This window comes from Leifsonia sp. C5G2 (genome assembly GCF_013359685.1).
In the GTDB taxonomy this organism is placed as follows: domain Bacteria; phylum Actinomycetota; class Actinomycetes; order Actinomycetales; family Microbacteriaceae; genus Leifsonia.
In genome coordinates this window covers 1-54,796 of sequence record NZ_JABFMV010000005.1, presented here as the reverse complement: position 1 = coordinate 54,796, position 54,796 = coordinate 1, and the positions used below count along the sequence as shown (strand labels likewise).

General features: G+C 70.4%; 57 protein-coding genes and 1 pseudogene (1 of these 58 cut by a window edge). 37 read left to right on the top strand and 21 right to left on the bottom strand.

Annotation, left to right across the window (positions count from 1 at the left end; all coding sequences use genetic code 11):
- The 5 genes from HNO83_RS08380 to HNO83_RS08360 all read left to right on the top strand — a co-directional run.
- Nucleotides 1–476 carry the final stretch of a hypothetical protein gene (locus tag HNO83_RS08380; protein ID WP_175337082.1) on the top strand. The gene continues 1,204 nt to the left of window position 1, outside the view, so 476 of the gene's 1,680 nt are visible here — the last part of the coding sequence; its start codon lies beyond the left edge, outside the window; it ends in the stop codon at nt 474–476.
- Nucleotides 469–2,700 carry a hypothetical protein gene (locus HNO83_RS08375; RefSeq protein WP_175337081.1) on the top strand — a complete coding sequence of 744 codons (2,232 nt, stop codon included), beginning with the start codon at nt 469–471 and terminating at the stop codon, nt 2,698–2,700. The genes HNO83_RS08380 and HNO83_RS08375 overlap by 8 nt, the downstream gene beginning before the upstream one ends.
- Entirely contained in the window at nt 2,697–3,155 is a 459-nt protein-coding gene (locus tag HNO83_RS08370; protein WP_175337080.1) for a hypothetical protein, read from the top strand. The genes HNO83_RS08375 and HNO83_RS08370 overlap by 4 nt, the downstream gene beginning before the upstream one ends.
- Entirely contained in the window at nt 3,156–4,079 is a 924-nt protein-coding gene (locus HNO83_RS08365; protein ID WP_175337079.1) for a hypothetical protein, read from the top strand.
- A 281-nt stretch (nt 4,080–4,360) separates the two neighbouring features.
- Nucleotides 4,361–5,644 (top strand): hypothetical protein, encoded by a 1,284-nt coding sequence (locus tag HNO83_RS08360; RefSeq protein WP_175337078.1) that lies wholly within the window; start codon nt 4,361–4,363, stop codon nt 5,642–5,644.
- A gap of 754 nt (nt 5,645–6,398) precedes the next feature.
- On the opposite strand, the gene HNO83_RS08355 is transcribed toward HNO83_RS08360, so the two are convergent.
- The 4 genes and pseudogenes from HNO83_RS08355 to HNO83_RS08340 form a co-directional block, all read right to left on the bottom strand.
- A complete protein-coding gene (locus HNO83_RS08355) occupies nt 6,399–7,112 on the bottom strand; it encodes a GNAT family N-acetyltransferase (protein WP_249776604.1) in 714 nt (237 codons plus the stop codon).
- Between the two features lie 530 nt (nt 7,113–7,642).
- Nucleotides 7,643–7,769, bottom strand: a pseudogene (locus tag HNO83_RS20300) (phosphotyrosine protein phosphatase); the annotation flags it as partial.
- Between the two features lie 32 nt (nt 7,770–7,801).
- Nucleotides 7,802–8,221, bottom strand: a complete 420-nt coding sequence (locus HNO83_RS08345) for a hypothetical protein (protein WP_175337076.1) — start codon at nt 8,219–8,221, stop codon at nt 7,802–7,804.
- Nucleotides 8,218–8,835: a nucleotidyltransferase domain-containing protein gene (locus tag HNO83_RS08340; RefSeq protein WP_175337075.1), complete on the bottom strand. Its 618-nt coding sequence runs from the start codon at nt 8,833–8,835 to the stop codon at nt 8,218–8,220. The genes HNO83_RS08345 and HNO83_RS08340 overlap by 4 nt, the downstream gene beginning before the upstream one ends.
- Before the next feature lie 273 nt (nt 8,836–9,108).
- Here HNO83_RS08340 and HNO83_RS20745 point away from each other — a divergent pair, with 273 nt between their 5' ends.
- Nucleotides 9,109–10,539 (top strand): LAVTG motif-containing sortase-dependent surface protein, encoded by a 1,431-nt coding sequence (locus HNO83_RS20745; RefSeq protein WP_349627110.1) that lies wholly within the window; start codon nt 9,109–9,111, stop codon nt 10,537–10,539.
- Between the two features lie 114 nt (nt 10,540–10,653).
- Here the strand turns inward: HNO83_RS20745 and HNO83_RS08330 are convergent, their stop codons facing one another.
- Complete coding sequence (locus HNO83_RS08330) at nt 10,654–11,082, bottom strand: arsenate reductase ArsC (protein WP_175337073.1); 429 nt, start codon at nt 11,080–11,082, stop codon at nt 10,654–10,656.
- Between the two features lie 221 nt (nt 11,083–11,303).
- Here HNO83_RS08330 and HNO83_RS08325 point away from each other — a divergent pair, with 221 nt between their 5' ends.
- On the top strand, nt 11,304–11,654 hold the full coding sequence (locus tag HNO83_RS08325; protein ID WP_175337072.1) for a metalloregulator ArsR/SmtB family transcription factor: 351 nt from the start codon (nt 11,304–11,306) through the stop codon (nt 11,652–11,654).
- 7 nt (nt 11,655–11,661) lie between these two features.
- On the opposite strand, the gene HNO83_RS08320 is transcribed toward HNO83_RS08325, so the two are convergent.
- Nucleotides 11,662–12,411, bottom strand: coding sequence for an ABC transporter permease (locus HNO83_RS08320; protein ID WP_175337071.1), 750 nt, complete (start codon nt 12,409–12,411; stop codon nt 11,662–11,664).
- 136 nt (nt 12,412–12,547) lie between these two features.
- Here HNO83_RS08320 and arfA point away from each other — a divergent pair, with 136 nt between their 5' ends.
- Entirely contained in the window at nt 12,548–14,053 is a 1,506-nt protein-coding gene (arfA, locus tag HNO83_RS08315) for an arabinosylfuranosidase ArfA (protein WP_175337070.1), read from the top strand.
- 8 nt (nt 14,054–14,061) lie between these two features.
- On the opposite strand, the gene HNO83_RS08310 is transcribed toward arfA, so the two are convergent.
- Genes HNO83_RS08310 through HNO83_RS08300 form a run of 3 tightly spaced genes read right to left on the bottom strand, consistent with a single transcriptional unit; the run spans nt 14,062 to nt 16,041 of the window.
- A complete protein-coding gene (locus tag HNO83_RS08310; protein ID WP_175337069.1) occupies nt 14,062–14,895 on the bottom strand; it encodes an OmpA/MotB family protein in 834 nt (277 codons plus the stop codon).
- A 1-nt stretch (nt 14,896) separates the two neighbouring features.
- On the bottom strand, nt 14,897–15,715 hold the full coding sequence (locus HNO83_RS08305; RefSeq protein WP_175337068.1) for a motility protein A: 819 nt from the start codon (nt 15,713–15,715) through the stop codon (nt 14,897–14,899).
- Nucleotides 15,715–16,041 (bottom strand): flagellar FlbD family protein, encoded by a 327-nt coding sequence (locus HNO83_RS08300; RefSeq protein WP_175337067.1) that lies wholly within the window; start codon nt 16,039–16,041, stop codon nt 15,715–15,717. The genes HNO83_RS08305 and HNO83_RS08300 overlap by 1 nt, the downstream gene beginning before the upstream one ends.
- Nucleotides 16,042–16,200: 159 nt before the next feature.
- Here HNO83_RS08300 and HNO83_RS08295 point away from each other — a divergent pair, with 159 nt between their 5' ends.
- On the top strand, nt 16,201–17,082 hold the full coding sequence (locus HNO83_RS08295; protein ID WP_175337066.1) for a flagellar motor switch protein FliM: 882 nt from the start codon (nt 16,201–16,203) through the stop codon (nt 17,080–17,082).
- 10 nt (nt 17,083–17,092) lie between these two features.
- Nucleotides 17,093–17,803, top strand: coding sequence for a flagellar motor switch protein FliN (gene fliN, locus HNO83_RS08290; protein WP_502708427.1), 711 nt, complete (start codon nt 17,093–17,095; stop codon nt 17,801–17,803).
- Nucleotides 17,804–17,809: 6 nt separating this feature from the next.
- Here the strand turns inward: fliN and HNO83_RS08285 are convergent, their stop codons facing one another.
- On the bottom strand, nt 17,810–18,748 hold the full coding sequence (locus HNO83_RS08285; protein WP_175337064.1) for an Lrp/AsnC family transcriptional regulator: 939 nt from the start codon (nt 18,746–18,748) through the stop codon (nt 17,810–17,812).
- A gap of 210 nt (nt 18,749–18,958) precedes the next feature.
- Between HNO83_RS08285 and HNO83_RS08280 the strand changes: the two genes are divergently transcribed.
- Genes HNO83_RS08280 through HNO83_RS08260 form a run of 5 tightly spaced genes read left to right on the top strand, consistent with a single transcriptional unit; the run spans nt 18,959 to nt 25,555 of the window.
- Nucleotides 18,959–20,305: an MFS transporter gene (locus HNO83_RS08280; RefSeq protein WP_349627109.1), complete on the top strand. Its 1,347-nt coding sequence runs from the start codon at nt 18,959–18,961 to the stop codon at nt 20,303–20,305.
- A 3-nt stretch (nt 20,306–20,308) separates the two neighbouring features.
- Complete coding sequence (locus HNO83_RS08275; RefSeq protein WP_175337062.1) at nt 20,309–21,982, top strand: amidohydrolase; 1,674 nt, start codon at nt 20,309–20,311, stop codon at nt 21,980–21,982.
- Nucleotides 21,972–23,594 (top strand): thiamine pyrophosphate-binding protein, encoded by a 1,623-nt coding sequence (locus HNO83_RS08270; RefSeq protein ID WP_175337061.1) that lies wholly within the window; start codon nt 21,972–21,974, stop codon nt 23,592–23,594. Before HNO83_RS08275 ends, HNO83_RS08270 begins: the two co-directional genes overlap by 11 nt.
- 10 nt (nt 23,595–23,604) lie before the next feature.
- On the top strand, nt 23,605–24,570 hold the full coding sequence (gene speB / locus HNO83_RS08265; RefSeq protein WP_175337060.1) for an agmatinase: 966 nt from the start codon (nt 23,605–23,607) through the stop codon (nt 24,568–24,570).
- A complete protein-coding gene (locus HNO83_RS08260) occupies nt 24,563–25,555 on the top strand; it encodes a C-terminal binding protein (protein ID WP_175337059.1) in 993 nt (330 codons plus the stop codon). The genes speB and HNO83_RS08260 overlap by 8 nt, the downstream gene beginning before the upstream one ends.
- Nucleotides 25,556–25,688: 133 nt before the next feature.
- Here the strand turns inward: HNO83_RS08260 and HNO83_RS08255 are convergent, their stop codons facing one another.
- Nucleotides 25,689–26,417, bottom strand: coding sequence for a formylglycine-generating enzyme family protein (locus HNO83_RS08255; RefSeq protein ID WP_175337277.1), 729 nt, complete (start codon nt 26,415–26,417; stop codon nt 25,689–25,691).
- A gap of 136 nt (nt 26,418–26,553) precedes the next feature.
- Between HNO83_RS08255 and fliO the strand changes: the two genes are divergently transcribed.
- The 8 genes from fliO to csrA are packed head-to-tail and all read left to right on the top strand — an operon-like array spanning nt 26,554 to nt 33,059.
- On the top strand, nt 26,554–27,042 hold the full coding sequence (gene fliO / locus HNO83_RS08250; protein ID WP_175337058.1) for a flagellar biosynthetic protein FliO: 489 nt from the start codon (nt 26,554–26,556) through the stop codon (nt 27,040–27,042).
- A 32-nt stretch (nt 27,043–27,074) separates the two neighbouring features.
- A complete protein-coding gene (gene fliP / locus HNO83_RS08245) occupies nt 27,075–27,887 on the top strand; it encodes a flagellar type III secretion system pore protein FliP (protein WP_175337276.1) in 813 nt (270 codons plus the stop codon).
- Nucleotides 27,884–28,159 (top strand): flagellar biosynthesis protein FliQ, encoded by a 276-nt coding sequence (gene fliQ / locus HNO83_RS08240; protein ID WP_175337057.1) that lies wholly within the window; start codon nt 27,884–27,886, stop codon nt 28,157–28,159. Before fliP ends, fliQ begins: the two co-directional genes overlap by 4 nt.
- On the top strand, nt 28,159–28,920 hold the full coding sequence (locus tag HNO83_RS08235) for a flagellar biosynthetic protein FliR (protein ID WP_175337056.1): 762 nt from the start codon (nt 28,159–28,161) through the stop codon (nt 28,918–28,920). Before fliQ ends, HNO83_RS08235 begins: the two co-directional genes overlap by 1 nt.
- A complete protein-coding gene (locus tag HNO83_RS08230; protein WP_175337055.1) occupies nt 28,917–30,011 on the top strand; it encodes an EscU/YscU/HrcU family type III secretion system export apparatus switch protein in 1,095 nt (364 codons plus the stop codon). Before HNO83_RS08235 ends, HNO83_RS08230 begins: the two co-directional genes overlap by 4 nt.
- On the top strand, nt 30,008–32,065 hold the full coding sequence (locus tag HNO83_RS08225; protein WP_175337054.1) for a flagellar biosynthesis protein FlhA: 2,058 nt from the start codon (nt 30,008–30,010) through the stop codon (nt 32,063–32,065). Before HNO83_RS08230 ends, HNO83_RS08225 begins: the two co-directional genes overlap by 4 nt.
- Complete coding sequence (locus HNO83_RS08220) at nt 32,043–32,813, top strand: hypothetical protein (RefSeq protein WP_175337053.1); 771 nt, start codon at nt 32,043–32,045, stop codon at nt 32,811–32,813. The genes HNO83_RS08225 and HNO83_RS08220 overlap by 23 nt, the downstream gene beginning before the upstream one ends.
- 9 nt (nt 32,814–32,822) lie before the next feature.
- Nucleotides 32,823–33,059: a carbon storage regulator CsrA gene (csrA, locus tag HNO83_RS08215; protein WP_175337052.1), complete on the top strand. Its 237-nt coding sequence runs from the start codon at nt 32,823–32,825 to the stop codon at nt 33,057–33,059.
- Here csrA and HNO83_RS08210 read toward each other — a convergent pair.
- Nucleotides 33,037–33,753 (bottom strand): DUF4386 domain-containing protein, encoded by a 717-nt coding sequence (locus HNO83_RS08210; RefSeq protein ID WP_175337051.1) that lies wholly within the window; start codon nt 33,751–33,753, stop codon nt 33,037–33,039. The two genes, csrA and HNO83_RS08210, sit on opposite strands and share 23 nt — an antisense overlap.
- Before the next feature lie 74 nt (nt 33,754–33,827).
- On the opposite strand from HNO83_RS08210, the gene HNO83_RS08205 reads away from it, so the two are divergent.
- The 6 genes from HNO83_RS08205 to HNO83_RS08180 all read left to right on the top strand — a co-directional run bounded on the left by HNO83_RS08205 (nt 33,828) and on the right by HNO83_RS08180 (nt 38,872).
- Nucleotides 33,828–34,520, top strand: a complete 693-nt coding sequence (locus tag HNO83_RS08205; RefSeq protein ID WP_175337050.1) for a TetR/AcrR family transcriptional regulator — start codon at nt 33,828–33,830, stop codon at nt 34,518–34,520.
- Nucleotides 34,521–34,598: 78 nt separating this feature from the next.
- Nucleotides 34,599–36,179 (top strand): MFS transporter, encoded by a 1,581-nt coding sequence (locus tag HNO83_RS08200; RefSeq protein ID WP_175337049.1) that lies wholly within the window; start codon nt 34,599–34,601, stop codon nt 36,177–36,179.
- 2 nt (nt 36,180–36,181) lie between these two features.
- Nucleotides 36,182–37,378 (top strand): sensor histidine kinase, encoded by a 1,197-nt coding sequence (locus HNO83_RS20575; protein WP_175337048.1) that lies wholly within the window; start codon nt 36,182–36,184, stop codon nt 37,376–37,378.
- Nucleotides 37,375–37,998: a response regulator transcription factor gene (locus tag HNO83_RS08190; RefSeq protein ID WP_175337047.1), complete on the top strand. Its 624-nt coding sequence runs from the start codon at nt 37,375–37,377 to the stop codon at nt 37,996–37,998. Before HNO83_RS20575 ends, HNO83_RS08190 begins: the two co-directional genes overlap by 4 nt.
- Before the next feature lie 21 nt (nt 37,999–38,019).
- Entirely contained in the window at nt 38,020–38,667 is a 648-nt protein-coding gene (locus HNO83_RS08185; protein WP_175337046.1) for a TMEM175 family protein, read from the top strand.
- Between the two features lie 16 nt (nt 38,668–38,683).
- On the top strand, nt 38,684–38,872 hold the full coding sequence (locus tag HNO83_RS08180) for a hypothetical protein (RefSeq protein WP_175337045.1): 189 nt from the start codon (nt 38,684–38,686) through the stop codon (nt 38,870–38,872).
- A 50-nt stretch (nt 38,873–38,922) separates the two neighbouring features.
- Here HNO83_RS08180 and HNO83_RS08175 read toward each other — a convergent pair whose 3' ends face one another.
- Nucleotides 38,923–39,150 carry a hypothetical protein gene (locus HNO83_RS08175; protein WP_175337044.1) on the bottom strand — a complete coding sequence of 76 codons (228 nt, stop codon included), beginning with the start codon at nt 39,148–39,150 and terminating at the stop codon, nt 38,923–38,925.
- 273 nt (nt 39,151–39,423) lie between these two features.
- On the opposite strand from HNO83_RS08175, the gene HNO83_RS08170 reads away from it, so the two are divergent.
- The 3 genes from HNO83_RS08170 to HNO83_RS08160 all read left to right on the top strand — a co-directional run bounded on the left by HNO83_RS08170 (nt 39,424) and on the right by HNO83_RS08160 (nt 42,749).
- Entirely contained in the window at nt 39,424–42,114 is a 2,691-nt protein-coding gene (locus HNO83_RS08170; protein WP_249776603.1) for a hypothetical protein, read from the top strand.
- Between the two features lie 69 nt (nt 42,115–42,183).
- Nucleotides 42,184–42,396, top strand: a complete 213-nt coding sequence (locus HNO83_RS08165) for a hypothetical protein (protein ID WP_175337043.1) — start codon at nt 42,184–42,186, stop codon at nt 42,394–42,396.
- Nucleotides 42,397–42,419: 23 nt separating this feature from the next.
- On the top strand, nt 42,420–42,749 hold the full coding sequence (locus HNO83_RS08160; RefSeq protein WP_175337042.1) for a hypothetical protein: 330 nt from the start codon (nt 42,420–42,422) through the stop codon (nt 42,747–42,749).
- Between the two features lie 182 nt (nt 42,750–42,931).
- On the opposite strand, the gene HNO83_RS08155 is transcribed toward HNO83_RS08160, so the two are convergent.
- The 4 genes from HNO83_RS08155 to HNO83_RS08140 form a co-directional block, all read right to left on the bottom strand.
- Nucleotides 42,932–43,126 carry a hypothetical protein gene (locus HNO83_RS08155; RefSeq protein WP_175337041.1) on the bottom strand — a complete coding sequence of 65 codons (195 nt, stop codon included), beginning with the start codon at nt 43,124–43,126 and terminating at the stop codon, nt 42,932–42,934.
- 31 nt (nt 43,127–43,157) lie between these two features.
- The gene (locus HNO83_RS08150; protein ID WP_175337040.1) at nt 43,158–43,505 is read right to left on the bottom strand and encodes a hypothetical protein; all 348 of its coding nucleotides are present in this window, start codon (nt 43,503–43,505) and stop codon (nt 43,158–43,160) included.
- Nucleotides 43,502–43,801 (bottom strand): hypothetical protein, encoded by a 300-nt coding sequence (locus tag HNO83_RS08145; protein WP_175337039.1) that lies wholly within the window; start codon nt 43,799–43,801, stop codon nt 43,502–43,504. Before HNO83_RS08145 ends, HNO83_RS08150 begins: the two co-directional genes overlap by 4 nt.
- An 89-nt stretch (nt 43,802–43,890) precedes the next feature.
- Nucleotides 43,891–44,559, bottom strand: a complete 669-nt coding sequence (locus HNO83_RS08140; protein WP_175337038.1) for an HAD family hydrolase — start codon at nt 44,557–44,559, stop codon at nt 43,891–43,893.
- A gap of 56 nt (nt 44,560–44,615) precedes the next feature.
- On the opposite strand from HNO83_RS08140, the gene HNO83_RS08135 reads away from it, so the two are divergent.
- The 3 genes from HNO83_RS08135 to HNO83_RS08125 all read left to right on the top strand — a co-directional run bounded on the left by HNO83_RS08135 (nt 44,616) and on the right by HNO83_RS08125 (nt 47,380).
- Entirely contained in the window at nt 44,616–45,434 is an 819-nt protein-coding gene (locus HNO83_RS08135; protein WP_175337037.1) for an SDR family oxidoreductase, read from the top strand.
- Between the two features lie 294 nt (nt 45,435–45,728).
- The gene (gene lepB, locus HNO83_RS08130; protein WP_175337036.1) at nt 45,729–47,048 is read left to right on the top strand and encodes a signal peptidase I; all 1,320 of its coding nucleotides are present in this window, start codon (nt 45,729–45,731) and stop codon (nt 47,046–47,048) included.
- 11 nt (nt 47,049–47,059) lie between these two features.
- Nucleotides 47,060–47,380 carry a hypothetical protein gene (locus tag HNO83_RS08125; RefSeq protein WP_349627108.1) on the top strand — a complete coding sequence of 107 codons (321 nt, stop codon included), beginning with the start codon at nt 47,060–47,062 and terminating at the stop codon, nt 47,378–47,380.
- An 8-nt stretch (nt 47,381–47,388) separates the two neighbouring features.
- Here the strand turns inward: HNO83_RS08125 and HNO83_RS08120 are convergent, their stop codons facing one another.
- The 4 genes from HNO83_RS08120 to HNO83_RS08105 form a co-directional block, all read right to left on the bottom strand.
- On the bottom strand, nt 47,389–48,411 hold the full coding sequence (locus HNO83_RS08120; RefSeq protein ID WP_249776602.1) for a TolB family protein: 1,023 nt from the start codon (nt 48,409–48,411) through the stop codon (nt 47,389–47,391).
- A 66-nt stretch (nt 48,412–48,477) separates the two neighbouring features.
- A complete protein-coding gene (locus HNO83_RS08115) occupies nt 48,478–48,786 on the bottom strand; it encodes a hypothetical protein (RefSeq protein ID WP_249776601.1) in 309 nt (102 codons plus the stop codon).
- Nucleotides 48,787–48,832: 46 nt separating this feature from the next.
- Nucleotides 48,833–49,870, bottom strand: a complete 1,038-nt coding sequence (locus HNO83_RS08110; protein WP_175337034.1) for a Gfo/Idh/MocA family protein — start codon at nt 49,868–49,870, stop codon at nt 48,833–48,835.
- Between the two features lie 56 nt (nt 49,871–49,926).
- Nucleotides 49,927–50,952 carry a Gfo/Idh/MocA family protein gene (locus HNO83_RS08105; protein WP_175337033.1) on the bottom strand — a complete coding sequence of 342 codons (1,026 nt, stop codon included), beginning with the start codon at nt 50,950–50,952 and terminating at the stop codon, nt 49,927–49,929.
- A 130-nt stretch (nt 50,953–51,082) separates the two neighbouring features.
- On the opposite strand from HNO83_RS08105, the gene HNO83_RS08100 reads away from it, so the two are divergent.
- Together HNO83_RS08100 and HNO83_RS08095 are read left to right on the top strand one after the other, a co-directional pair.
- Entirely contained in the window at nt 51,083–53,701 is a 2,619-nt protein-coding gene (locus HNO83_RS08100) for a glycosyl hydrolase 2 galactose-binding domain-containing protein (RefSeq protein WP_349627107.1), read from the top strand.
- A gap of 66 nt (nt 53,702–53,767) precedes the next feature.
- The gene (locus HNO83_RS08095) at nt 53,768–54,691 is read left to right on the top strand and encodes a phosphodiesterase (RefSeq protein WP_175337031.1); all 924 of its coding nucleotides are present in this window, start codon (nt 53,768–53,770) and stop codon (nt 54,689–54,691) included.
- Nucleotides 54,692–54,796 lie beyond the last annotated feature (105 nt).

Below are 54,796 nucleotides of genomic sequence, written 5' to 3'. Positions count from 1 at the left end.
CCGGGCTGCTCAACACCCAGGCCGACGTCACTTCGTACTGGCGCTCAAAGACCAAGGCGCCATCCGCAACGCCGGCATACCTCAACGACGAGGAAGCTGCTGCGGCCGCAGCCCTTGAAGCCGCCGACGCCATCATGGACGTCGGCGTCGCAGCCTGCATCTCGAACGGGCAATCACCCACCGACCAAACCAAACCCTGCGGTCTCGGACCCGTGGCCTGCTTCGTCTGCCCGAACGGCTACCGCACGCCAGAAACCATCCCCGGCCTGATCGCCGCCGTCGAGTTCACCGACAACATTCGCAAGTACGAACCAAACGAATGGCTCGACGGAGACGCCCCGATCCTCAACGAACTCGCCAAGAAGACCCTCGAACGATTCCCCCAGCCGCTCATCGACGCAGCACCCACCGAAGAGATTCACAACGTCCGGGCGCTGATCGCTTGCGTTTATGTGGAAACGAGAACCCGTGACTGAGAACCTCGCGCCCGTCGCCACGCTTGCCGTCCAAGGAGCGCGGACACCGCTCAGCGACGAGATCGACCTGCGCGCACTCATCCCCAACGGTGCCAGCATCCGACAGCCCATCCGCTACGGCCAAGACCTCTGGGACTTTGACGGCTACCCGTTCGTCAACCAGACCGTCCACGAGCTCGACTTCACCGGCATCCCGATCCGATGGCGCAACGTCATCAAGGACTGGACCCTACTCCGGCTCAACCCGCCGCTCGCCCAAACCGGCGAGTCCGGACTGAACACGCACGCCGTCATGGCCCAAGCGGCCGCTGCAGACAAGCCACTCCGGCCGATGAGCCTGGTCGCCTACGCCCTCGCATTCGCCACCACTCTGACCGTGCTCGAGCAACGCCAGACAACACAACTCGGCCCCGACGACTGGCGCGCTTTCGCGACCGACATGCGCGCCCGATTCCCCGAGGCCGCGCCGCAGACCCTCGCCGGCTACGTCCGCCCCCTCAACGCGCTCTGGTCCGTCCGCGACCTCCTACACCTCCCCGACATGTTCGGAGGCCGACCGTTCGGCGGGCAGACCGTCGACAGCGTCTTCAAGGTCGCCCCACGCGATCTCAACGTCGACCGGCCAGAACCGGAACTCTGCGGTCCGCTCCTCGGCCTTTGCCTCTGGATCCTCGACAACTGCACCGACGACATCTTCGCCCGCATGGAGCGTCTCGCCGCTGCACCCGACCTCACGACGCAGCCCCGCGAGGTTCAGATCGACGCTGTGCTCGGGGAACTCCGGAAGTGGGAACGAACCGGCCGGCCCGTCCCAGCCACGGTCGGTCTCCGCGGCGACGCAGTCGGGCCGGCACCGTCCTGGGCCACGTTCGTCAAACTGGCCGGAGCCTCCAACAAGGATCTGAAGAACCCACTCGGCAACGCTCGAAAGCTCCTCGAGAAACTCGTCGCCGAACGAGGAGTCTCCACCCAAGAAGACGGATTCAACCTGCCACTTCACGAGGTCACCGCACTCGACGGACAACGCCGGCCCTGGGCTAACTCCCTGGTCGCATCACGATACGCACTCGGCCTTGACCATTGGGTCTGCACCCTGGCCTACGCCTGCGCATACATCGTCACCATCCTCACCACCGTCCGCGACCGAGAACTCGCAGCCATCCCCAACGACTGCCTCCGTGAAGGCACCTACGAACGGGGCGACGCAGACATTCCCGTCACCCGGATGCGCGGCTACCTGGTCAAAAACCGCATGAACCCCGTCAAAGCAACCTGGGTCGTCGGCGACGACGTCATCAAAGCCGTCCAAACGATCCACCGGCTCAAGAAACTTCTCGGTCTTCAGCCGAGCATTCACCCGCAGACCGGAGAGGAGGTGCTCTTCCATCCCGAGCTGGGCCGTGGCCCGACAGCCGGAACCAACGCCCAAACGCTCCAGCTCAGCGGGCCCTACCTGCCTCGGTTCCAAGCCAGCGCCGAGTTCCTCGCCAACCGCGGACTGATGCCCCCGCTCCCAGAACTGCCCGACTGGCTCGCGCACCGCACCATCCGGATCACCGGCATCGAAGCCTACGCAAGCCAAGCCTGGGGCGATGCCCTCGCGGCCGCACAAGGCCACTGGTCCAGTCGAAAGGTCGCTGAGGGCTACTACGGCCACCTGCCGAAAAGCGTCTTCATCGCCGACCCGGAATCCGTCGAGGAAGTCAGACAGATCACCACCGCTCAGACGCTCTTGGACGTCGCAAGCGACGCCAACGCCACCAGCCTCGGCACAGTGATCGGAGGAGCCGGCGCCAAACGACTGGACACCGTACTCGCCAAGGAGAGCGCCTACGAACTGGCGAATGAACCGGTCACCGGCAGGCAACTGCTGAGAATAGCCAAGAACAATCCGAACGTCTTTGTTGGCGAGTTCACCATCTGCGTCCACGGGCCTGGCGGCCTCTGCGGCAACGCTGAGGAAGCCGACTTCCGGCTCTGCCGGCCAACCGCTTGCCGCAACTCCGCAACTACACCGAGCCAGCGAGCCCGAATGGAGCTACGGCGACGCGGCCTCGTCGGCAAGGGCGGTGTGTTCGAACGATCCCGCCGCAAGATCGAGGCAGACGCCCCGACGCTGGAGGCCGAGTTCGCCCAACTCACGGACGCGGACCTCCGGGAGATCACTCTTCAAGAGATCCCCGGCCGGTTCCATGACGCGGCGCGCGAGGGAGGAGCAGCATGAACAACAAACAGATCGCGGCCGAACTCACCGACGCGCTGATCGAACCGGAGGACCTGCCGGTTCCGCTCAAAGCCCTCATCGCTGCGACCGTGATGAGTGCACGCGGGGCGGCTCCCACCCGGCTGGGAATGGCGAAGACCGGCAGCTATTCCTACGGCAGCTCACAGACCCACTACGCCGGACTGCTCGACGCGCTCATTGAGCGCATACCGGCTGAGGTCGCTGAGATGGCTCAGGGTGAGGTCGATCCAGCCCTCGCGGTGCAGATGCGCGCTGAGCTCCAGCAACGCGACACAACTATCGCGTCGCTCCGAGCCGAGCTCGCCATGCTGGCCTCCCGGCACGAGGAGCTGCGCAAGTATGCTCTCGCACTGCACCAGCGGACGTCCGAGCTGGACCAGCAACAGGCGGCGCAGCAGGGAGCCACCGTCCGTCGACTCCGGTCGGTCGACTAGATGAGCGGCATCCCGATCGACGACGCGACCCTACGTTCGTGGGTGGAAACCGCACACTCGTCGCGGATGATGACCGATGTGCTGGCGCACGTCGGCGATCCCACCGACGGCTCGAGTTTCGACCAGGTCAACGCGTTCTATCCACCGGAGCTTGCCTCCGATTGGTGCCGCGGCTACCTGAGAGCAGCGCTTGAACATTTGACGTTCTGGGCAGATCACGTCGCGCCGATGAAGTTCGCCGAGGACGCAAAGGTCATCCATAGCCTGCGACCGGTCCAGACGCTCTGTCGTGCGGCGACCGAGTCTGCCTCTCAGGCGGTTTGGCTCATGGACGGACAGAGTGCACGCGAATGCGCTCTGCGTCACCTCAGCCTGATGCTTCACGATCTGGACGAGCAGCGGAAGGCTGCCTCGGCGCCAGAGGACAAGGCGCGGGTCACCTCGGTCCGGACGGCTCTGTTTGAACGGCTGGGCGGCTATGTCACGGAGGCAGACGTCCCTAGGTTCCCCGGCTACATGGAGACGGTCAAATACGCCGCGAAGGTTGCTTCGCAAAAGGGCGGAAAGACCATCGACCTGGACGATCCTGTCGAGATCGAACGGCTTTGGCGCGGTTCGGCTGGATCCGCTCACGGCAAACGCTGGCCCAGCCTCGAACTTCAAATGGTGGTCCGCGGTGAGGAATATCGACCCGGCCAGTTCCGCACAGTTCAGATTCCAAACGCGGATGTGATGACACGAATCCAGAAACTCGCTGACGGGGTCACCAGCTACGGAGTCCTCCGTTTCGCAGACTTTTCGGGCTTCGAGTCCCAGCTGTCCGAAATCCTGGCCGATGCCGCGACGAGGCTGTTGGACATGATCCCGAAGCGCGCCACGGGCGGGGTCTCGGCAGACTCAGCGGCAAGCGACGGGAGTGTGTGATGGGGCGGAGGGCTAGCCGTGGGGGTTCCGCACCGGAGAGTATGCGGCCGGTGTTCGTCCGCCGTCGCGGACCGGACCTAGAAACCGTCACCCGATACCAGGACTTCGTCGCGCACTGCCGCCGATACGACCGAACGGCTGCGTTGGCGCGGCTATCCGTCCTCTCGCGCGGATGGGACGGTGTCGCGACAGACGCGCGGGGTCGTCTGAAACCGTTCCTCCCTTGGACGATCGCTGGCCTCGCCGCCACCCTTGTCTGCCACAGCACCACAGGTCGGCGAGTGCCCACCGACGCCGACTTGGACATGCTGACGTCCGAGTACTTCAACCTCGAACACCCCGGAGACCCCACCGGCTCGGACTTTACGCTGGGTCTCGTCGCTCGACACATCTATCAGCAGTGGCCCTACATGCGGCTCAGCCTGCGGACCTGGGCGCGAGGCGCTGAGATCTTCGCCGGCACACCGTTCTCGAAGGACTTCAAACCCGAGGTTATGCACCCCGGTTGGGATCACGACTTGTTCGGGGTCTCCGTCGCGACCTACATCTCAATCGGATTCATGTTGGCGTCGGCCGCCGAGATCGGGAGCCCGCTGCCATTCGTCTGGCCGCCTGAGATTCAGAGCTACCTCGAGCTGCTGGGCGGCCAACAGGCTTTCGACAGCACCGTCGCGAAGCACTTCCTGATCACCATCGACGAGTTCAAGGCGCAACGGAAAGCCGCAGTATTGCAGCTCCCTGGGACCCCGGCGCAGCGCTACAAACATGAGCCGTTCGCATTCAACCCGCTGATGGCGAGGCCGATCATCGCGGATGCCGCGCCCGATCGCTGGCTCGCTCCCTGCGTTCCCGCGATCGAGTTGAAGATCTCCGCCACCAGCCTTGTCTATTCAGGCTTGCAAAGGTGGGAAGAAGCGTTCTCCCACGACGTCGGCAATCTTTTCGAGAACTATGTTGGCCGGAACCTGCAACTCATCAACAGCGCGACGGTGCTGCCCGAGATCGTCTACCGGGAGCAGAAGAGCGACCGCAAATCCGTTGACTGGTTCGTCGTTACGTCGAAGGCCGTGATCCTGGTCGAATGCAAGAGTGCGATACCCGCCCAGCCGATTCGCGAAGGCACCCCTGCGTCCGTCGCCGCGCACGTCGGCCGGCTTGAGAAGGCGATCAAGCAGGTGAACAAGTCCGACGCGCTGATCGGGGCGAGTCATCCAGCCTTCGCCTCGATCCCCGAACACCTCCCGCGGCTCGCGTTGGTCGCCACTCTGGGAGAGTTTGACCTGGCAAACAGTCCCGAGGTCCGCACTCACCTACCGACTGCCGACCTCCCGACGGCGGTGGTGAACATCGAAGTCATTGAAGACCTTGCAACCCTCTCCGAGGATGCGCTCAACGAGCTCGCGCTGACCGCTATCGCACAGGCCGATAGCAACAACGTCATCGACGGCCGGGCACTGTTCAACGGGCTCGTGAACGGGCCCACGACCAACCCGATCCTGACCCGCGGCTTCGACAAGCTGCCCGTGATTGCCAAGTTGGCGGAGTACCGGGCCTCTCTGAGTTAGACAACAATGGAAAGCCGCGGTCACGGACGACCAGGGGACATGACGGGTCGGGATTGGGCTCGGGAACCGCGATCACGACCATTTCCGACAATCCCCGAACACTTTTTCAAGAAGTTGTCCACAGGTCTTGTGGCGGCCGAGTATCGCGCAATAGATAGCTCTGTGTCGCTCCATGTGCCGTTATGTAGCAAAAGCGAGCAACTGATCGCGGGGAGCCCGAACGTTATCCACAACACCCGACTTTGTTTCCCGAGATCAGGGGTAATTTCGCCGGTAGAATAACAACGTCGGCCTAAGAGGGTTGGGGCCGGCCCCCACGCGGAAAAGACGAAACCCCCGGTGGCAGCCGGGGGCGAGTCCGCTTCTCGTGGGAGAGGCAACTACCGGGAACCAAAGGGTCCCGTGAATCACTTCACATCAATCCTACGCAACTCAATAGTGGTGAGCAAGCCTGTGCAGGCATGTGCACACCGGTGCACGTGCCTTCATAGCTTGCAGGCTCGCTGAGCTGCGAGTTCCGGTCTACCTGTCTCTGGTCGCCCTCACGTTCCCAAGAGATTGGATCAAACGTGAAACCGAAAAAACGGACACGGGTGAACTGGGATCTCGTCCGGTGGCTGATCGGTCTCGTCGTGCAAGCGGCGATCCGGTGGGTCATTGAGGCGATGCTCCCCAGGTAAGCCGAGCAACAACCCAGAGGCCGTCGCGTCCCGGGAGTCCAACGATTCCCGGGCCGGCGGCCTCGTGCTGAGCGCTACCCGAGATCCCCCGCGTATCTCATCAACAGAGAGTCCCGCCGCTCGAAGCCGACCGCTTCGTAGAGCCGAATCGCCGACTCACGCGACGGGCGTGATGTAAGGTCCAGCGTCCGCAAGCCGCGGGTCCGAGCCAGTTCGATCACCGCTTCCAGCAGCGCGCGTGCGATCCCGCGGCCACGCTGGGTTTCGTCCACCACGACGTCATCGAGATGCCCTCGAACGCCGGTCGGCAGCGCGAAGGAGGCGAGCGTCGCCATTCCGACAAGCACCCCGTTATATCGAGCGACCACCAGGTCGGTTCCGTCGTGCTGCAGCATCAGCTCGATACGCCCCCGATCGTAGGTCGCCGTTGACGAGAGCTGAGGTAATAGGCGCTGAATCCCGTCGAAGTCGTCCTCGGAGAGAGAGTCGGCGACTGCGACGTGTACGCCGGGGCCGTGAGCGGGTGATCGGTACGTGGTTGGCGAACCATCGTTGTTCAGCTGCTCCCCGATTGCTTGGCGGATGCGAACGCCGAGGCGGTAGAGGCGCTCTCTTGTCGCCTGGTTCGGAGCAAGCTGTGCCCTGTGCTCCTGTAGCGACCGCTCGAACCGCTGCTGCATCTGGCCGATGATTGCCGCGGGGTCATCGACGAGGTACGACGCCTCGAACACCTGAACGATCTTGAGCAACATGAGCAGTTCGTCTCGCGTCAGTTCCTTGTTCGCCATGAAGCCAGATCCTGTCATCCGCAGTTCCCGAACGCCATCGAGTCGATCAGACACGGAGGACGTGACTGGGCCGTTAGGAGACACCGTAATGCGGAGCGGACGGTCATCAACCCGCCGTCGGTGGCCCGCCACGCGAGACACGGCATCAACGCCGATCGGGTAGAGACACCCCCTGGTTCCCGACAGAAGCGCTGATTCCCCGCGCCAACAGCTCCTGAGTTCTTCGACCTCTCACTGGCGTGTCCGGTCGAAAAACTCAGGAGCTGTCGGCGTGAGAGGAGGTCGGCATCCCCGTGGCCGGGATGCCGATACGGTGGATCGGTGGCTCAACAGCATGGGTATCCGGCGGATACGCTGCACCTCGAGGTCGGCGGAGTCCCCAGGGCGGACCTGCGTGTTGCGCTGCACGAGCGCGCGATACTCCTCAACACCCACGCGGAGACGCTCCTCGCGCATCCCGTCTTCGACCTCCGGGAAGCGGAGATGGTCTCACTCGTCGAGAGGGGCCTATACGACCTCGGACTCGGGCTCCGGCGCTCGGGGAAGGTCGGGCAGGTGTCGCCGCAGCCCATCGTGATGACGACGTCGGAGTCCTTCACGGACTCGGGTGGCGAGGACCTTCGGCGTGTTGTCGGTGATGTCGATGCCGGCCTCGGCCCTGCCGTGGCTGACGCGCCGCTGCCCGACGGTCAGCGGGCTGCGCTGAGGAGAGCGCCCGCGGCGGCCCGGGCGACTTGAATGTCCCCGCCGGTGACGCTGCGGGAGTCGTATTCGGCCCTGCTCTTGATAGCGAGCAGGGTCTGGAGGTGCTTCGCGACGGGTTGACCGGCGGCGTCGCGGAGGACGGCGATGGACGCGTCGTGGCTGCCGTTCGCGGAGTACCTCCCGGTGGCGCGGATGCAGACGGCATCGGCGGAGGCGATGCCGCTGAGAACATAGAGGGCGACGGCCGAGTTGGCGAAGAACGATGTGCCGGCGAGGATGCCGTCTTCGGAGTCGATGTCGTGGAGCCATTCGGCGGCCTCGTGGAAACCTTCGGCCTTGCGGAGACGACCGGAGCGGAAGGCCTCGTCGCCGCGGCGGAGGGAGGTCTGGTCCATCCGGGTCATGCGCTCATCCCTTGCAGGCGACGGCGGAGCCAGCGGTCTTCGCCGCAGATGGTGATGCCTTCGGCGGCGATGGCTCGGAGCACCGGCTGCGGTTCGATGGCATCCTCGTGGTAGATGACGGGGCGCACGTCGTTGCCGGTCCACGCAGTGGCACGGGTGGCGAGTTCGTGGATCTGCTCTTCGACGCCCGCCGCGGTCTCCTGCGTGGTCTCACCGCTGAGCACGAAGAACAGGTCGATGTCGCTGTCTGTGCGCATCTCCCCGCGGGCGGCGCTGCCGAACAGAGCCGCGTACGTGAGCTGCGGGATGTGGTTGCATGCTTCGGTGAGCCGCGTGAGGAAGGTCGCACGGACATGGGCGAGCTCGATGATCGTGCTCGCGGCCAGGTGGTCGCGGTTGAGGGTGAACAGACGCGAACGTCCGACGACACGGTGCTGGACGATGCCCTGCTCGGCGAGGCGAAGCGCGGCGATGCGGATCCCTGCGGGGGAGCGGTGGGGAATCAGGCCGGCGAGGGTGGTGAGGGAGTACTCCTGGTCGGAGCGCGTGAGCACTTCGAGGACATCGCCGTCGACGGCGGCGGTGACGGTCGCGAGTGGGTGCTGCAGCTGCACGGTGGCTCCCTTTCATCGCTGGGATTATAGCGAAGTCGCTACTATTCTAGCGAAGTCGCTACTATTTTATGGATATCGCAGGACTGATGCAATACGGCGGGCGCACCGAGCGTGTAGCGGCGGTGAGGGCATCCCGCGACCCCCTCATGCGGGGGTATACGCGTAGGAGATCGTTCCCATAGGCTCGCTATGGAGAATGCGGGGGATATCCATAACGGTCGTCGAGCATCTCTCATCCAGATTCCGATCCCTAGTCGAAACGGTGCTCGCCACGTGACTTCCACCAGAAAACCTCGCGCCATCCGCGCGACCGCCCTCAGCCTCACCCTGGCGCTCGCCGGCGCCGGGGCCCTCGCCCTCGCCGCCCCGGCCGCCGCCGACGATGCGCCGACGCAGGTGCACGCGTCCGACATCGCCCCCGATGAGAGCACGTACGCGGGCTGGCACCAGGGCTACGCCGGTGCCACGTCCGCCAACTACAGCATCACCGCCGACGGCCTGAAGCTCACCGACGAGTCGCAGGTCGTCTACGGCTACCAGCCGAACGCGCGCCTGACCGGCAACGCGCTCTTCGACCTGATCAACGCCGGCGACATCACCTGGTCGACCAAGACCGGCACGGGCGCCGCGTTCTTCCAGCTCCCCGTCTACTACGGCGACAGCGCGAACCCGTCGTTCACCACCCTGCGCCCGGAGAGCCCTGCCGAGGGTGACAACACGGCCTCCACCGAGCAGGCGTGGGTGAGCAGCCAGGACATCACCGTCCCCGGTGACACGCCGACCGTCATCCCCGCCAACACCCCGGTCCCGCTCGGCGAACTGATCTCCGACCTCGACACCACCACCGTGCAGGTGCTCGGCTTCGGTGTCCTCTCGCAGCTCGGCACCAGCCCGGTCGTGACCGGTCTGCACTTCAACGGCACCGCCTACGTCTTCGTCCAGGACTCCCTGCAGGCGGGCACGGCGACCCTCTCCGGCGACGCGAAGGTGGGCAGCACGCTCACGGTCGCGACCGCGGGCTGGCCGGCGGGAACCAGCTTCGACTACGAGTGGTACTACTCCGGTGGCCAGTTCGGCGGACCCATCGAGGGTGCGGACAACGCGCCGACTTACACGCTGACGGAGGGTGAGACGGCCCTGCAGATCGGCGTCATCGTCACCGGCCACAAGGACGGCTTCTCACCGACCCAGGTGTACAGCAACATGACCGACTGGGTCGTCGCGCCGAAGAAGGACGCTGCGCCCGCGCCCGCGGCCTCCTCCGACGCTCTGCCGCAGTTCCTCGCGTCGAAGGGCGTCACCCCGGCGACGCCGGCCAGCGCGGGCCTCCCCGCCGCGCTCGACGGGAGCAAGGGTTACACCGCGAAGGTGGACTGGAGCGGCGCCGACTCCTACGTCGACGTGTACGCGTACTCCACCCCGGTTCTCGTCGGCACGTTCCCCGTGGTCAACGGCGTCGTCCAGATCTCGCTGAGCCCGGCCCTGCTCGCGTCCATCGCGTCCGGTGCCCACACCCTCGTGGTCGCCGGCCAGACGTCGGGCACCGTCCAGGCTGTCGCCTTCACCGTGTCGGCCGTCGCGCCGGCCGCCGTGCTCGCGAACACCGGTTCGGACACCACCGGCCCGCTCATCGCCGGCGCACTTCTCCTCTTCGGCGGCGCGGCGCTGCTCGTCGTCCGCCGCCGTCGCGCGCAGACCGCCTGACGCGCACCCGGCCAACGAACCCCCGTCCTGCCGAGCAGGGCGGGGGTTCGTCGTCTCAGTACGCGTTCATGTCGTGTGCTCGGGAGGCGACCGCGGCGCGCGCGGGCATGCCTGCTACGCCGGAGCGCCGGGCGCGACCTCGCCGGGCGCGACCTCCGCCAGCAGCTGCCGCACGCGCCGCTCGATCTCGTCGCGGATGGGCCGCACCTCCTCGATCGGGCGGCCGGCCGGGTCGGTGAGCTCCCAGTCCTCGTAGCGCTTGCCGGGGAAGATCGGGCAGGTGTCGCCGCAGCCCATCGTGATGACCACGTCGGAGTCCTTCACCGCCTCGGTGGTGAGTACTTTCGGCGTGTTGCCGGCGATGTCGATGCCGACCTCGGCCATGGCCTGAACGGCGACGGGGTTCAGGCTGTCCTTCGGCTCGGAGCCGGCGGAGAGCACTTCCACGCTCCCGCCCGAGAGCTCGCGGAGGAAGCCTGCGGCCATCTGCGAGCGCCCGGCGTTGTGCACGCAGACGAACAGGACGGTCGGGGTGGTGGTCATGTTCAGCTCCATGTCGTCGAGGGGTGGGCCGCCGGCCGGGCGGGACGGCGGCCCGGCTCTGTCAGCAGCAGTCGGGCGAGCACGAGCCGTCCGGCAGCACCTGGCAGTCGTCGCTGTCGCAGCATCCCATGATGATCCTCCCTTCTTCATCGACGTTTGTCGATGAACACACCATGAACGAATACATTGACGGTTGTCAATGTATGGGCGAAGATTGCAGCGTGACCATCACCGAACTCCTCCCGTTGCGCGACCTGCAGGCCTGCTGCGCGCCCATCACGCGTGAGGTCATCGGCGAGGAGAACGCGGTCTCGGTCGCCCGGGCGATGAAGGCGCTCGCCGACCCGGCCCGCCTGCGCCTGATCTCCATGGTCGCCGCGCACGAAGACGGAGAGGCCTGCGTGTGCGACCTCACCGAACCCCTGGGGCTCTCGCAGCCGACGGTGTCGCACCACCTCAAGATCCTCGTCGACGCCGGCTTCCTCAGCCGCAGCAAGCGCGGCACCTGGGCGTACTACCGCATCGTGCCGGGGTCGCTGGATGCCGTCTCGTCGTTCCTGACGTCGGTCTGAGACGACCTCACCGAAGCCGCGCGGGCCGCACCTTCACCGGCGCGAGCCAGGCGGTCACGATGACCGCCGTGATGGAGCCTGCCGCCATGATCGCGGCGAGCACGACCACCTGGAACCGCCCGGCCTCCAGCGGCGACACCCCGCCGAAGATCGCGCCGACGAAGGCGCCGGGGAGGGTCACGAGCCCGGTGGTCTTGGTCTGGTCGACCGACGGGATGAGCGCGGAGTAGACCGCGCCGCGCGCGAGCTCCAGAGTCGACTGGCGCGGGGTGGCGCCGAGGGCCAGCCACCCCTCCACCTCGTCCCAGTGGTCGTCCGTCGCCTCGGTGAAGCGTCGCCCGGTGAGGGTCGCGATGCTCATCGAGTTGCCGATGACGATGCCGCCGATCGCGAGTGCATACCGGGCGTTGAACTCGATCGCCCCTGTGGCGAACACGACCCCGGCCGCCACCAGCACGCCGGTCGCCATCCCGGTCGCCATCATCACGGCGTGGTCGCGCGACCAGCCCACCCGGCGCGTCGCGGTCGCGGCCGCCACCGAGAACATGATGAGGAGCGCGAGCGCGACCCACAGCGGGTCGGTGATGACGCCGGCCAGGACCAGGCTGATGACGGCGAGCTGAGCAGCGCCGCGCAGGATGGCGAGCGCCGGTGCCCAGCGGTGCGGGACACCGTACGCGGCGAGCACCGTGACGGCGACCAGCGCGAGCACCGCGACACCGAGCAGGGTCGGGGCGAGCTCCTGGAGGATCGGCACGTGACGAGCCTAGAGCGTCCCGAAAACGCGAACGAAAATTTTTGACACCGCAGCATCCCGGCCCAGCAAGATGGAGGAGCCCCTCACGGTCGAGACCCTCACCGTCGAGCCCCTCACCGTCGAGCACAGGAGATCCATGACCGAGTCCCGCATCGCCCTCGCCCGCTCCAACCGCGTCGCGACCGTCGACCGCCGCCTCTTCGGCTCGTTCGTCGAGCACCTCGGGCGCTGCGTCTACGACGGGATCTACGAGCCGGGGCATCCGACGGCGAACGAGGACGGCTTCCGGCTCGACGTGGTCGACCTGGTCCGCGAGCTCGGCACGACGACGGTCCGCTACCCGGGCGGCAACTTCGTGTCCGGCTTCCGCTGGGAGGACTCGGTCGGACCCCGCGACCGGCGGCCGGTGCGCCGCGACCTCGCCTGGCACTCGCTGGAGTCGAACCAGGTCGGGCTCGACGAGTTCGCCCGCTGGCTGAAGCTGACCGGCTCCGAGCTGATGCTCGCCGTCAACCTGGGCACCCGCGGCATCCAGGAGGCCCTCGACCTGCTCGAGTACGCCAACCACCCCTCCGGCACCGCCCTCAGCGACCAGCGCGTCGCCAACGGCACCCCGAAGCCGCACGATATCAGGATGTGGTGCCTCGGCAACGAGATGGACGGCCCGTGGCAGACCGGCTACATGACGGCGGACGACTACGGCAAGCTCGCCGCCCGCACCGCCGCGGCGATGAAGACGGCCGACAAGGACCTCCAGCTCGTGGTGTGCGGCTCCTCCGGCTCCGGGATGCCGACCTTCGGCGAGTGGGAGCGCGTCGTGCTCGAGCACTCCTACGAGCACGTCGACTACATCTCCGCGCACGCCTACTACCAGGAGCGCGGCGGCGACCTCGGCTCGTTCCTGGCGTCGTCGGTGGACATGCAGTACTTCATCGACACCGTCGTCTCCACGGCCGATCACGTCGGCAACCGGCTGAAGAGCAGGAAGCGCATCCAGGTCTCCTTCGACGAGTGGAACATCTGGTACCTCGACGAGCACAAGGAGTCGGGCGAGGTCGGCGACGAGTGGCGGTACGCGCCGCGGCTGCTGGAGGACGTCTACTCGGTGGCCGACGCGGTCGTGCTCGGCAACCTGCTCATCACGCTGCTGAAGAACCACGACCGCGTGACCAGCGCCTCCCTCGCGCAGCTGGTCAACGCGATCGCGCCGATCATGACCGAGCCGGGCGGCGACGCCTGGCGGCAGTCGACGTTCTTCCCGTTCTCGGTGACCAGCCGGCTGGCGGCGGGCGAGGTGCTGCGTCCGACGATCGCGACAGGGACCTACGAGACGGCGGTGTACGGCGAGGCCGACCTGGTGGATGCTGTCGCCACTTTCGACGAGGCCACCGGCTCCGCCGCGCTGTTCGTGGTGAATCGCAGCACGACGGAGACGCAGACGGTCCGGGTGGATGTGCGCGACCTGGGCGTGGACCGCGTCCGGGAGGCGTTGTCGCTGTGGGACGACGACGTGTACGCGAAGAACACGCTGCAGGACCAGACCCGCGTCGGCCTGCGCGCGACCCCGGAGGCGTCCCTGGCCGACGGCGAGCTCACCCTGAGCCTGCCCCCGGTCTCCTGGACAGCCGTCTCCCTCGCCTAGGCCGGCACTCAGCCGGCGGCGGCGGGAGCGGGCTCGGGCGCGGGAGCAGGCGACTGGAGGGCCTGGGGGATCAGCTTGCGGATCTCGTCCGGCTGCGCGGAGAGCACCACCACGTCCACCCGCCGGTTCTGTGCCAGGTCGGCGTCGGTCGTCCCGGTGTGGCCGGCGACCGGACGCGCTGAGCCGAAGCTGACGGCGGCGATGCGCTCCTGCGGGAAGCCGTTCGTCTCCACCAGGTGCCGCAGCACGCTGGTCGCCCGCCCGGCTGAGAGCTCCCAGTTGGTCGGGTAGGGCGCGCCGGGCTGGCGCAGGTCGGCGTGGCCCTCTACCGAGACGTTGTAGGGCGCGGGGGCGAGCACCGGTCCGATGTCGTTCAGGACGGCGACCGCGCGGGCGCTCAGCTCGGCCCGGTTCGAGTCGAAGAAGGTGGAGTTGCCCACGAGTCCGATCGTGAGGCCGCGCTCGTCGATCTTCAGCTCCACCGAGTCCTGGAGCCCGTCGTGGGTCAGGGCCGCCTGGATCTGATCCTTCAGGTGCTGGAGATTCTGCGCCTCCTGCTGGGCGAGAGAGAAGTCGGTCGCCTTCCCGGCCTCGTCGACATGCTTGGGCGGGACGACGACCCCGGATGCGGTGTCGATCTTCTGCGTCTTCACCTGGCCGAATCCGGTCGCCAGTGAGTCCTTCAGCTGCTCGAACTTCTTCGCGTCCACCGTCGACATGGCGAACAGCACGATGAACATGCACATGAGCACGGTGACCATGTCCATGTAGGAGGCCATCCAGCGCTCCTCGTTCTCGTGCTCCTCCGGCTCCTCGTGCCTCTTCCGTCGACGGGCGGACATGTCAGGCGGCTTCCTCGACGGGATCCTTCGCGCCGCGCGCCGCCTTCGCGCTCTTGGCCGCGGGCTTGTCGGCCTCGCCGTCGGGCACCATGGCGCGCAGGCGCTCGCCGAGGAGGCGCGGCTGGCTTCCCGCCTGGACGGCCAGCACGCCCTCCATGAGCAGGGTCATGCGCTCCACATCCAGCTCGGACAGCCGCCGGAGGCGGGATCCGAGCGGAAGCCAGAGGAAGTTCGCCGACATCAGGCCCCACAGGGTGGCGACGAAGGCGCTCGCGATCAGTGGGCCCAACTCTCCGGGCTCCGCCAGGTTCTCCAGCACGTGCGTGAGCGAGACGACGGTGCCGATGATGCCGATGGTGGGCGCGTAGCCGCCCATCGCGCTGAAGAACTTGGCGGCGACCCGGTCCTTCTTCGAGCGCGTGGCGATCTCGTCCTCCAGCAGCACGCGCAGCTCGTCGCCGTCCGTGCCGTCCGCGATGTTCTGCAGCGCGCGCTTCAGGAACGGGTCGTCGACGCCGTCGGCCTCCTGCTCCATGGCGAGCAGGCCGTTGGCGCGGGCCTTCTCGGCGAGGCCGACGACCTGGTCGATGACCTGCTGCGGCGGCTCCACCTTGCCGCGGAGCGCCCGGGGGAGGGACTTCACCGCGACGAGGAAGTCCTTGATCGTGCCGCTGGCGATGCCGACGGCGATGGTGGCCCCGAAGACCAGCACCATGGGGGCGGGCAGCAGCAGCGCGCTCAGGTGGGCGCCCTCCATCGTCACCATCGCGACGACGGCGCCGAACGCGAGGACGATGCCGATTATCGTTGCCGGGTCCATTACTTCTTCCTTGCTCGGAGGGGGACGGCGCGGGCCTCGGGGTGAGCCTCCACCGCTTCGTCGTCTTCCAGCCCGGCCAGCGTCACGAGCCCCAGCGGCGGCGCGGGCACGGGGCGCGGGCCGGCGGCGGGGAGGTCGTGGGCGAGAGCGATCACACGCGCCCGGTACGCGGCGATCTTCTCGATCACTTCGTTCAGGGACTCGGTGACGATGAACTTCGCCCCGTCGACCATGACGAGAGTGGTATCCGGACTGGCGTGGATGCGCTCGATGAGGTCGGGGTTGACCGCAAACTGGCTGTCGTTCAATCGGGTGACGACGATCATGGGCGCGAATCCTGGTCTCGGCTCCGGGTGAGCCGTCACGAGGGCACTATCGGCCCGCCGCGGTCGGTCGTTAGGGGGACCGGGAGCCGGGAAGGCGAAGAGTCCGCGGGCGCCGTGCCGGGGCTAACGGGTCCCGCCGACCTGCCGATAGTGGCTCCCGTGACCATCCTGCAGGCCCCGTCGGACGCCCCCGAGGCGCCGGTCTACGACTTCCGGCGGCCGACCACCCTCGCGCGCGAGCACTCGCGCGTGCTGGAGCTGGCGTTCGAGACGTTCGCCCGGCAGTGGGGCACCCAGCTCACCGCGAAGGTGCGCGTGCTCAGCCAGGTGGAGTGCGACTCCGTGCAGATGCAGACGTACGACGAGTACGCCGCCTCGCTGCCATCCACCACGGCCATGGTGCTGTGCGAGCTCGGCGACGTGACGCCGAAGGCCGTCATCCAGTTCCCGACCATCGCGGCGCTCTCCTGGGTGAACGCGATGCTCGGCGGACAGGGCACGCCGGTCGACCACGAGCGCACCTTCACCCAGATCGAGCACGCCCTCGTCCGCCGGCTCATGGACGACGCGCTGGAGGACCTGCGCTACTCGCTCGGCTCCATCCTGCTCGCCCCGATCTCGGTGGACGCCATCCAGTACAACTCGCAGTTCGCCCAGGCCGCGGCCACCAACGAGCTGATGATCGTGGCGGGCTTCGAGCTGCGGGTGGGCGAGAACGTCGCACGCGCGACGCTCGCCCTTCCCGCCGTCGCCGTGCTGCCGCAGCTGGGCGAGACGAACCCGACCCACAGCACCGAGAACGCGCGGGAGCTGGTGGATGCTCAGCTCGCCCAGGTCCCGGTGGATGTCGCCCTGCGCCTGGCGCCCGCGAACGTCCGCCCCAGCGTCGTGCTGAACCTGAGCGTCGGCGACCTGCTCCCGCTCCCGCACCCGCAACACCGCCCGTTCGATCTCACCGTCGGCGGCCAGACCGTCGCCTCGGCCGCCCTCGGCTCGAGCGGCTCCCGTCTCGCCTGCGTGATCGTCAAGACAGAGGACTGAACCCATGAGCATGACCAGCACCGCGAACGCAGCAGGGCTCTCGCTGGGCCAGGCGCAGGCCGCCGCAGAAGCGCTCGCCCGGGTGTTGCCGACCGGCACGCCGCTGACGCCCCTGCTCTCGCAGGGCTCCGAGGTCCGGGAGGCCGGCCGCGCCGTGGTCGCCACCTTCGTCGGGTCCGTCGCGGCCGACCTCGCCGTCGTGCTCCTGGAGGCGCCGCAGCTGGTGGACGAGGGCGCCGACGGCTCCCCGGTGGTCGCGCTGGAGGATGTGCTGCAGCCCGCCCTGGAGGCGGCGAGCGACACGCTCGGTGCCGGCGTGCTCGACGACGCCCGCACCGAGGACGCCGCCGAGCTGTTCTCCGACCCGGCCACCTCCGTGTTCGCCCTCTCCGGCCCGTCCGGCGTGGCCGGGTGGTTCGCGGTCCGCGGCCGTGCGTCCGTCGCCGAGCGCTCGGGCACGAGCGGCCTGGGCGGCAAGCTGGGGCGGATCAGCAACGTGGAGATGGCGCTCACCGTGGAGATCGGCCGCACCCGGATGGCGGTGCGCGACGTGCTCGCGATGGAGCCGGGCGCGGTCATCGAGCTGGACCGCTCCGCCGGCTCGCCCGCCGATGTGCTGCTCAACGGCCGCCTCATCGCGCACGGCGAGATCGTCGTCATCGACCAGGACTACGCGGTGCGCATCACCAAGATCCTGGACACCGCGGAGGACCTGGACTGACCCCGCTCAGGGCCGGACGATCCGGCCCAGGGTGCGCGTGTAGTCCTCTTTGATGATGTCGAGGTGCGCCCAGGTCTCGAGCGAGCCGACGCCGGGCAGCGCCCGCAGCTCCTCGATGACGGCCAGCACGCCCGCCGTCGCCGTGCCGACGATCGTCGCGATGACGTCGTAGGCGCCGTGCGCGGCGGCCGCGAGGTCGACGGCGCGCGTGTCGACCAGGTAGCGGTGGACGGGTTCCGGGGCGCCGCGCAGGGCGATCCCGACGCCGACCGCCACGCGGTTGCGCGAGAGGCCGCCGGCGTCGATGGCCGCGATCCGGATGACGCCCGCGTCGAGCAGGCGCCGCACGCGCGCCCGCGTGGACGAGGGGGAGAGACGCACGGCATCGGCGAGGGCACGGTAGCTGGCGCGGCCGTCGTCCTGCAGGATCGCGATGAGGTCGTGGTCGAGCCGGTCGAGCCGCACATCGGTGACGGAGGCGGCGGTGATGAACTCCTTGAGCAGTCCGTCGTAGGTGGTGACCCGCACGCGGCGGACGCCCGGGATCTCGCGGATGGCGGCGAGCGTCGCGCCCAGCTCGTCGGTGTCGCCGTGCCGTGACTCGAACACCAGCGAGGCGCCGCCGGCCACCAAGGAGACGAACACCGTGTCCGGCAGGCCGGCGATGCGCTCTGCGACCGGGCGGGCCGGCCCGTCCACCTCGACGAGGCCGTGGATGAGCACGTTGAGACCGGCGAAGCCGGGGTCGAGGGCCGCGACGACCCGCAGACCGTCCCGGCCGATCAGGGTGCTCAACCGCCGCGAGACGAGGTCGCGCGAGACGCCGAGGGTCCGGGCGAGCTCGTGGATGCTCGCCCGGCCGTCGGCCTGGAGTGCGCGGACGAGGCTGCTGTCGAGCCCGTCGGTGTCGCGGTCGGGCGCTCCGCGGTCGTGGCGGACGGGCATATCGTCAGAATACCCGGAATCGCTCCCGCGGAACCGCACTTCCGCGGCAGGAGTCCGGCGATAACGACGATCCGCGCGCTGAATGACGACTTCGGTGCGCAGAACGACGGCGAACCCGAAGCGCGGGCTTCGAAGTGCGCTTGCGCATCCTGACCGGCGGCGTGAGACTTCACGACGAACTTCATGACAATACGAGCAAAGGAGCTGTGTGTGTCTGCAACCGCCATCCACCCCGCCGGGCACCGCCGGGCACTGAGGGCCGGCCTCGCCTCGGTCGTCGGGACGACCATCGAGTGGTACGACTTCTACGTCTACGCGACGGCCGCGGCCATCGTGTTCCCCCAGGTGTTCTTCCCCGAGATCAACCACGCGCTCGGGACGCTCGCGTCGTTCGGCACCTACGCGGTCGCCTACTTCATGCGTCCGCTCGGCGGCATCATCTTCGGCCACATCGGCGACAAGCTGGGCCGCAAGCGCGCCCTCACGCTCACGCTGTTCCTGATGGGCGTCGCCACGGTCCTCGTCGGCTGCCTGCCGGGGTACGCCGCCATCGGCATCGCGGCGCCGATCCTGCTCATCGTGCTGCGCATCGCGCAGGGACTCGCGGTCGGCGGCGAGTGGGGCGGGGCCAGCCTGATGTCGGTGGAGAGCGCCCCGCCGAAGTTCAAGACCTTCTACGGCGGCTTCACGCAGCTCGGCAACCCGCTCGGCGCGCTGATGGCCTCCGGTGCGTTCTGGATCCTCGCCGCCATGGGCGACGACGTCCTGCTGACGTGGGGATGGCGTGTTCCGTTCCTGTTCTCCATCGTCCTCATCGGCGTCGGCATCTGGGTGCGCCTCCGGGTGGAGGAGACGCCGGTCTTCGAGGAGAAGATCGAGGGCCACAAGCAGTCCACGCCGATCGTGTTCGCGCTGCGCAACAACTGGCTGCCCATCCTGCTCGGCTTCTGCATCATCGCCATGTCGTCGGGCGGCTACGTCATCGCCACAACGTTCGTGCAGAACTTCGCCACGAGCCCGGAGGTCGGCCTGCCCGCCGACATCATCCTCGGGGCCATGACGATCGCATCGTTCATCGAGGCGTTGGTCACGCTGCCGCTGGCGATGCTGGGCGACAAGTGGGGCGGCAAGCGGGTCATCATCCTCGGCTCGATCCTGTCGTTCGTGGCGGTGATCCCGCTGGTGCTGGTCATCCAGAACCACCAGGTCGCCTTGATCTACATCTTCGTCAGCGTCATCCGCATCACCCTGAGCGGGGCGTGGGCGCCGTTGTCCACCGTGATGACGCAGATGTTCCGGCCGCAGGCGCGGTACACGTCGATGTCGCTCTCCTACGGGATCGGCGCGGCCGTGTGGGGCGGGCTCTCGCCCGCCATCGCGACCGGCCTGATCGCGGCGACCGGGAGCTTCTGGTCGGCGATCTGGTTCTTCGGGGCGCTGGCGCTCATCGCCGTCATCGGCACGTGGTTCGCGCCGCAGCACTCCGACGCTGCTCCGGTGACCGCCTCCTTCAATCCACGACTCGACACCACCGCGATCAACACCACGAGGATCTGACCTGTGCGACACCTGGCTACCTACGACTCCCGCGACTCGGCCCCCACGATCGTCACCGCGGATGTCATCCTGACCGTCGACGACGACGCCCCGCGCGCCGAGGCGATGCTCACGGCGGGGGGCCGGATCCTGGCGGTCGGCGCGCTCGGCGAGGTGGAGGCCGCAGCGCGAGCCGCGGGCCTCGACCCCGTGCGCGCCGACTACCCGGGCGCGACCATCGTCCCCGGCTTCATCGACGCGCACGCCCACCCGCTGATGTTCGGCCAGCTGCTCACGTGGGTGGATGTCAGTCCCGAGAAGGCGGGCTCGATCCCGGAGATCGTGGAGCTGATGCGGGAGGGCGCGAAGAAGCTGCCCGCCGGCGTCCCGCTGCGCGGCTACGGCTACGAGCAGCGCAACCTGGCGGAGCGGCGGCATCCAACGAAGGAGGAGCTGGACCGGGTGGCGACCGACCGCGAGGTGTACGTGATGAACGCCTCCGGCCACGGCGGCGTGGTGAACAGCTTCACGCTGCAGAAGTACGGCATCACGCGCGACACCCCCAACCCGGAGGGCGGCGAGTTCTTCCGCGACGCCGACGGCGAGCTCACCGGGGAGCTGTCGGACGCGGCCTGCAACGTGCTCACGGGCCTCCACGGCGTGAAGATCGGCCACCACGGACCCAACTTCCACCTCGGCGACGAGCCCGCGGAGCACCAGCGGCAGCTGGACATCGCCCAGCGCGAGTTCCTCGCGTCCGGCGTCACGGCGCTCGGCGACGCGCAGGTGTCGAAGCGGGAGCTCGCCGCCTACCTGGCGATGGCGGACCGCGGCGAGCTGTCGGTGCGGGTCTCGCTGTACTTCCTCTCGCACCTGCTCGACCAGGTGCTCGATCTCGGCCTCACCGGCCCGTTCGGCAACGCCTTCCTGTCGGTCGCGGGCATCAAGCTGTACGCCGACGGCACGCTCGGCGGCTGGACCGCGTACTTCCCCGAGGGGTACGTGGGCGACCCGTGCCGCCGGGGCCAGCTGTACCACGAGCCGGCCGAGTACGCGGGCCTGGTCTCGAAGGCGCACGCCGCCGGGCTGCAGACGGCGACGCACGCGCAGTCCCCGACCGCGATCGCCATGGTCGTGGATGCGGTGGAGCAGGCGCTCGCCGAGCGTCCAGACCCGGACGCGCGGCACAGGATCGAGCACTGCGGCCTGCCCGCACCGGCCGAGATCGAGCGGATGGCGCGCCTCGGCATCCGCCCGGTGAATCAGACCCAGCACTACTACAACTGGGGAGAGGGCGTCGAGCAGGCCATCGGCACGCCCGGCGAGCGCTTCAACCCGCTCGGCGAGTTCGTCGAGGCCGGGGTGCCGGTCACGATCTCGTCCGACGCCCCGGTGGCCGAGCCTCGGCCGCTGGAGGCCATCCAGGCCGCGGTCACGCGCGTCACCCGCCGCGGCCACAAGCTCGGCCCCGACTCGCTGCGGATCAGCCCGGAGGCCGCCCTGCGCGCCCACACCCTGGAGGGCGCGATCACCCTCGGGCGTGAGAGGGAGCTCGGCTCGCTGGCCGCCGGGAAGCGCGCCGACTTCGTCGTGCTCGGCGCCGACCCGCTGACGGTGGACGGCGACGCGATCGCCGGCATCCCGGTGCTCGCGACCTGGGTGGACGGCTCGGAGAGGTTCCACGCGGATGGCGAGTGAGACGCGCGAGAAGCGCACGACCGGGTGGGTCGTCGTCGAGACCCTCCGCAACTACGGGGTGGACACGGTGTTCGGCATCCCCGGGACGCACAACCTGGAGTTCTACCGGCCGCTCACCGCTCTCGGGGTGAGGCCCGTCACCACCCGCCACGAGCAGGGTGCGGGCTACGCGGCCGACGGCTGGTCGCTGCAGACGGGCAAGCCGGGCGTGGTCATCACCACCAGCGGTCCGGGGCTGCTCAACGCGCTCTCGGCCGCGGCCACCGCGTACTGCGAGTCGCGCCCGATGATCGTCCTGTCGCCCGGTCCCGCACGCGGGCACGAGTTCGCCGACGCCGGGACGCTGCACGAGACGAAGGATCAGCTGGGCGCCGCGTCCGCCATCGTCGAGTGGGGCCGCCGTGTGGAGTCGGCGGAGGAGGCGGTGGAGGCTGTCCACGACGCCTTCGCCCTCTTCGCGACGGGCCGGCCGCGTCCCGTCTACCTCGAGGTGCCGCTCGACCTGCTGGAGGAGGAGACCAGCCTCCCGGCCGGGGCGCTCGCCGCGCGCCCGGCGCCGCAGCCCGCCTCCCCGGACGCGGAGCGGATCGCCGAGGCGGCGCGCCTCCTGGCCGGCGCGGGCGACCCCGTCATCCTCGCGGGCGGGGGCTCCCGCGGCGCGTCCGCCGGACTGCGGGCGCTCGCGGAGCGTCTCGGCGCGCCGGTGGTCACCACGCTCAACGCGAAGGGTGTGCTCGACGAGCGCCACCCGCTCTCCCTCGGCGCCAACCTGCGGCTCGCCGCGGCACGGAATCGCGCGCGCGACGCGGATGTGCTGCTGGTGGTCGGCTCGAAGCTGGGCGAGGCAGAGCTCTGGGTCGAGAAGCTGGAGGCCCGCGGGGCCGTCATCCGCATCGACGTGCTGGAGTCCCAGCTCGACAAGAACCAGCCGGCCGCGGTCGGGATCGTCGCCCACGCGGCCACCGCGCTCGCCGCGCTGACCGATGCGCTCGGTGCCGGCGAGCCGGCCGGCGGCGCGCGCGATGCCCGGGTCGGCGAGACCCTGGATGCCGTCGCGGCCGAATGCCGCGAGCTCTCGGCGGTCAACACCGACCTCGCGGACGCCATCGCCGCCGCCCTGCCGGCCGAGGCGATCGTCGCGACCGATTCGTCGCAGATCGCCTACTGGGGGCTGCTGAACCGGCTGCGCGTCGCCTCCCCGAACTCGACACCGTACATGGCCACCTACGCCACGCTCGGCTACGGACTCCCCGCCGCGATCGGGTCGCGCATCGCCGAGCCCGCGCGGCCGGTGTTCGCGGTCGTCGGCGACGGGGCGCTCATGTTCTCCCTGCAGGAGTTCATGACCGTCGTCGAGCAGCGCCTCGACCTGACCGTCATCGTGGTCGACAACGGCGGCTACGCCGAGATCAAGCAGAACGAGGTGGATGCGGGCATCGCCCCGATCGCGGTCGACCTGGCCCAGCCCGACTGGGCGGCACTGGCCGCGGCGTTCGGCGGCACAGGTCACCGCGCCCATTCGGCCGACGAGCTGGCCGAGGCGGTGGCAACCGCGGGCGATGCAGGCGGCCTGCACGTCATCCACCTGCCGCAGTCCGCGTTCACGAAGTGAGGAACCACCCATGAGCACCACTCCCGTCGGCCCGTCCGACGCATCCAAGACCCCGCGCTACGCCGGTCTCTCGACCTTCGCGCGGCTGCCGCGGCTCGAGGACGTCCCCGCCGCCGACATCGCGGTGGTCGGCATCCCGTTCGACACCGGGGTGAGCTTCCGTCCCGGCGCGCGCTTCGGCCCGGAGCACGTGCGGGCGTCGAGCCGGCTGCTGCGGCCGTACAACCCCGCGCAGGACTTCTCGGCCTGGGAGGCGGTGCAGGTCGCCGACGCTGGCGACATCGCGGTGAACCCGTTCCACATCGAGCAGGCGGTGAACGAGATCGCGGAGGCGGCGGCCGAGCTGGGCTCGCGGGCGAAGCGGCTGCTCACCATCGGCGGCGACCACACCATCGCGTACCCGCTGCTCAATGCGATCAGCCGGAAGCACGGCCCGGTCGCCGTGCTGCACTTCGACGCGCACCTGGATACCTGGGACACGTACTTCGACGAGCCGATCACCCACGGCACGCCGTTCCGCCGCGCGTCGGAAGAGGGCTTCCTCGACCGGACGGCATCCGTGCACGTCGGCACCCGCGGGCCGCTCTACAGCAAGCAGGACCTGGAGGACGACGGGCGCCTGGGGTTCTCGATCGTGTCGAGCGAGTACATCGAGGAGAACGGCATCCCCGCCGCCCTGGAGCGCATCCGCAGCCGCATCGGCGACCGGCCGCTCTACATCTCCATCGACATCGACGTGCTCGACCCCGCGCACGCCCCCGGCACCGGCACCCCGGAGGCGGGCGGTCTGACGAGCCGCGAGCTGCTCCGCCTGCTGCGCGGGCTCACCGACCGGAACATCGTCGGCGCCGATGTCGTCGAGGTCGCGCCCGCGTACGACCACGCGCAGGTGACCGGGATCGCGGCCGCGCACGTGGCGTACGAGCTGATGACCGCGATGGCCCAGGTCATCGTCCGGGAGGGGCGCGATGGCTGACGACGGCCGCCGCCCGCTGGCGGTCTACACCGACGTCGACGACACCGACCCGGCACCCGGGATCGCGCTGCTGGAGACGAACGGCTTCGAGGTCCGCGTGCTCGGCACCCGCGACCCCGAGGCGATCGTCGCCGGCGCGCGGGATGCGGACGCGCTGCTGCCCGGCTACGCGCCGATCACCCGCGAGGTGATCGCGGCCCTGCCTCGCCTGAAGGTCGTCGGGCTCATGTCGATGGGCTTCGACTATGTGGATGTGGACGCCGCGACCGAGCACGGCGTCTGGGTCACCAACGTGCCGGGGGCGGCGACGGAGGAGGTGGCGACGCACGCGCTCGCACTGCTGCTGGCGAGCGCACGGCAGCTGCCGTTCTACACCGCCTCGGCGACCCCGGAACGCTGGAACGAGCGCGCCGCGGTCGCCCCTCCGCGCCTCAGCGAGCTCACCCTCGGGATCGTCGGCCTCGGCAGGATCGGCCGCGCGTTCGCCCGCGTCGCGGGTCCCCTGTTCGGACGTGTGCTCGGCTACGACCCGCTGCTGCCGGAGACCGCGGCGACGGCCGGGGACCTCGCCTCCCTCGGCATCGAGCGCACGACCCTGGAAGACGTCCGCCGCTCCTCGCACGCGCTCTCCCTGCACGTCCCGCTGACCGCGGAGACCGACCGGATGGTGGATGGGGCCTTCCTCGCCGGGATGCCTGCCCGGTCCATCCTGTTGAACGTGTCCCGCGGCGGCCTCGTCGACAACGCGGCCCTCGTCGACGCGCTGGACTCCGGCCGGCTCGCCGGCGCAGCGCTCGACGTGCTCGACCAGGAGCCGCCGGCCGCGGGGCATCCCCTCGTCGGGAGGGACGACGTGGTGCTGACGCCGCACATCGCCTACTTCTCCGGGTTCACCGAGGGGGAGTACGTGCGCGTCCAGGCGCAGAACGTCGTGAGCGCTCTGACGAACGGCATCCCCGACTCCCCGGTGAACGTGCTGCCCTGACGCGCGCCGCCGCTTCCGTCGGAGATTCGGCCGTCTGAGCCACGAATCTCCGACAGCAGACGGCCAGGCAGGAGATTCGGCCGTTCGATCGCTCCCCTGGCCGGCCGGCGGTGATCGCGGGCGCAGGCCTCCGTCAGCCTCGCGGGGTCCATCCCGACGGGAGCGGTCCGCCCAGTCCGCCGCGCTCGGCGTCCTCCGCCGCGGACCAGCCCTGGGCGGCCGCCTCCGCGTCGAAGCCGCCGCGCGCGAAGCGGAAGCCGACGTCCTCGTGCCGGGTCCGCGGCGGTCCGCCGCGGCGCACCGACGCGCGCACGCTCCAGGCGTCGTCGGCGAAACCGCCTCCGCGGAACACCCGGTAGTCGTCGTAGCGGCCGGGGTCGAGCAGGTCCCAGCACCACTCCCAGACGTTGCCGAGCGTGTCGAAGAGGCCGTTGAGGTTGGGCAGCCGCAGGCCGACGTCCTGGGGCGCCCGGAGGCCGTCCGCGCTCGTCCACGCGACCTCGGGCAGCGGGCCGTAGTGGGGACCCGTGGAGCCGGCGCGGCAGGCGTACTCCCACTCGGCCTCCGTGGGCAGACGGTACCCGTCGGCGTCCACGTGCCAGGTGACGTCCTCGCCGTCGAAGGTGTACGCGGGGTCGAGGCCCTCCCACTCCGACGCGGCGTTGCAGATGCGCACCGCGCGCAGCCAGCTGATTCCGGTGGCCGGGCGGCGTGGATGCGACGACGGCTCCCCGATCAGCTCGGCCACCTGCTCCTCGGTGACCGCGAACACGCCCAGCTCGAACGGCTCCAGCTCCACCGTCCACCGCCGGTTCCGCCGCGCGTCGTGCAGCTGCACGCTCCCCGCCGCCACCTCCCGCATCTCAATCTCCACGCCCCCACCGTCCCACGCCGCTGAGGTGCTCGCTGTTGCGCTCCCGGTCGGCGTGTCGACCGCAACTGCGAGCACCTCGGCGGAAGGGCTAACGGGATGCGCAGCGCGGCCGATAGGGAGGGACGTGGAGACCCTGTTCGTTGCGCTGCGAGTGCTCGTGGTGCTCGGGGTCATCGTGACGGTGCTCTGGTTCGTCCAGCGGCGGGTCACCAAGGGACGCACGCCGGGCAGGGGGCGTCGCGGCAACGCGGTGACCGTCGTCGGGCGGCAGGGCGTCGGGCAGAAGGCGTCGGTCGTCGTCGTGGATGTGGACGGCAACCGCTTCGTGCTCGGGGTCACCGAGCGTCAGGTCTCCGTGCTCCACACCTCCGACCGTCCGCAGGATGCGGACGTCACCCCGCTGGTCCGGGTGCCCGAGGCCCCGGCCGCCGCTGCCCGCACGGGCACCGACGACGCCCCGGCGGCGAGCACCCCCAGCACCACCACCAGGCAGGATGCCGACTTCCTCACGGCGCAGGGACGCGCCTCGCTCTTCGACGAGGCACTCAAAGGCTCGATCCTGTCCCCGGCAACGTGGCGTCAGGCGAGTTCGGCGGTGCGGCCCAAGAAGTGACGGCGCCGGTGCCGGCGGCGCGCGCCGGGCGGATGCCCCGCCTCGCCCTGGCCGGCCTGCTGGTCGCCCTCATCGCCGTCGCGATCGTGCTGCTCGGCGCCAACGCCGCCCATGCCGTCCCTACGCCGGTCCCCACCCCGACGGGCCCGACCGGCCCGGGGGCAGGCGGCTCCGGCGGCATCACCGTCGACATCAACGGCCCGAACGGCACCCCGAGCGCCGCCATCCTGACGCTCCTCGGCATCACCGTGCTCTCGGTGGCCCCGGCGCTGCTGCTGATGATGTCGTCGTTCACCAAGATCTTCGTCGTGCTGGCGATCACCCGGAACGCGCTGGCGCTCCCGTCCATCCCGCCGAACCAGGTGCTCGCGGGGCTGGCGCTGTTCCTCAGCCTGTTCATCATGAGCCCGGTGCTCGTCGACATCAACAACTCGGCCGTGCAGCCGTACCTCGCGGGCCACATCGACTTCACGGCCGCGGTGCACGCGGCCGAAGGACCGCTTCGCGGCTTCATGGCGGCGCACACCCGCGAGGAGGACATCGCCCTGATGACGCGTGCCGCCGGCCGCGCGAACCCCGACAGCATGAAGGCCGTGCCGATGCTGACGCTCATCCCGGCGTTCATGATCTCCGAGCTGCGCGCCGCGTTCATCATCGGCTTCGTCATCTTCGTGCCGTTCCTCGTCATCGACATGGTCGTCTCCGCGGCGCTGATGTCGATGGGCATGATGATGCTGCCGCCGGTGATGATCTCGCTGCCGTTCAAGATCCTGCTCTTCGTGCTGGTCGACGGCTGGGGTCTGATCATCACCAGCCTGATCACGAGCTACCGGGGTGGCGGATGAACCCCAACGCGGTCCTCGACATCGCCATGCAGGGGCTCATGGTCACGGCGAAGCTCGCCGCGCCGATCGTCGTCACGGCCCTCGTCGTCGGCTTCGCGATCTCGCTCGTGCAGTCGATCACGCAGATCCAGGAGGTCACCCTCTCGTTCGTGCCGAAGGCGGCGGCGGTCGCGGTGGCGCTGATCGTCTGCGGTCAGTGGATGATCTCCGAGCTGGTCACGTTCACCCACGTCCTCTTCGACAAGATCCCGCAGCTGCTGGGCGGCGGCTGATGAACATCCCCATCGACCTCGCCGGCATCGAGGCGATCGCGCTCGCGTCGCTGCGGATGGTGGCCTTCCTCGTCATCGCGCCGCCGTTCTCGTACAACGGCTTCCCCGCCCAGGTGAAGGGGATGCTGGCGATCGGCCTGGCGCTCGCGGTCGCGCCGCGCGTCGGCGCCGGCTACCACTCCGGCGACATCGGAGCGTTCCTCCTCGACATGCTGCGCGAGCTCGCCGTCGGCGCGACGCTCGGCTTCCTCGTCTTCCTGGTGTTCGCCGCGATCCAGTCCGCGGGCAGCCTGATCGACCTGTTCGGCGGCTTCCAGCTGGCGCAGGCTTTCGACCCGCAGTCGATGATCAACGGCGCCCAGTTCACGCGGATGTTCCAGCTGACCGCGCTCGCCCTGCTGTTCGCATCCGGCGGCTACCAGCTCATCATCGGCGGGTTGGTGCGCACGTTCGACGCCATCCCGCTCGCCGCGGGGCTCGACCTCGCCGACCCCGCCAAGCAGATGGTGAACGGCGTGACGCAGATGTTCCTCGCGGCCCTGCAGATCGCAGGGCCGCTGATCGTGGTGCTCTTCCTCGCAGACGTCGGCCTCGGCCTCCTCACCCGCGTCGCTCCGGCGCTCAACGCGTTCTCGCTCGGCTTCCCGCTCAAGATCATGCTCACGGTCGTGCTGTCCGCGATCGTCTTCGTCGCCCTGCCCGGGGTCGTCTCCGGGCTCACCGACACCGCCGTCAAGACCATGCTGGGGGTGGGCCGATGAGCGACGCGCAGGAACGCACCGAGCAGGCGACCGAGAAGCGGATGAAGGAAGCCCGCTCCAAGGGCCGCCTCGCCAAGTCCACCGACCTCACCGCCTGGGTCGGCGTCGGAGCCGCAGCGGTGATGCTCCCGTTCACGCTGCAGACCGGCAGCAATGCCGCCGTCGGGCAGCTGTTCGCCGTTCGCTCGGTGATCGAGAGCCCCGACCCGGCGAAGGCGCTCGCCGCGCTCGGCGAAGGGCTCGGCAGCATCATGGCCACCATCGGACCGCTGCTCGGGGTGGGCGCGCTCGCCGTGGTGGGGGCGGCGGCGGTGCAGGGCGGCATCCACTTCAAGAAGCTCGAGGGCAAGTACGAGCAGTTCAACGTGGTGAAGGGCCTCGGCCGGGTGTTCGGGATGCGCGCGCTCTGGGAGGGCGCCAAGACCCTGCTGAAGTCGGCGGTCGTGGGGATCGGGCTGTTCCTGGTGGTGCAGGGGCTGATGCCGGTGCTGCTCACCTCGGGCTCGATGCCGCTCGCCTCGCTGCTCTCCGCCGCGTCGGGCGGGACGGCCGGCCTCCTGCAGGCCGCCATCGGCGCGGGGCTGGTGCTCGCCGGCCTCGACGTGCTCGTCGTGATGCGGCGCAACCGCAAGCACACGCGGATGAGCAAGCAGGAGGTCCGCGACGAGAACAAGAACAGCGAGGGCGACCCGCTGGTGCGCTCGCACCGCCGCTCCCGGCAGCTGGCGATGAGCCGCAACCGCATGATCGCCGCGATCGGCGGCGCGGACGTGGTGCTCGTCAACCCGACGCACATCGCGGTCGCCGTGAAGTACGAGCCGGGCAAGTCGGCCCCGCGGGTCGTCGCGAAGGGCGCCGGCGCCATCGCCCTGCGCATCCGCGAGAAGGCCGAGGCCGAGCGCGTGCCGATCGTCAAGGACATCCCGCTCGCCCGGGCGCTGCACGCCGGCTGCGAGATCGGCGAGGAGATCCCGGTCGAGCTCTACAACTCCGTCGCGCGCGTGCTCGCGTTCGTCATGTCGCTGAAGCAGCGCGGCTCCGCCGCGGGCTTCCACACCATGCGACCCCAGCTGCAGGGAGGGCTGTCATGAAGCCGAACAAGGGTCTCGCCGCCAAGGTGGCCGTGCCGATCGCCGTCGTCGGCATCATCATGCTGCTGGTGGTGCCGGTGCCGTCGTGGCTGCTCGACATGCTCATCATCGTCAACATCATGCTGGCGCTGGTCATCCTGCTCACCACGATGTTCGTCAAGAAGCCGTTGGACTTCTCGGTGTTCCCGTCGCTCCTGCTGGTGGCGACGCTGTTCCGGCTGGGGCTCAACGTGGCCTCGACCCGCCTGGTGCTGGGCGACGGGTTCGCCGGCCAGGTCATCCAGGCGTTCGGGCACGTCGCCGTCGGCGGGTCGATCATCATCGGCGCGGTGGTGTTCCTCATCCTCGTCGTCATCCAGTTCATCGTGGTCACGAAGGGTGCGGAGCGTGTCGCCGAGGTGGGGGCCCGCTTCACCCTCGACGCCATGCCGGGCAAGCAGATGGCGATCGACGCCGACCTCAACGCCGGCCTGATCACCGAGGAGCAGGCCCGCGCGCGCCGCGCGGAGGTCTCGGCCGAGGCGGACTTCTACGGCGCGATGGACGGCGCCTCGAAGTTCGTCAAGGGCGACGCGATCGCGGGCATCCTGATCATCGTCATCAACGTGGTCGGCGGCATCGCGATCGGCATGATCCAGCGCGGCATGCAGCTGGGGGACGCAGTCAACTCCTACACGCTGCTCACCATCGGCGACGGCCTGGTGTCGCAGATCCCGGCGCTCCTCATGGCGGTGTCGACCGGCATGATCGTCACCCGGTCGAACGCCGAGTCGGAGATGGGGACGCAGGCGGGCAGCCAGCTCAGCCAGTCGCGCAACGCGCTGATGATCGCGGGATGCGCCGCGATCGTCATGGCGCTCATCCCCGGCATGCCGCCGATCCCGTTCGTGCTGGTCGGCGCGTTCCTCATCCTCGCGTCGCAGCGGATCAAGAACGCGCAGGCGGCGAAGAAGAAGGCGGAGGCCGCCCAGAACGCCGTCGCCGCGACGACGAAGCCGGAGACGACGGAGGACCTGATCGAGCAGATGCGCGTGCACGCGCTCGAGATCACGCTCGCGCCCGACCTGGTGGACATCGTGAGCGGCGCGTCGGACGACCTCCTCGCCCGCGTGCGCGCCCTCCGCCGCAAGATCGCGCTCGAACTCGGCGTGATCGTGCCGCCGGTGCGCGCGCGCGACAGCGCGGAGCTCGCGCCCTCGACCTACGTCATCAAGATCGCGGGCGTGGAGGCCGGCCGCGGCGAGGCGCCCGCCGGCCGCGTGCTCGCCCTCGGCGACGCGCTCGACAACCTGCCGGGCACCCCGACGGTCGAGCCAGTGTTCGGTCTGCCGGCGAAGTGGATCCCGTCGGAGATGCGGCACAGCGCGGAGCTCGCCGGGGCGACGGTCATCGACCGGGTGTCCGTGCTGATCACGCACCTGTCGTCGATCATCACCTCGAACGCCGCCCGCCTGCTCACGCGCGAGGACGTGCGCCTGCTGACCGAGGGCGTCAAGCAGGTGAACCCGCCCGCGGTGGAGGAGCTCATCCCGGCGCTGCTGTCGCTCGCGGAGGTGCAGCGCGTGCTGCAGGGGCTGCTGGCCGAGCAGGTGCCGATCAACGATCTGCCGCGCATCCTGGAGGCGCTCACCCTGCGCGCGAAGGTGTCGAACGACCCGGAGGGGCTGGTGGAGGCGGCGCGCGCCGCGCTCGGGCCCGCGGTCGTCGCACCGCACATCGACGCGGGGACGCTGCGGGTCATCATGATCGACCCCGGGCTGGAGCAGTCGATGCTGGAGGGTCTGCGCCCGTCGGAGGCGGGCACCCAGATCGTGCTCGATCCGCTGCGGCTGGAGGCCGTGCTCGCCTCGCTGCGCGACACGGCGTCCCGGCTCGACGACTCGGGTGTCTCGGCGGTGCTCGTGTGCGCTCCGGCGCTGCGTCCCGCGATCCGGCGGCTCGTGGCCGGGCAGATCGCGGGCCTCGCGGTGCTGTCGTACCAGGAGGTGACCGCGGTGCAGGCGGCGATCGAGACCGTGGGGGTGGTGCGCGGTGCGGAGTCGATCGCGGCCTGAGTGGCTGGGCGGCGAGGAGGAGATCCTTCCGGCCGTCTCCACCTCGTCCCTTGCCTTCCAGGCGGTGCTCGACGACCTCATCCGCACCACCGACCTCCCCGACCTCGCCGCGCCCTCCCCGCCGAGTGGCGACATCCTGTCGCCACTCGGCGCCCGTGGTGACAAGATGTCGCCACTCGCCGCCGCGCGGGACGCCGACGGGCCACCTGGCGCAGGCGCCTCCGTTCCGCCGAGTGGTGACATCTCGTCGCAACTCGCGTCGAGTGGTGACATCTTGTCGCCACTCGCGGGGCGGGCGGGGCCGCCGCCGGCCCGGCTGCGCGGGCGCGGGGACCTCACGCTCGTGGTGGGGCTGGGCGGCGACGCGGAGGCCGCGGCCGCCGTGCTCGCCGCGTCGGCCGACGCCGGCGCCGAGGTGGTGCGCGTCGCCGACCGGAGGGACGCCCTCGCGGCCCGGGCGGACGGCGTCCGGCGCGACCTCCCCCTGGTCGCCGCCTACGCCCTCGCCGGACCCGGCGCCGTCCCGGCCGTCGTCGCCGAGCTCGCCGGCATCGCCCCCGATCAGGTCTGGGTCGCCGTCGACGTGTCGCGCCGGCCGGAGGACACCGCGGAGTGGGTGCGGGCGGTGGATGCGGTGCTCGCGATCGACGCCGTGGCCGCGACCGGCGCCGCCTTCACGTCGAGCCCGGACGACATCCACCGGCTCGGGCTCCCGGTGCTCTGGCTGGACGCGCCGCCCGCCGGATAGGCTGGGACGATGCTGGTATTGACGCGCAAGGCGGGGGAGCGGGTGCTCATCGGCGACGACATCGTCGTCACCATCCTCGATGCGCGGGGCGACGGCGTCCGCATCGGCATCGACGCGCCGCGCGGCATCCGCATCCAGCGCGACGAGGTCGTCAAGGCGGTCACCGAGGCGAACCAGGAGGCGACGCAGAGCGCCGCGGGCACCGACGACGCCGAGGCGCTCATCAAGAAGTCGCTCGGCCTCTGACCCCGGTGGCGGGTGCGGCCGCGCCGCGCATCCCGCGCGCTCCTCGCACGGTGAGGTAGACACCGAGGAACAGCTCCCAGACGACCTCCGGCAGCGTCAGCAGCGCCGACCACGGCGACACCTGGTCGTATGCGCCGAGCAGCACCGCCACGCCGGAGAGCGAGACGAGGGGGCCCGCGACCATGCCGAGCACGGCCCAGCCGCGCGGCACCAGGCGGGCGCGGTAGAGCAGCACGCCGAGGATGAGCCCGTTGCCCAGCCCGACGATGAAGCCGGGGCCGAGCAGGAACGTCCAGCCGTGCAGCGCCACCAGCGCCTGCGAGATCGCGACCGCTGCGGCCGAGCCGCCCGTCGCCGGGCCGTCCTGCCGTAGCGTCACCACGGTGAGGAGGCTCAGGATGCCGACGGCGATCAGCGTCGACTCCATCGCCCGCGCGACGACGTAGGCGAGGGCGAGGGAGGGGCTGGTGCGCCGCAGCAGCGGGTAGAGCACCAGGGCCGTGCCCAGGTTGGCGACGATGAGCCCGATCTCGAGCAGCGCGCCCGCGAGCACCGGCGTGGTCTGGCCTGCGCCGAGCACGAAGTCCGGGTCGGTCAGCACCGGGCCGTAGAGCAGCGCGCCCGGGATGGACGTGGCGAAGGTGAGCAGGAACAGCACGCCGGCGAGCATCACGCGGCGGTGGTCGGGTGTCATGGGGAAGGTCCTCTCGGTGCGAGGTGTACGGCGTACACCTTCTGTGGGAAGACAGTAGGTGTACGCTGTACACCGTGTCAAGAGACGATCCGCCGCGACAGACGCTCAGCGTCGACCGGGTCGTCTCGACGGCGCTCGACGTGGCCGACCGCGACGGCCTCGACGGTCTGAGCATGCGGGCACTCGCTCAGACGCTCGGGGTCGTGCCGATGGCGCTCTACAAGCACGTGGCGAACAAGGACGAGCTGCTCGACGGCATGGTCGACCGCGTCTGGGCGGAGGTGGAGGCGCCCGACCCCGACCTCGGCTGGCGGAAGGCCATGCGCCGCCGCTCGGTGTCGCTCCGCGACGCCCTCCGCCGCCACCGCTGGGCGGTCGGCCTGATGGAGTCCCGGATGCGCCCGGGACCCGCCAACCTCGCTCAGCACGATGCGATGATGGGCTGCCTCCGCCGCTCCGGCTTCTCGTTCCGCACCACCGTGCACGTCACCTCCGCGCTCGACGCCTACGTCTACGGCTTCGCTCTGCAGGAGAAGTCGCTGCCCTTCGGCACGCCGGAGGAGTCGGGCGAGGCCGCCGCGCAGAAACTCGAGGCGACGCCGCCGGAGCTGGCCGCGATGTTCCCGCACCTGATCGAGGTCGTCTCCGAGCTCGCGAAGGCCGGCTACGACTACGACGAGGAGTTCCTCACCGGGCTCGAGCTCATCCTGGACGGCGTCGAGCGGCTGCGGCCGGAGTGGGCGTCCGCCGACCGGCCGGGGGAGTGACGTGTCCGCCGATCGGCGGACACGGGTGACATCCTGACGCCGGTGCCGCCGGATGCCCGCGATCGCGAGGCTTGAGGCATGAAGTCGTCCACCCTCGCCCTGACCGGGCTCATCTTCGCCGTCTCGATGACGACGATCGACCAGACGATCGTCGCGCTCTCCGCCCCGAGCATCCAGCAGAACCTCGGCCTCACCCACGACGGGATGCAGTGGGCGGTCAACGTCTACCTGCTCACCACCGCCGCGTTCTTCCTGCTCGGCGGCCGTGTCGCCGATGTCGTCGGCCACAAGCGCATGGCGCTCGTCGGCATCGCCGGCTTCGGCGTCACCTCGCTGCTGTGCGGGCTCGCCCCGACGGGCGACCTGGCCGAGCCGTGGCTCGTGACCGCCCGCGCGCTGCAGGGCGTGAGCGGGGCCATCATGTTCCCGGCTGCGATCGGCATCGTCGTCGAGGGCTTCGCGCGGGAGAGCCGCGGTCGCGCCATGGCGATCTTCTTCGCGATCACCGGTGCGATGACCGCCCTCGGCCCGATCGCCGGCGGCTACCTGACCGTGTGGACGTGGCGCGCGATCTTCTGGGTGAACGTGCCGATCGCGGTCGCCGCCTTCGTCATCGTCGCCGTCGCCGCCCGTCCGTCGGTGCGCCGCCGGGAGCGGATCGACTGGCTGGGCGCCGCGATCGTCGCGGCGGGGATGGGCCTCGTCGTCTTCGGGCTGCAGCAGGCCAGCCCGTGGGGCTGGGCGAACCCGGCCGTCATCGGCTCGCTCGTGCTCGGCGCCGCCCTGCTCGTGCTGTTCGTCGTGGTCCAGCGGCGCACCGGTCAGCCGCTCATCCGGATCGCGGCGTTCCGCGACCGCGGGTTCACGCTCTCGACCGTCGCGACGCTGTTCGCCTCCATCGCCTTCATCAGCACGTTCTTCTTCCTCAGCGTCTACGGCCAGGTCTCGCTCCAGCTGTCGGCCGCGGAGACCGGGCTGCTGTTCCTGAAGTTCTTCATCGGCTTCGTGATCGCCAGCCGGATCGGCTCCGTGCGGTTCGACAAGCACGGCGCCCGGGGTGTGGTGCTCATCGGCGGCATCGTCGGTGCGGTCGGCTTCGGGTGGCTGGCGACGACGGCGACCGACCTGTCCATCCACGCCGACGCGTTCTTCAACGCGCAGACCTGGCCGATCGTGGTCGCCGGTGCGGGCATCGGCCTCATGTTCAGCCCGGTCTCGACCGACGCGGTCAACCGCGCGATCGGCGCGAGCTACGGCGAGGTCAGCGCCATCACCCAGACGATGAAGAACTTCGGCGGCGCCCTCGGCCTCGCTGTCTTCACTACTGTGGTGACCTCCCGCCTGACCGACCTGCTGACCGACTCGTTCGCGAAGTTCGGCGGGACGGCGGCGGACGCCCAGAGCGCCGTCGAGCGCATCAGCGGCGCCTCGGGCGACAGCGGCAGCGGGCTGTCCACCCTCCCGCAGGCGATCCAGGAGCAGATCATGCACGCCGTCCGCTCCGACTACGCCTCTGCGGTGCAGTGGGCGTTCTGGGGCATGGCCGCGGCCATGGTCGTCGTCGCGGTGGTCGGGCTGCTCTACCCGGCCGGCCGCACCTCCCTGCCGGAGGACGCCGCGCCCGCAGCAGAGCCGTCCGCCGACACCGCTACAGTCTGATCGTGACAGAGCGCGTGGACGACCGCTGGTTCGGCGACTGGATCGGCTACTCCGCCGCCGCGACCTTCGCGTCGGTGGTGCTGATCCTCGCGAACCCGTTCACCGGGTACCCGCGGACCATCGCCTCCGCCGTGCTCGTCCTCGCGCTCTTCCCGCTCTACTGGTTCCTCGCCCGGCCCAGCCGTGCCGGAGTCCGCGGCAACAGCTGGCAGGCGTGGACCTACGTCGGTCTCTCGACCGCGGTCTACTTCGTCGCGTACGGGCTCAACAACTGGGCCAACGTCGCCCTGTTCATCGTGTCGCCGCAGTTCTTCCTGGTGCTGTCCGCCGTGCCCGCGGCGATCGCGATCGTCGTGATCAACCTGGGCGGCGTGCTCGTGCGCTGGCTGGTCGGCGATCTGGCGCCGGGGGATGTGGCGAGCACGCTCGGCCTGACGGTGCTGGTCATCGCCGTGTCGATCTACTTCAGCAACCGCATCACCGCCGTGACGAAGGAGAGCAGGGAGCGCGGCCTCCTCATCCAGCGCCTCCGGGAGCAGCAGCGCGAGATCGCGGCGCTGTCGGAGCAGCAGGGCGCCGCGGCGGAGCGGGAGAGGATCGCGCGCGAGATGCACGACACGCTCGCGCAGGGCTTCACGAGCATCGTCACGCTCGGCCACGCCGTGCAGGGCGAGCTCGACTCCGACCCGGCGACGGCGAGACGGCACGTGGAGCTGATGACCGAGACGGCGCAGGAGAACCTGCAGGAGTCGCGGCGGATCATCGCCGCGATGACGCCCGGTCGCCTGGCGGAGGCGACGCTCGGCCAGGCGCTCGGCCGGGTGGGCCGCCGGTTCGAGGAGGAGACCGGGGTGCCCGTTGCGTTCCGCATCCGGGGCGAGGCACGCCAGGCGCCACCGGCGGTGGAGGTGGTCGCCCTGCGGGTGCTGCAGGAGGCGCTCGCCAATGTGCGCAAGCACGCGGCGGCGACCGAGGTGGAGGCCGAGCTCGCCTACCGCGCGGACGCCGTGGCGCTCACCGTGCACGACGACGGGCGCGGGTTCGACCCGGCAGCCCCGCGCGACGGCTTCGGGCTCGACGGCATGCAGGCCAGGGTGCGCGAGGCCGGCGGGGAGTTCGAGCTGACCAGCGCACCGGGTGAGGGGACGCGACTGAGCGTCGTGCTGCCCACGTCCACCCCCGAGGAGGCCGCGTCATGATCCGGATCGTGCTCGCCGACGACCATCCCGTGGTGCGGGAGGGCATCCGCGGGATGCTGCAGGGCTACGACGACATCGAGGTGGTCGGCCAGGCCGGGAGCGGCCCGGAGGCTGTCGCGCTGGTGGCGGCACTCGCCCCGGATCTCGTGCTGATGGACCTGCGGATGCCCGGAGGGGACGGCGTGGAGGCCACGCGGACGATCGTCGCGGCGCATCCCGCGACCCGTGTGGTCGTGCTGACGACCTACGAGACCGACCAGGACATCCTGCGCGCCATCGAGGCCGGGGCGAGCGGGTACCTGCTGAAGGACATCGCGCCGGCGGAGCTCGCCCGCTCGGTGCGCGCGGCGGCCGCGGGCGAGACGGTGCTCGCCACCTCCGCGCAGACCGCGCTGCTCGGCCGGGTGCAGGGCAGGCAGGTCGCCCCGGCCCTATCCGTGCAGGAGGTGAAGGTGCTGCGGCTCGCCGCCGACGGCCTCACCAACGCCTCGATCGGCGCTCAGCTGTTCATCGGCGAGGCGACGGTCAAGACCTACCTGAGCCGCGCGTACGAGAAGCTCGGCGTCTCCGACCGCACCTCCGCCGTGCGCCGCGCCCTGGAGCTCGGGCTGCTCGACTGACCCGTGCGGCAGAATGACCGCATGGCGCAGATCAGGACGGAGCGCGGGCTCGACCGGCTCGTGAACTTCTCGGACGCGACGGTCGCCATCGCGATCACCCTGCTCATCCTGCCCCTGGTCGATGCGGCTTCCCACATCGGCAGCAAGCCGTTCGGCGAGTTCGTCGACGAGAACTTCTGGGAGATGCTGGCCTTCGTCATCTCCTTCGCCGTGATCGCCCGGTTCTGGGTGGTCCACCACCGCGTGTTCGAGTCGGTGCGCGACTACGACGGGTGGGTGGTCTGGTTCAACTTCCTCTGGCTGCTGGCGATCGTCGTGATCCCCTTCACCGCGAACGTGCTCTCGGCGGGCGCCGGCCAGCGTCCGGAGATCTATGCCCTGTACATCGGCGACATGCTGGTGGCGAGTCTCGCCATGCGGCTGATCGGGGACGCGCTTCACCGGCGACCCGAGCTGATGACCGAGGAGGGCCGTGCCCAGGTCGATCGCAGTTCAGGCCTCGCCGAGCTCATTCTGATGGCGCTGGCTCTGGTGCTCGCCGTGCTGCTGCCCACGGTCGGGTTGTTCTGGTTGTTCCTGCTGTTCCTGTCCGACCCCGTCCATCGGCTGCTGAGGCGCGCGATGTACCGCGGCCACGGGCCGGACCGCCCTTCCGCAAGCGACGGCTGAGGGCTACGGTCGGGGCATGCGTGGGAAGACCTTCTTCGTCCTGATCGCGATCGCGGTCGCGTACATCCTCGGAGCGCGGGCGGGCCGTGAGCGCTACGAACAGCTCGTCGGCGCGGTCGAGTCGTTCTGGAACGCGCCCGACGTCAAGAAGGCGCGCAAGAAGGCGAAGGCGCAGGCCGAGAAGACGCGCAAGCGCCTGTCCTGACGCGCTCGCTCTGAAACGGCTCGGCGCCGCGTCCGGGCGCTGGTCAGAGCTCAGGGCTCGTTATAGTCGCCCTCGGTGTACTCGCCCTCCGGCGCTTCGACCGGCTCGGCGGCATCCGTGTAGGTGCCCTCGACATCGGGCTCGGGGCCGGGGTTCTCCTCGGTCTCGGTGTACTGGCCGTGGACGGTGCGCTCGTGCGGCTCCTCGCCGTCGACCTCGGTGTAGCTGCCCTCGAGGTTCTCGCGTGCGTCGCCGGTCGGCTGCTCTGGGTTGCTCATACGCCAGACATTACGCCCAGCGCGCCCGGACGGCTATGGTCGGCCGGTATGTAGCCGCTGGCACGTAGCCGCCCACAGTGCCTCCGGAGTAGTCTTCGCGCGTTTACGGACGATCGGCGGACCGATGAGCGACGAAGCACAGGGCCACGAGTGGCCGCACCGCGTCCTCGAGCTGCGCATCCACGGCATCAAGAACACCCCGCCGACGGAGATACTCGGCCGGGAGCAGTCCGAGCTGCGGCAGACGCAGGGCGACGAGAACGGCGGCTTCTGGTGGGCGCCGGCACAGGATCAGCCGGAGCGCGATCCGGACGAGACACCGGGCACGGTCGACCCGGCGGTCCCGCCGCCGGGTGTCCGGACGGAGGCCTACTCCTGGGGCGCCTCGCCCGCTACGGCTCCGGCCCGCTGCTGTTCGTCGGCCAGCTGTTCGTGCAGCTCGCCTGGCTGCTGCTCGCTCCGTTCGGCCTCGCCAACACCGCCTACTGGACCAGGCGCATCCCGACCCAGCGGCCGGGCGGGGAGTGGGAGTCGGGGGTCGGGGGCGCGTCGCTGCGCATCTTCGCCCTCGGGCTGACGCTGCTCTACGTCTGCGCCCTCGGCTCGGTGAGCCTCGACCTGGGCGTGCAGTGCGCGAACGGCCGGGCGTGCACAGCCCTCCCCGGCGCGTTCCACGACTTCTTCGCAGGCGCTCCGCTGTCGTGGCGCGGCCCGCAGCTCGCGCTGCTCTCGCTCGTGCCGATCGGCGGCGTGCTGCTCCTCTTCCTCGTGGCGCGCCGCGCCCGCACGCGGTACGAGGCCGCCATCTTCGACGCCGCCGACCGGATGGGCGGCCGCGGCGTGCAGCGCACCGGCCGCCTCCGCCCGCTCGCCTCCGAGGGGTTCTGGCGCACGGCACGGGTCGGCTCGCCGACCGAGCGGCTTCACCTCGCCGCCACCTTCCTCCTGGTCGCACTGCTGCTCTCCTGGGACCGCATCTTCGCCGGGACGGCCTCGTGCGTGAAGCTGCAGACGTTCGTCTCGGGGGAGTGCCTGGGCGGCGCCGCGAGCTCCAGCGATGTGCTCGCCAAGGTGGGCGGACTGGTGGCCGCCGCCGGCCTGGTCGTGACCGTCATCCTCGTCGGCGTGCTCGCCGAGACGACCAGCGCGGGGGACGCGGCGGTCGACGAGTTCCTGCGCGACCGCCTGCGCACTCGGGGGACCGTGACGGCGTGGGTCCTCATCGCCGCGGTCGCCGTGTACGTCTTCGTCGGTGCGTCCCTGTGGTTCGGCGGGGACTACGCCGCCGAGTCCGGAACGTTCCTCGGGCTGGCGACCGCGCCGTCCATCCTCCTCGGCGTGCTGGTCGCGATCTGCGTCTCTGCGCTCGGCTGGCGCCGCGGCGTGCCGCACTGGCTGTCGATCACCCTGATGACCGTCGCCGGGCTGACGTTCCTCGGCGGCGTCGCGCAGAACCCGCCGACGCAGAACGGGTCGCCCGGCCCGCTGCGCCTGCCGCTGTTCGCGATCGCGGCGGTCTTCACCGCCGTGCAGCTGATCCTCGTCTGGTGGTGGCCGCGTTCGCGGTCCGCACGCCGTTCGGGACCGCCCGAGCGGTTCCGGGCCGAGGGATGGGCCGGGATGGGGCCCGGCATCCTGATGCTGCTCTCGCTGGGCGCCGCCATGATCCTGTCGACGCTGCTGGTGCTCGGGGTGCAGGGCTGGCTGGTCAGCGGGTCGCCGCCGTGCGGCTGCGCGACCGGTCCTGCCGGGACGCTCCGGCCGCCGATCGTGTACCACAACTTCGGGGATGTGCTCCCGTTCATCGCGCTCGCGCTGGCCATCGTCGGCATCGTGGTCGCGCTCGCGGTGTTGCGCTGGATGCCGCTCCTCACGACCCCGCGCACCCGCGGCGGCCGCCGTCCCCTCCTCGAGCAGGTCGACTCCTACAGCGACGGCCGCATCGCGGCGAGCACGACGGTCGATCGCCTCGCGCTGAAGATCCTGCGCGCGCGCCGGCTCGCGGCGCTGGTGCACAGGGGGGAGCCCATCCTCGGCATCCTCGCCGGACTGCTCGCCGTCGGTTTCGTGGTGGCGCTCGCCGTCTCCTACTCGGTCGCCTTCCGCACGATCGACGGCCTGGTCGGGCCGGCGCTCACGGCCATCGCCGCCGCCATCCTGCTCGTCGTCGTGGAGAACGCGCTCACCGCGAAGGAGCGCCCGATCAGCGTGCTGTGGGACCTGATGTGCTTCCTCCCGCGCGCCGGTCACCCCTTCGGCCCGCCGTGCTACGCCGAGCGCGTGGTGCCGGAGCTGCGGGACAGGGTCACCGACTGGCTGACCCATGACCTCCGGCCACCGGACGGCCTCACCCTGGCGGAACAGCTGGAATGGCGCGACCGGCGCGAAGAGGAGGCGCTGGCCGAGGAGCGCCCGTTCAGCGTCGTGCTCTCGGCGCACAGCCTCGGCGCCGTGCTCGCCGTCTCCACGCTGTTCACGCTGCGCCCGGACGACGCCGAGCGTCTGCGCAACGTCGCCCTGCTGACCTACGGCTCGCAGTTGCGCGTGTACTTCGGCCGGTTCTTCCCCGAGTTGTTCGGCCCCGACGCGCTCGGGACGCTCGGCGCGCGCCGCCCCCTGCTCGCCAAGGCCGACCCGTGGTTCACCCAGGTGGAGCTGGATCAGGACGGCGACCCGGTGGTGGTGGACGCCTCCGGTGCGACGGACCCGTCCCTGGTGGACCTGCTCACCCAGCCCGACGGCTCCGTCGCCTGGATCAACCTGTGGCGGCGCACCGACTACCTCGGCTTCCCGGTGAACAGCTACCGCCTGGAGGACCAGCGGCCCGACGACATCGACCGCGGGGCGGACGAGTTCGGGCCGCCGCGCTACCTCGTCAAGGTCGCGACGCATCCCGACTACCAGTCGGCCCCGCAGTACCGGACGGCCCTGCTCGACTTGATCGCGCGCGTGCGGAACCGCTGACCCTACCCCGCCGCAGCGACCTGTCGACCCCCCTTGCGGGCCGGCGGCGTTGGGCGTTTCGTGGCGCCTATGACCGATCAGCGCGACGAACAGGAGCCGATCACCGGCAGCGACCCGACCAACGGGCTGGCCGGCGATCTCGAAGGCGACGACGGCGGTGCCGTCGAGCCGGAGCGGAAGGAGAGCGTCTTCCAGGAGGTGATCGGCGACCTCGCGGACGGCGGCCGCCGCGACGACGACACCGACTCCACGACCCCGTACAGCGAAGAGGGCAAGCCGTAAGGCGAGCCCAGAAGGAGCTGACCATGAGCGACACCAGCGGACTGCCGAACACGGACGCCAAGGGCGTCCCCATGGAGGACGATCCGGAACGGTTCGAGGAGGGTCAGGGCGCGGCCCCGGGCGACTCGGGCGAGCGGGATGCGCAGGCGGCGGAGCCGGCCGAGACCGACGCCGGCCAGTCCGGCGACGTCTCCGCGCCGGGTGAGACGGGCATCGCGCCGGAGGGCGCTGAGGATGTGACGACGGCGGACACCGAGCCCGCCCAGGCGCCGCCCGCCGACTTCGACCCGGCCGACGACCCGTCGAATCCCGACCTCGTCAGCGGCACCGACGCCAGCGAGCCGCCGGACTGATCCGGCCCCACCAGCCACCGGCATCGCCGGTGACGACCGGCCCCGCTCTCCTCATCCCAGGGCGGGGCCGGCCGCTGTCCGGCCGTCTCCGTGAGCAATCGAACGTTCGAATCTCCTGCCGGGCTGCCTGATGTCGGAGATTCGCAGCCGGAACGGTCGAATCTCCGGCGCTGGCCACGGCGTCAGCCGGCGGGGCGGCCCGCCAGCCAGCACGCGCCGGCGGCGAGGCCGGCGACGCAGAGCACCGCACCGACCCCGAGCACGGAGACGTCGCCCGCCGGCCGGGGCAGCAGCAGTCCGACGACGACGAGCAGCGCGCCGACGTTGAGCAGCACGGCGGCGAGCCAGCCCAGGGTCGTGCGCAGCGTCGCGTTCATCCGGGGTATCGTAGCCCGCCGAGCGCGGGGACTACTCCCCGTCGATCAGCTGGAGCAGGCGCTTCGTCTCGCGTGCGATGTCGTCGTGGTCGTTCTGCGCGGCCCGGCTCTCCAGCGAGATCACCGCGCAGCGGTGCACCTTCTCGAAGTCGCCGTAGGGGAAGCTGAACCTGCCCTTGGTCTCCTCGCTCTTCTCCGGATCCTCGCCCAGGTGCCAGAGCGCGTAGTCGTCCCAGCCGTGCTTCTCGATGTACGCGTTCTCGTCGTCCGCGCTCGGCGCGTGCTCGCTCCAGTCGTCGCGCTCGTCGCGGACCACCTTGCCCTGCTCCACCAGCTTCCGGGCGTGCTCCAGGGCCTTCTTGTTCAGCTGGACGCTCATGCTTCGCCCTGGTTGCCCGTCGAGGCCGTCTCGGCGTCGAGCGACTCGTTGATCAGGGAGGCGACCAGCATCCGCCAGTCCGAGCCCTCGTGCAGCGTCTCGGTGTACCCGGGCGGCACCGCACCGAACACCGGCTCGTGCTCCTCGCCCTCCACGGCCACGCGGATCAGCGTCCCGAGCTCGGCGTGGGACTCGTCGAGCACGACCCAGACCCCGGGGGACTTCTTCTCCACGTGGAAGATGCGGTCGCGGTACGGATACCTCACGCTGGACATCTCGAGCTCGCTCGCCGACATGGCGACTCCTCTCCTCGGACTCGTCGCACACCATGGAACGCCGTGCCGAGGCGCTTGGCAAGAGGGCGGCGGCAGCAGGAACCGGCCGTTCAGGCGGAACGGCGGCCGCTGAGCACCCCGTCGATGCGCCCGAGCAGGTCGGCGGGGTCGTCGAAGACCGACACCGCGCCGGCCTCCAGCAGCTCCGACGGACCCACCCCGCCGGAGAGCACCCCGGCGGCACGGACGTGCGCCCGGGCGGCGGCCATCATGTCCCACACCGAGTCGCCGATGAACAGCGCGTCCGACGGAGCGGCGTCCGCCCGCTCCAGCGCGACCTCGACGATGCCGGGTTCGGGCTTCGCCGTCGCCACGTCGTCGGCGTCGGTGGTGGCGTGGATGGCGTCGCCCGCATCCAGGACGTCCATGAGCAGCTTCAACTCGTCCTCGGGGGCGGAGGTGGCGAGCACGACCCGGATCCCGCGCGACGACAGCTCCGACAGCAGGTCCGCTGCGCGGTCGAACGCGCGCAGGCGACCGGCCTGCTCGCGGTAGTACCGCGAGTGCAGGTCTTTCGCGCGGGACGTCCATTCCTCGTCGCGGTCGCCGACCAGCGACTCCAGCAGGCGCGCGGAATCCTGCCCGATGGAGCGGTGGATGCGCCATGAGTCCACCGGCGCCCCGAGTTCGGCGAAGGCGCGGCTCCAGGCGTCGACGTGGAGGAAGTTGGAGTCGACGAGGGTCCCGTCGACGTCGAAGAGCACGGCGGAGATCGTCATGCCTCCACGACTACCACCCCTTGCGTCCGCCCGGCATGGGGTGCACCGTTCCCGGCATGGCTGATCACTCGTACCCGGAACTCACCGAACCGCGCACCGCCATCGTCACCGGATCCGACTCCGGCATCGGCCGTGCCACCGCCGTCGCGCTCGCACGGGCCGGAATGGACGTCGGCATCACCTGGCACTCCGACGAGGAGGGGGCAGAGGAGACCGCCCGCCTCGTGCGCGAGGCGGGCCGGCGCGCCGTCGTCGCTCAGCTCGACACCACGGACGCCCCCGCCTGCGGCGACGTCGTCGACCGCATGGCCGACGAGCTCGGCGGCTGCGACGTCTTCGTCAACAACGCCGGCCTGAACGGCGGCACCCCGTTCTTCGAGACGGACTGGGAGACCTGGCGGAAGACCGTCTGCGCCGACCTCGACGGCGCGTTCGTCTGCATCCAGCGCATGGCGCGGCGGATGGTGGATGCGGGCCGCGGCGGCCGCATCATCGGCGTCACCAGCGTGCACGAGCACCAGCCGCGCGTCGGCTCTGCCGCGTACGACGCCGCGAAGCACGGCCTCGGCGGGCTGCTCAAGACCCTCGCGCTCGAGCTCGGCGAGTACGGGATCACGGCCAACGCCGTCGCGCCCGGGGAGATCTCCACTCCGATGAACGATGCGGAGGACGAGGACCCGCGCGAGGTCCACCGCCCCGGCGTCCCGCTGGGCCGTCCCGGCGACGCGCGCGAGGTCGCCGCGGTCATCGCCTTCCTCGCGTCGCCCGCGGCGTCGTACGTCACCGGCGCCTCGTGGGCTGTCGACGGCGGGATGCTGCAGATGGGCCCGCAGGCGGGCTCGCACCTCGCCTCCGACGAGTGGCGGCGACTCTAGCCGCTCGGCCGTCTTCTTCTTCTTCTCACTCACTGTCTTTCCGGCCGGCCGCGGTCGTGCTGCAATGCAATGGTCATCCTCGCGTCCCCAGTTTGCGCCGAGGATGCCTGCCGGCGGGCCCTCGGATCGGGCGCTGACGGGCCCGCCGGCTCCTCACGCACGAAGAGGGCGGTCCACGACGACGGGCAGGACATGACCGATGGCTTCCGAGATCGCGTCACGGAACGTCGACACGTCCGTCTACACCAGTGAGTCGGTGCCACCGCGCCGCCGTGATGAGGGAGAGAAGGCGAGATGACGGTGATGTCCCGGGTGCCGCCCCGGCGATCCAGGGATCGTCGCTCGTCCTTCGTCGCCCCCGCCGACTACGCGAGCACGGTGCCGGACGCCCTCTCGTGGCGCGACAGCCTCGGCGACCGCACGGCGCCGAAGGGTCAGGACGCGTGGACCGCGGCCAGCGTGACCCAGAGCAACCGCACGGTCGTGGATGCTGGTCCGTACGGCGTGATCGATATCGCTCCGCCGGAGCCTCAGGAGGAGGCGGTCCGCTGGCCGCACCTCGGCGTCGTGTGGTGGGACAAGCGGTCCTTCGTCGACGAAGGCGACATCGGGGTCGTCGACCCCGGTTTCGCGCCGGCGGCGATCGGCCACCACGTGTCGCTGTCGGGCCGTCCCGCCGAGGCGGAGCCCGACCCCGGCCCGGAGTTCTCACAGCCGCCGCCGGCCGCGCGCCCTGCCGTGGCCACCGAGGTGCCCGCGCCGGCTCCGGCCGCGATGCCCGCAACGTCGTTCGCCGGGCCGCCGGTGCCGGCCGCGCCCTCCGCGCCCTTCGCGCCACCGGTATCCGCGAAGCGGCCGGAAGGGCTGGAGGAGCCCCGTCGCAGTCACGTGCGCCGGTCGAAGCACGCCGCGCCCGTCGTGCTCACGCCCGGCGGGCGCTCTCGGCTCTCGGCGAGCAGCCACCCGCGCCGCGCCCGGCTGCGCCGCCGGCGCGCGCGGAGGCGCATCGTGCTCGGGGTCGTCCTGGTGGTCGTCGCCTTCGTCACCACCGTGCTGATCCAGAGCGCCTTCGTCACGCCCTTCGTCGTGCCGTCGGCGTCGATGGAGGGCTCGCTGATGCCGGGCGACCGCATCCTCGTCAACAAGCTCGCCTACGTGTCCGGCGCGGTTCAGCGTGGTGACGTCGTGGTGTTCCACGATCCGGGCGGCTGGCTCACGGGCTCCGGGGGGCAGGGCGATCCGGATGACGACTACCTGGTCAAGCGCGTCATCGGCGTGCCGGGCGACCACGTGTCCTGCTGCGGGACCGACGGCCGCGTGAAGGTGAACGGGGTCGAGCTGTTCGAGCCGTACACGGTCGTCCCGCCCGGGCAGCCGTCGGCGAGCGGCTTCGAGGTCACGGTCCCCGCCGGGGCGCTGTGGGTGCTGGGCGACAACCGTTACAACTCGCGCGACTCCAGCCAGACGCGGAGCACCCCGAGCCAGGGCTTCGTCCCGGTCGCCAACGTGGTCGGCCAGGCGACACTGGCCGTCTGGCCGTTCGACCGCTTCGGCGCGATCGACCAGGCCCGGTCGACGTTCGCCTCCGTCCCCGAGCAGACATGTCCGACCTGAAGATCCGTCCCGTGAGTCACGACGAGGTCGACGGGCTGGATGAGGCGACCGTCGACGTCCCGACGCCGCACAACGCGACCGAGTTCACGGGAGACTTCGCGCTGCCCACCGTGCTGCCCAGGCGGGTGCACCCGCAGGCGGTGATCTCGCTGATCCTCGCGTTCCTGCTGCCGGTGGTGGCCATCCCGCTCGCGTACCACGTGGTCAGGAGGCTGCAGCACGGCGGCGGTCGTGGCGTCGCGGTCGCGCACGCGGCGATCGTGATCGGCTACCTGAACATTCTCATGATCGCCCTGGTCGGGGTGAACGTCGTGGTCGCGGTCCTCCTGTAGAGGCCCTGTCACCGGACGACGGACGGCGACCACGCGTGCTCGATGAACAGCTTCTCCGCCGCGGAGCCGTCGGCCGGGGCCGTGTAGAGGTTGTAGTCGCCCTCGGTCCCCGCCACCGGCAACCCGAAGAGGAGCGTATGGTCATTCAGCCACTCCGTCTGGTCGTCGACGTCGCCCTTCAGGGGGAGGACCGTCTCGGCTTTCGACGCGAGGTCGTACACCGCGAGGGTCCAGCGGGCGGCGTCCGCCGTGCCCTGCTTCTTCTTGTACGCGACGCGCTTGCCGTCCGGTGAGAGGGACGGGCATTCGGCCCCCTCACGGACAGCCACGATGGTGCGGCCCCGGAGGTTGCCGCGCACCAGCCAGGTCCTGCCCGCCGACGCGGCGGTGGCGTAGAAGGTGTTGCCGTCGCCGGCGAAGGTGACGCCCCAGACGTTGAGGTCGGCCGCGCTGTACGGCCGGGCGTCCACGAGGAAGGTGAACGCCTCGAGCGGCCCATGGTACGTGCCGCGCAGTTCGGTGACGATGGTCTGCGTCGAGAACTCGACACCCGAATAGGACTCTCCGTCGACGAACGCGGTCCAGGCGGCCAGCTTCGAGTCGGGCGACAGCCGGGTGCGGCTCGGGGCGCCGGGGAGCGGCCAGAAGCGCAGCTCGCCGCCGGAGCCGTCGTAGAGCGTCTCGCGGTAGCCGACCGGGTTCGTGCTGTTGAGGCTCATGCACGAGAGGGCCTCGCGGGTGGCGTGGACGCGCTCGCAGCTGATTCCCGACAGCGTCCGCTCATCCTCCGGCGACGCCAGCGGAACCGACGCGACCTTGCCGAAGCCCTCCCCCTTCTCGGTGCTCCGGAACACGATGCGCTCCCCGGCCGGGAGCGTCCAGCCGGCGGAGGCGGTGGTCGTCGGGACCGGGGCCGCCGGGGCGCCCTCCCCGCCCGGCGCGGAGCATGCCGTCCCGGCGGCGAGGACGGCACCGGCCATCCCCACCACCACGGACGACCGCGTCCTCCGCCGTGCCCGTGCCGCGATCATCCCGTGCTCCCTCCGCGTCGTCCTTCATCCGGTCTCACCGATGAAGACGGGGAAGGGCGCGGAGGATTACGTCGTGTGCCCGTTCTCCGGGCATACGGGCAGCTTTCGCGCCCGCGTGAGCGAGGTCAGTTGAAGATCGCCCACTCCGAGCGGTCGAGTCTGGCCCTGTTTCCCCTTGATGACGAGGTACCAGGAGCTCTCATCCCGATGGAGGTACTCGGCGAGGATGGTGGTGTACTTCCATTCACCCGCGACGAGCGACCAATGGATCAGCGAGATGAGCTGGCCCTGCCGCAAGTACGGGACCGCGACGAAATCATCCTGACGTGGGGGCTCCGTAAGAGTCCGGCGGGCCCCCGTCCGCTGCGTGCTCATGCTGCACTGTAACGCCGCCGCGGGCCCGCCGGATATACCCCATTTCTCACTCGGTGGGGGCGCTCACCAGCTCCCTCACCGAGCGGACCGGCGCGATCGTCCGGTGCTGCGCCGACTCGTACGCGGCCAGGATGATGCCGAGCACCTCGATGCCCTCCTTCTGCGTGTGCAGCGGCCGCGTGCCGTCCAGGATGCTGCGAGCGAAGTGGCCCACCTCCGCGGCGAACTCGTGCACCGGCTCCAGCTCGAACTCCGTCGGCTGCTCCTCGCCGCGCACGTGCAGGCTGAGCGAGGTGCCGTCGCTGGTCAGGCTGCCGGCCTCGCCGACGACGGAGAACTTCTCGGTGCCGTCCGCCGGCTGGTAGGCCCAGCTGGTGACGAGGCTGCCGATGACCCCGTTGTCGAAGCGGACCAGCACCTGCGCCGAGTCCTCGCCCTCCATGAAGGTGAGGCGGTGGGTCGCCAGCATCGCGGTGACCTCGACCGGCGAGCCGCCCGCCAGGTGCAGCAGGAGGTACGTCGGGTGGTAGCCGGTGTCGATCAGCTCGCCGCCGCCGCTCGTCGACGCGTGCGCGCGCCAGCCCATGTTCGACGGGTCGAAGTCGTTGTAGAAGCTGTCGGTGGTGCGCACCTCGTAGACCTTGCCGAGGGCGCCGGAGTCGATGAGCTCCTTGGCCTTGGCGACCGCAGGCAGGAAGAGCTGGTTGTGCGCGCACATCAGCGTCACTCCGGCCTCGGCGACCGCGGCATCCACCTCGGCGGCCTCCTCCGGGGTCAGGCAGAGGGGCTTCTCGCACAGGATGTGCTTGCCGGCGCGGGCGGCGGCGACGATCGCGTCCTTGTGCAGGTGGTGGGGGAGGCAGATGTCGACGGCGTCGATGTCGGCCTCGGCGAGCATGGTGCGGTAGTCGGCGTAGATCTCGGCGCCGGTGTCGCCGGCGCGGCGCTCTGCGGCCTCCTGCACCGGGTCGGCGACCGCGGCGAAGGTGACGGTCTCGGGGTTGCGCAGGTAGCCGGCGACGTGCGCCCCGGCGATGCCGCCGGCGCCGATCAGTCCGATGCGGACGCTGCTGTTCGTGGACATGTAGAAGTACTCCTAGCTATGAGGAAAGTCGGGGGTGATTCGTGCCGAATGTGCGCTTACGCGCGGCCATTCCGCACATTCGGCACGAATGCCGGCTCGAGCGGGACCGCGCGGCCGGTGGCGGCCGACTCGTTGGAGGCGACGACGACGCGGGTCAGCTCGACGGCGTGGCGCAGGTTGTCGTCGGCGGTCGTGCCGTCGTGGATGTGCTGCACCCACTGCGCGAACGCACCGGGCCGGCGCTCGGGCAGCGGCAGCTCCTGCCACTGGTCGCCGAACGCGCCGCCCTTGGCGAGCAGGCGCTCGCCGCCGAAGCCGAACATGAGGCTCGCCTCGGTGCCGCGCAGCTCCACGGTGAAGGCGCCGGGCGTGGTGACGACGCTCGCCTCGAACACGCCGAGCCGGCCGTCCGGGAACTCGGCCGTGACCACGGCGTTGTCCTCCACGGCGCGTCCGGACACGTGCCCGTAGCTCGCCGAGATGCTCAGCGGCTCCGTGCGGTGGAACAGCCGGGTCAGGTACGCCGGGTGGCAGCCCAGGTCGGTGAGCGCACCGCCGATCGCGGCCTCCGGGTCGGCGAACCGCTCGGGCAGCCAGCCGGCCACCCAGCCGTCGTGCGCGAGGCGGACCCGGGAGTAGGTGAGCTCGCCGAGCGTGCCCTCGTCGAGGATGCGCTCGATGGCGACGGTGTAGTCGTCGTACAGCCGCGGGAGGGAGACGACGAGCGCGATACCGGCCTCGCGGGCGAGGTCGACGAGCTCGTCCGCCTCGGCGACCGTGGGCGCGAGGACCTTCTCGCTGAAGACGTGCTTGCCTGCGGCGATGGCGCGGCCGATGACGTCGCGGTGCTGGTCGGTGGCCGTGGTGATGGTGACGGCGTCGAGGGTGGGACGCGCGAGCAGTTCGTCGAGGTCGGCGACGAACTCCACGCCGAACTCCTCGGCGGCCGCCCGGCCGCGCTGCTCGTCGTCGTCCCAGACGGCGACGAGTTCGGTGTCGGGGTGCCGCTGGACGTCGCGCGCGTAGTCGCCCGCATGGACGTGCCAGAAGCCGATCGCTGCGACGGTGAGTGGGTGGGACATGCCTGTGAAGGCCTCCTTGCCTGGATTGCGGTGCGCGCGAACCACGAAAGCGTACCTTCTGCTCCCGAGCAGTCGGAAGCCTTTGCGGCAAGATTTCTGGAATCGTTCCCATGTTCGGCATGATCGTCGGGTGAGCACATCGACGACGATCGTCCTGGACGGCGAGGAGTGGGCCATCCGGGAGGCCCTCGGGGACACCGCGGAGTGGTACCTGGGCGCGCCGCTGCCCGAGGCCGGCAACAATGTGGCGGAGGCATCGGCCGCCATCGCGGCGGCACCCGGCTGGCTTCCGGCGCGGGTTCCCGGTGCGGTGGTCGACGACCTGCACCGCGCGGCAGAGCTGCCCGACCCGCGCGTCGGCCGCAACAGCCGCGCCGCGGAGTGGGTGGCGGAGCGCTCGTGGGTGTACCGGCGCGCGGTCGACCTGGATGCGGCGGCTGCCGACGGCGTGGCGGTGCTGGAGTTCGACGGCATCGATCCGGGGGCGGACGTCTACTGGGACGGCGAACTGCTCGGCTCCGTGCGCGGGCTCTACCATCCGCTCCGCCTGCCGCTCGACGCCTCCCGCCGCGGCGAGGGGCGGCACAAGCTGGCGCTGCGCGTGCATCCCGCGCCCGACTCGGAGCCGCAGGTGGGCCGAACGGAGCGGGTGCGCGTCCACACGCCCCGTCTCGGCTACGGCTGGGACTTCTCCCCGCGCCTCCGGCACCAGGGCGTCTGGAAGAGCGTGCGCCTGCGCCTCGGCCGCGCCCTCCTCGGCGGCGTCACGGTGCGGACGCGCGTCGGCGCCCCGCCGAGTGGTGACATCTTGTCTCACCCCGCGCCGAGTGGCGACAAGATGTCGCAACTCGAGGCGCGCGTCGGGGTGGTGGAGGTGGAGTGGGAGCCGCCGGCGGACGGACGGGCGGCGGATGCCGAGCCGCTCTCGGTCACCGTGACGGTCTCCCGTGACGGACGCACCCTCGGGTCCGCCGAGGTGGACGCGACGGCCGGGCGCGCGAGCGTGAGCATCCCGGATCCCGCCCTCTGGTGGCCGAACACCTTCGGCGAGCAGCCGCTCCACACCGTGACGGTCGCGCTCGTCGACGCCGACGGCGAGGCCGACCGCACGGAACGGCACGTCGGCTTCCGCACGGCCCGGCTCGTGCCGAACGCCGGCGCGCCCGCCGACGCTCTGCCCTACACGGCGGTCGTGAACGGCGTGACGGTGCCGCTGCTCGGCTGGAACTGGACCCCGGCGGACACGATGTTCGGCTCCATCGACGAGGCCCGCGTCGAGCACCTGCTCGGGCTCGCGGCCGCCTCCGGGGCGCGGCTGGTGCGCGTCTGGGGCGGCGGTCTGATCGAGTCGGAGCATTTCTACGCCACCTGCGACCGGCTCGGGCTGCTGGTGTGGCAGGAGTTCTCGCAGTCCAGCTCGGGGATGCAGAGCGCACCGAGCACCGACCCCGCGTTCGTCGAGCTCATGCGTGCCGAGGCGGAGGCGATCGTGCCGACCCGCGTCCACCATCCCTCGCTGCTCGTCTGGGGCGGCGGCAACGAGCTCGATCAGGGCGGTGCGCCGCTCTCCGACGACCGCTCGCCGGTGCTCGCCGCGCTCTCCGGCACGGTCGCGCGGCTCGACCCGGACCGCGCTTGGCTGCCCACCTCGCCGACCGGGCCGGAGTTCCACAACCGGCTGGACCGCATCCACGCGAACCCCGACGGCCAGCACGACGTGCACGGCCCGTGGGAGCACCAGGGACTCGTCGGCCACTACACGCTGGCGAACGCGGGCACGAACCTCGCGCATACCGAGTTCGGGGTGGAGGGGATGACGAACCTGCGCTCGCTGGAGGCGCTCATCCCGCAACCCGACCGCTGGCCCGCCGACCGCACCAACCCGGTCTACCGGCACCTGGGCGAGTGGTGGAACAACGCGGACCAGGTGGTCGAGCTGTTCGGCGGCCGCCCGGACACGCTGGAGACGCTCAACCGCGCCTCGCAAGTGCTCCAGGCGACCGGGCTGCAGTACTCGGTCGAGGCCGACCGGCGGCGCTTCCCGCGCTGCAGCATGGTGCTGCCGTGGCAGCTGAACGAGAGCCACCCGAACGCGTGGTGCACGGCGGCGGTCGACTTCCGTGGCGACCCGAAGCCGGCGTTCTTCGCCGTGGCGCGGGCGTTCGAGCGACGGCGGGCGACCCTGCGGGTGACCCGTGCGGTGTGGGGCGGCGAGCAGGCGGCGTCGGCCGAGGTGTGGTTGTGGGCGGAGGCGGTGGATGCGGTGGCCGCGGGCTCGACGGTGACGGTGCGCGCGCTCGGGCTCGACGGTGCAGTCCTGGCGGAGACCGCATACCCGGCCCCGGCGGTGAGCCACCCGGCGGCCGTCGGGACGCTCGAGGTGCCGGTCGCCGGGCTGCCGGACGTGTTCCTGTGGGAGGCGGAGTGGCGCGACGCGGACGGCGAGCTCGACTGCGAGCGGATGCTCGCGACGACGACGCACGACTTCGCGGCGCTGTTCGACGTGCCCGCCCCGCGGCTGGAGGCCTCGCGCGACGCGGACGGAGCCGTGCGGGTGCGGAACACCGGGGCGTCGGCGGCGCTGACGGTGCGGCTGGTCGACCCGCGTCCGGCCGCAGGCGGAGCGCCCTCGACGGTGGGCGGGGATCCGCGACCGCTGCTGCCGGGGGAGGAGCGCATCCTGGAATCCCGGTATGGTGCCCCGGTTCGGGTGGAGGCGTGGAATGCCGAGCCGATCGATCTGGACTGAGCGGATCCAGGCGGCACACCGGACATGTTCACGCGGTGTTCAGACCCAGGTGGTGTGATAGGGCGCGTGAAGACGCGAATCGCGGAGTACCCGCGGCCGGACCACTTCCTCCTGCACATCAGCGACACTCACCTGCTGGCGGGAGGTGAACGCCTCTACGGCACCGTCGACAGCGAGCAGCACCTGCGCGCCCTCCTCCAGGAGGTCGAGGCGTCGGGCGGACGGCCGGAGGCGATCGTCTTCACCGGCGACCTCGCCGACCGCGGGCAGCCGGACGCCTATTCGCGGCTGCGCTCGCTCGTGGAGCCGGCGGCGGAGCGGATGGGCGCGCGCATCATCTGGGTGATGGGCAACCACGACGACCGGGCGTCGTTCCGGCAGGGGCTGCGCGACGAGCTGGGCGATGCCTCGCCGATCGACGACGTGTACTGGATCGGCGGCCTGCGAGTGATCGTGCTCGACTCCACGGTGCCGGGCCACCACTACGGCGACGTGAGCGAGTCGCAGCTGGACTGGCTGGCGGCAGAGCTCGCGAGCGCCGCGCCCGAGGGCACCATCCTGGCGATGCACCACCCGCCCGTGCCGAGCGTGCTCGACCTCGCAGTGTCGGTGGAGCTGCGCGACCAGTCCCAGCTGCGCGAGGTGCTCGAGGGGAGCGACGTGCGCAGCATCCTCGCCGGGCACCTGCACTACTCGTCGACGGCGACCTTCGCGGGCATCCCGGTGTCGGTGGCGTCGGCGAGTTGCTACACGCAGGACCTCAACGTGCCGGTGGGAGGGACGCGCGGCCGCGACGGCGCGGTCGCCTTCAACCTGGTGCACGTGTACCCGAACACGGTGCTGCACTCGGTCGTGCCGCTCGGCCACTACCCCACCCTCGACTACGTGGATGCGGAGGAGTCGGCCCGCCGCCTGGCCGCCGACGGCATCCGCATCCCGCCGGCCGCCCGCCGCGAGCTTCCCACCGAGCCCGTCACCATCCTCGCCTGACCCGCGTCCCCAGCCATCAGCTCCTGAGTTCTTCGACTTCGCTGCGGCGATTCGCTCGAAAAACTCAGGAGCTGATGGCTGGGGCGGAGGGGGGGGGTCAGGAGG

What these genes read in the sequence shown, in the direction of transcription:
- HNO83_RS08370 (WP_175337080.1), top strand. Translation starts at nt 2,697, where the DNA reads ATGAACAACAAACAGATCGCGGCCGAACTCACCGACGCGCTGATCGAA.
- HNO83_RS08365 (WP_175337079.1), top strand. Translation starts at nt 3,156, where the DNA reads ATGAGCGGCATCCCGATCGACGACGCGACCCTACGTTCGTGGGTGGAA.
- HNO83_RS08355 (WP_249776604.1), bottom strand. Translation starts at nt 7,112, where the DNA reads ATGGCGAACAAGGAACTGACGCGAGACGAACTGCTCATGTTGCTCAAG.
- HNO83_RS08345 (WP_175337076.1), bottom strand. Translation starts at nt 8,221, where the DNA reads ATGACCCGGATGGACCAGACCTCCCTCCGCCGCGGCGACGAGGCCTTC.
- HNO83_RS08330 (WP_175337073.1), bottom strand. Translation starts at nt 11,082, where the DNA reads ATGACCACCACCCCGACCGTCCTGTTCGTCTGCGTGCACAACGCCGGG.
- arfA (WP_175337070.1), top strand. Translation starts at nt 12,548, where the DNA reads ATGACCGAGTCCCGCATCGCCCTCGCCCGCTCCAACCGCGTCGCGACC.
- HNO83_RS08310 (WP_175337069.1), bottom strand. Translation starts at nt 14,895, where the DNA reads ATGTCCGCCCGTCGACGGAAGAGGCACGAGGAGCCGGAGGAGCACGAG.
- HNO83_RS08305 (WP_175337068.1), bottom strand. Translation starts at nt 15,715, where the DNA reads ATGGACCCGGCAACGATAATCGGCATCGTCCTCGCGTTCGGCGCCGTC.
- HNO83_RS08300 (WP_175337067.1), bottom strand. Translation starts at nt 16,041, where the DNA reads ATGATCGTCGTCACCCGATTGAACGACAGCCAGTTTGCGGTCAACCCC.
- fliN (WP_502708427.1), top strand. Translation starts at nt 17,093, where the DNA reads ATGACCAGCACCGCGAACGCAGCAGGGCTCTCGCTGGGCCAGGCGCAG.
- HNO83_RS08285 (WP_175337064.1), bottom strand. Translation starts at nt 18,748, where the DNA reads ATGCCCGTCCGCCACGACCGCGGAGCGCCCGACCGCGACACCGACGGG.
- HNO83_RS08270 (WP_175337061.1), top strand. Translation starts at nt 21,972, where the DNA reads ATGGCGAGTGAGACGCGCGAGAAGCGCACGACCGGGTGGGTCGTCGTC.
- speB (WP_175337060.1), top strand. Translation starts at nt 23,605, where the DNA reads ATGAGCACCACTCCCGTCGGCCCGTCCGACGCATCCAAGACCCCGCGC.
- HNO83_RS08260 (WP_175337059.1), top strand. Translation starts at nt 24,563, where the DNA reads ATGGCTGACGACGGCCGCCGCCCGCTGGCGGTCTACACCGACGTCGAC.
- HNO83_RS08255 (WP_175337277.1), bottom strand. Translation starts at nt 26,417, where the DNA reads ATGCGGGAGGTGGCGGCGGGGAGCGTGCAGCTGCACGACGCGCGGCGG.
- fliP (WP_175337276.1), top strand. Translation starts at nt 27,075, where the DNA reads ATGCCCCGCCTCGCCCTGGCCGGCCTGCTGGTCGCCCTCATCGCCGTC.
- fliQ (WP_175337057.1), top strand. Translation starts at nt 27,884, where the DNA reads ATGAACCCCAACGCGGTCCTCGACATCGCCATGCAGGGGCTCATGGTC.
- HNO83_RS08235 (WP_175337056.1), top strand. Translation starts at nt 28,159, where the DNA reads ATGAACATCCCCATCGACCTCGCCGGCATCGAGGCGATCGCGCTCGCG.
- HNO83_RS08230 (WP_175337055.1), top strand. Translation starts at nt 28,917, where the DNA reads ATGAGCGACGCGCAGGAACGCACCGAGCAGGCGACCGAGAAGCGGATG.
- HNO83_RS08225 (WP_175337054.1), top strand. Translation starts at nt 30,008, where the DNA reads ATGAAGCCGAACAAGGGTCTCGCCGCCAAGGTGGCCGTGCCGATCGCC.
- csrA (WP_175337052.1), top strand. Translation starts at nt 32,823, where the DNA reads ATGCTGGTATTGACGCGCAAGGCGGGGGAGCGGGTGCTCATCGGCGAC.
- HNO83_RS08210 (WP_175337051.1), bottom strand. Translation starts at nt 33,753, where the DNA reads ATGACACCCGACCACCGCCGCGTGATGCTCGCCGGCGTGCTGTTCCTG.
- HNO83_RS08200 (WP_175337049.1), top strand. Translation starts at nt 34,599, where the DNA reads ATGAAGTCGTCCACCCTCGCCCTGACCGGGCTCATCTTCGCCGTCTCG.
- HNO83_RS08190 (WP_175337047.1), top strand. Translation starts at nt 37,375, where the DNA reads ATGATCCGGATCGTGCTCGCCGACGACCATCCCGTGGTGCGGGAGGGC.
- HNO83_RS08185 (WP_175337046.1), top strand. Translation starts at nt 38,020, where the DNA reads ATGGCGCAGATCAGGACGGAGCGCGGGCTCGACCGGCTCGTGAACTTC.
- HNO83_RS08180 (WP_175337045.1), top strand. Translation starts at nt 38,684, where the DNA reads ATGCGTGGGAAGACCTTCTTCGTCCTGATCGCGATCGCGGTCGCGTAC.
- HNO83_RS08175 (WP_175337044.1), bottom strand. Translation starts at nt 39,150, where the DNA reads ATGAGCAACCCAGAGCAGCCGACCGGCGACGCACGCGAGAACCTCGAG.
- HNO83_RS08165 (WP_175337043.1), top strand. Translation starts at nt 42,184, where the DNA reads ATGACCGATCAGCGCGACGAACAGGAGCCGATCACCGGCAGCGACCCG.
- HNO83_RS08160 (WP_175337042.1), top strand. Translation starts at nt 42,420, where the DNA reads ATGAGCGACACCAGCGGACTGCCGAACACGGACGCCAAGGGCGTCCCC.
- HNO83_RS08155 (WP_175337041.1), bottom strand. Translation starts at nt 43,126, where the DNA reads ATGAACGCGACGCTGCGCACGACCCTGGGCTGGCTCGCCGCCGTGCTG.
- HNO83_RS08150 (WP_175337040.1), bottom strand. Translation starts at nt 43,505, where the DNA reads ATGAGCGTCCAGCTGAACAAGAAGGCCCTGGAGCACGCCCGGAAGCTG.
- HNO83_RS08145 (WP_175337039.1), bottom strand. Translation starts at nt 43,801, where the DNA reads ATGTCGGCGAGCGAGCTCGAGATGTCCAGCGTGAGGTATCCGTACCGC.
- HNO83_RS08140 (WP_175337038.1), bottom strand. Translation starts at nt 44,559, where the DNA reads ATGACGATCTCCGCCGTGCTCTTCGACGTCGACGGGACCCTCGTCGAC.
- HNO83_RS08135 (WP_175337037.1), top strand. Translation starts at nt 44,616, where the DNA reads ATGGCTGATCACTCGTACCCGGAACTCACCGAACCGCGCACCGCCATC.
- lepB (WP_175337036.1), top strand. Translation starts at nt 45,729, where the DNA reads ATGACGGTGATGTCCCGGGTGCCGCCCCGGCGATCCAGGGATCGTCGC.
- HNO83_RS08120 (WP_249776602.1), bottom strand. Translation starts at nt 48,411, where the DNA reads ATGATCGCGGCACGGGCACGGCGGAGGACGCGGTCGTCCGTGGTGGTG.
- HNO83_RS08115 (WP_249776601.1), bottom strand. Translation starts at nt 48,786, where the DNA reads ATGAGCACGCAGCGGACGGGGGCCCGCCGGACTCTTACGGAGCCCCCA.
- HNO83_RS08110 (WP_175337034.1), bottom strand. Translation starts at nt 49,870, where the DNA reads ATGTCCACGAACAGCAGCGTCCGCATCGGACTGATCGGCGCCGGCGGC.
- HNO83_RS08105 (WP_175337033.1), bottom strand. Translation starts at nt 50,952, where the DNA reads ATGTCCCACCCACTCACCGTCGCAGCGATCGGCTTCTGGCACGTCCAT.